The organism is Arthrobacter sp. TJ-170, assembly GCF_058269305.1.
Window position 1 is genome coordinate 572,215 of record NZ_JBZCNL010000002.1, and the last position, 40,818, is coordinate 613,032.

Annotated in this window: 34 protein-coding genes, 3 tRNA genes and 1 pseudogene (1 of these 38 only partly in view); 12 read left to right on the top strand and 26 right to left on the bottom strand. The window is 60.2% G+C overall.

Features of this window, described 5'->3' with window-relative positions; genetic code table 11:
• The 7 genes from AC4D1W_RS06670 to AC4D1W_RS06700 all read right to left on the bottom strand — a co-directional run.
• Window positions 1-613: the 5' end (the start) of an ABC transporter permease gene (locus tag AC4D1W_RS06670; RefSeq protein WP_490898191.1), read on the bottom strand. 1,082 nt of this gene lie to the left of the window's left edge; only the first 613 of its 1,695 coding nucleotides appear in the window; it begins with the start codon at window positions 611-613; its stop codon lies off the left edge, out of view.
• The gene (locus tag AC4D1W_RS06675; RefSeq protein WP_490898192.1) at window positions 610-1,638 is read right to left on the bottom strand and encodes an extracellular solute-binding protein; all 1,029 of its coding nucleotides are present in this window, start codon (window positions 1,636-1,638) and stop codon (window positions 610-612) included. Before AC4D1W_RS06675 ends, AC4D1W_RS06670 begins: the two co-directional genes overlap by 4 nt.
• 137 nt (window positions 1,639-1,775) lie before the next feature.
• A complete protein-coding gene (locus AC4D1W_RS06680) occupies window positions 1,776-2,684 on the bottom strand; it encodes a DUF2797 domain-containing protein (RefSeq protein ID WP_490898193.1) in 909 nt (302 codons plus the stop codon).
• A gap of 97 nt (window positions 2,685-2,781) precedes the next feature.
• Window positions 2,782-3,348, bottom strand: coding sequence for a type 1 glutamine amidotransferase domain-containing protein (locus AC4D1W_RS06685; protein ID WP_490889766.1), 567 nt, complete (start codon window positions 3,346-3,348; stop codon window positions 2,782-2,784).
• Between the two features lie 67 nt (window positions 3,349-3,415).
• Complete coding sequence (locus AC4D1W_RS06690) at window positions 3,416-4,834, bottom strand: MinD/ParA family ATP-binding protein (protein ID WP_490898194.1); 1,419 nt, start codon at window positions 4,832-4,834, stop codon at window positions 3,416-3,418.
• A 131-nt stretch (window positions 4,835-4,965) separates the two neighbouring features.
• Window positions 4,966-5,074, bottom strand: a tRNA-Met gene (locus AC4D1W_RS06695).
• A 22-nt stretch (window positions 5,075-5,096) separates the two neighbouring features.
• Entirely contained in the window at window positions 5,097-6,239 is a 1,143-nt protein-coding gene (locus tag AC4D1W_RS06700) for a tyrosine-type recombinase/integrase (RefSeq protein WP_490898195.1), read from the bottom strand.
• 325 nt (window positions 6,240-6,564) lie between these two features.
• Here AC4D1W_RS06700 and AC4D1W_RS06705 point away from each other — a divergent pair, with 325 nt between their 5' ends.
• Both AC4D1W_RS06705 and AC4D1W_RS06710 read left to right on the top strand, forming a co-directional pair.
• Window positions 6,565-6,936 carry a helix-turn-helix transcriptional regulator gene (locus AC4D1W_RS06705; protein ID WP_490898196.1) on the top strand — a complete coding sequence of 124 codons (372 nt, stop codon included), beginning with the start codon at window positions 6,565-6,567 and terminating at the stop codon, window positions 6,934-6,936.
• A complete protein-coding gene (locus tag AC4D1W_RS06710) occupies window positions 6,933-7,253 on the top strand; it encodes a hypothetical protein (protein ID WP_490898197.1) in 321 nt (106 codons plus the stop codon). The genes AC4D1W_RS06705 and AC4D1W_RS06710 overlap by 4 nt, the downstream gene beginning before the upstream one ends.
• A gap of 1,000 nt (window positions 7,254-8,253) precedes the next feature.
• Here the strand turns inward: AC4D1W_RS06710 and AC4D1W_RS06715 are convergent.
• Both AC4D1W_RS06715 and AC4D1W_RS06720 read right to left on the bottom strand, forming a co-directional pair.
• Complete coding sequence (locus tag AC4D1W_RS06715; protein ID WP_490898198.1) at window positions 8,254-8,682, bottom strand: DUF732 domain-containing protein; 429 nt, start codon at window positions 8,680-8,682, stop codon at window positions 8,254-8,256.
• A 15-nt stretch (window positions 8,683-8,697) separates the two neighbouring features.
• On the bottom strand, window positions 8,698-9,420 hold the full coding sequence (locus AC4D1W_RS06720) for an HNH endonuclease (protein ID WP_490898227.1): 723 nt from the start codon (window positions 9,418-9,420) through the stop codon (window positions 8,698-8,700).
• Window positions 9,421-9,650: 230 nt separating this feature from the next.
• On the opposite strand from AC4D1W_RS06720, the gene AC4D1W_RS06725 reads away from it, so the two are divergent.
• Window positions 9,651-9,962, top strand: coding sequence for a helix-turn-helix domain-containing protein (locus tag AC4D1W_RS06725; RefSeq protein ID WP_490898199.1), 312 nt, complete (start codon window positions 9,651-9,653; stop codon window positions 9,960-9,962).
• A gap of 148 nt (window positions 9,963-10,110) precedes the next feature.
• Here AC4D1W_RS06725 and AC4D1W_RS06730 read toward each other — a convergent pair whose 3' ends face one another.
• The 6 genes and pseudogenes from AC4D1W_RS06730 to AC4D1W_RS06755 form a co-directional block, all read right to left on the bottom strand.
• Window positions 10,111-10,266 carry a hypothetical protein gene (locus AC4D1W_RS06730; RefSeq protein WP_490898200.1) on the bottom strand — a complete coding sequence of 52 codons (156 nt, stop codon included), beginning with the start codon at window positions 10,264-10,266 and terminating at the stop codon, window positions 10,111-10,113.
• A 25-nt stretch (window positions 10,267-10,291) separates the two neighbouring features.
• Window positions 10,292-11,677 carry a hypothetical protein gene (locus AC4D1W_RS06735; RefSeq protein WP_490898201.1) on the bottom strand — a complete coding sequence of 462 codons (1,386 nt, stop codon included), beginning with the start codon at window positions 11,675-11,677 and terminating at the stop codon, window positions 10,292-10,294.
• A gap of 725 nt (window positions 11,678-12,402) precedes the next feature.
• Window positions 12,403-13,557 (bottom strand): annotated as a pseudogene (locus tag AC4D1W_RS06740) (IS3 family transposase).
• A gap of 220 nt (window positions 13,558-13,777) precedes the next feature.
• On the bottom strand, window positions 13,778-15,985 hold the full coding sequence (locus AC4D1W_RS06745) for a KAP family P-loop NTPase fold protein (protein ID WP_490898202.1): 2,208 nt from the start codon (window positions 15,983-15,985) through the stop codon (window positions 13,778-13,780).
• Window positions 15,986-16,408: 423 nt separating this feature from the next.
• Window positions 16,409-18,958, bottom strand: a complete 2,550-nt coding sequence (locus tag AC4D1W_RS06750) for a DEAD/DEAH box helicase (protein ID WP_490898203.1) — start codon at window positions 18,956-18,958, stop codon at window positions 16,409-16,411.
• A 3-nt stretch (window positions 18,959-18,961) separates the two neighbouring features.
• On the bottom strand, window positions 18,962-21,076 hold the full coding sequence (locus AC4D1W_RS06755) for a site-specific DNA-methyltransferase (RefSeq protein ID WP_490898204.1): 2,115 nt from the start codon (window positions 21,074-21,076) through the stop codon (window positions 18,962-18,964).
• A 690-nt stretch (window positions 21,077-21,766) separates the two neighbouring features.
• Between AC4D1W_RS06755 and AC4D1W_RS06760 the strand changes: the two genes are divergently transcribed.
• Complete coding sequence (locus AC4D1W_RS06760; RefSeq protein WP_490898205.1) at window positions 21,767-22,018, top strand: helix-turn-helix domain-containing protein; 252 nt, start codon at window positions 21,767-21,769, stop codon at window positions 22,016-22,018.
• 123 nt (window positions 22,019-22,141) lie between these two features.
• Here AC4D1W_RS06760 and AC4D1W_RS06765 read toward each other — a convergent pair whose 3' ends face one another.
• On the bottom strand, window positions 22,142-22,594 hold the full coding sequence (locus AC4D1W_RS06765; RefSeq protein WP_490898206.1) for a hypothetical protein: 453 nt from the start codon (window positions 22,592-22,594) through the stop codon (window positions 22,142-22,144).
• A 184-nt stretch (window positions 22,595-22,778) separates the two neighbouring features.
• Here AC4D1W_RS06765 and AC4D1W_RS06770 point away from each other — a divergent pair, with 184 nt between their 5' ends.
• A complete protein-coding gene (locus tag AC4D1W_RS06770; RefSeq protein ID WP_490898228.1) occupies window positions 22,779-22,976 on the top strand; it encodes a helix-turn-helix domain-containing protein in 198 nt (65 codons plus the stop codon).
• 60 nt (window positions 22,977-23,036) lie between these two features.
• On the opposite strand, the gene AC4D1W_RS06775 is transcribed toward AC4D1W_RS06770, so the two are convergent.
• From AC4D1W_RS06775 to AC4D1W_RS06790, 4 genes are all read right to left on the bottom strand, one after another.
• Entirely contained in the window at window positions 23,037-24,623 is a 1,587-nt protein-coding gene (locus AC4D1W_RS06775) for an SIR2 family protein (protein ID WP_490898207.1), read from the bottom strand.
• Window positions 24,624-24,928: 305 nt separating this feature from the next.
• Window positions 24,929-25,002, bottom strand: a tRNA-Met gene (locus tag AC4D1W_RS06780).
• 56 nt (window positions 25,003-25,058) lie between these two features.
• Window positions 25,059-25,130: transfer RNA gene (locus AC4D1W_RS06785), tRNA-Thr, on the bottom strand.
• 153 nt (window positions 25,131-25,283) lie between these two features.
• The gene (locus AC4D1W_RS06790; RefSeq protein ID WP_490898208.1) at window positions 25,284-27,209 is read right to left on the bottom strand and encodes a DEAD/DEAH box helicase; all 1,926 of its coding nucleotides are present in this window, start codon (window positions 27,207-27,209) and stop codon (window positions 25,284-25,286) included.
• 422 nt (window positions 27,210-27,631) lie between these two features.
• On the opposite strand from AC4D1W_RS06790, the gene AC4D1W_RS06795 reads away from it, so the two are divergent.
• Window positions 27,632-29,407, top strand: coding sequence for a BCCT family transporter (locus AC4D1W_RS06795; RefSeq protein ID WP_490889772.1), 1,776 nt, complete (start codon window positions 27,632-27,634; stop codon window positions 29,405-29,407).
• Between the two features lie 38 nt (window positions 29,408-29,445).
• Here the strand turns inward: AC4D1W_RS06795 and AC4D1W_RS06800 are convergent, their stop codons facing one another.
• Both AC4D1W_RS06800 and AC4D1W_RS06805 read right to left on the bottom strand, forming a co-directional pair.
• Window positions 29,446-30,090: an MOSC domain-containing protein gene (locus tag AC4D1W_RS06800; RefSeq protein WP_490889774.1), complete on the bottom strand. Its 645-nt coding sequence runs from the start codon at window positions 30,088-30,090 to the stop codon at window positions 29,446-29,448.
• A gap of 32 nt (window positions 30,091-30,122) precedes the next feature.
• Window positions 30,123-30,875, bottom strand: coding sequence for an SDR family NAD(P)-dependent oxidoreductase (locus AC4D1W_RS06805; protein ID WP_490889776.1), 753 nt, complete (start codon window positions 30,873-30,875; stop codon window positions 30,123-30,125).
• A 65-nt stretch (window positions 30,876-30,940) separates the two neighbouring features.
• On the opposite strand from AC4D1W_RS06805, the gene AC4D1W_RS06810 reads away from it, so the two are divergent.
• Window positions 30,941-32,116: an amidohydrolase gene (locus AC4D1W_RS06810; protein ID WP_490898210.1), complete on the top strand. Its 1,176-nt coding sequence runs from the start codon at window positions 30,941-30,943 to the stop codon at window positions 32,114-32,116.
• A gap of 1 nt (window position 32,117) precedes the next feature.
• Window positions 32,118-32,570, top strand: coding sequence for a hypothetical protein (locus tag AC4D1W_RS06815; RefSeq protein WP_490898211.1), 453 nt, complete (start codon window positions 32,118-32,120; stop codon window positions 32,568-32,570).
• A gap of 7 nt (window positions 32,571-32,577) precedes the next feature.
• Here AC4D1W_RS06815 and AC4D1W_RS06820 read toward each other — a convergent pair whose 3' ends face one another.
• Together AC4D1W_RS06820 and AC4D1W_RS06825 are read right to left on the bottom strand one after the other, a co-directional pair.
• The gene (locus AC4D1W_RS06820) at window positions 32,578-33,732 is read right to left on the bottom strand and encodes a cystathionine gamma-synthase (RefSeq protein ID WP_490889781.1); all 1,155 of its coding nucleotides are present in this window, start codon (window positions 33,730-33,732) and stop codon (window positions 32,578-32,580) included.
• A 28-nt stretch (window positions 33,733-33,760) separates the two neighbouring features.
• Window positions 33,761-35,137 (bottom strand): cystathionine beta-synthase, encoded by a 1,377-nt coding sequence (locus AC4D1W_RS06825; protein WP_490898212.1) that lies wholly within the window; start codon window positions 35,135-35,137, stop codon window positions 33,761-33,763.
• Window positions 35,138-35,214: 77 nt separating this feature from the next.
• On the opposite strand from AC4D1W_RS06825, the gene AC4D1W_RS06830 reads away from it, so the two are divergent.
• Both AC4D1W_RS06830 and AC4D1W_RS06835 read left to right on the top strand, forming a co-directional pair.
• Window positions 35,215-36,177 carry a DNA-3-methyladenine glycosylase family protein gene (locus tag AC4D1W_RS06830; RefSeq protein WP_490898213.1) on the top strand — a complete coding sequence of 321 codons (963 nt, stop codon included), beginning with the start codon at window positions 35,215-35,217 and terminating at the stop codon, window positions 36,175-36,177.
• A gap of 40 nt (window positions 36,178-36,217) precedes the next feature.
• The gene (locus tag AC4D1W_RS06835) at window positions 36,218-36,967 is read left to right on the top strand and encodes an SDR family oxidoreductase (protein ID WP_490898214.1); all 750 of its coding nucleotides are present in this window, start codon (window positions 36,218-36,220) and stop codon (window positions 36,965-36,967) included.
• A gap of 62 nt (window positions 36,968-37,029) precedes the next feature.
• Here the strand turns inward: AC4D1W_RS06835 and trxA are convergent, their stop codons facing one another.
• Together trxA and AC4D1W_RS06845 are read right to left on the bottom strand one after the other, a co-directional pair.
• Window positions 37,030-37,431, bottom strand: coding sequence for a thioredoxin (gene trxA / locus AC4D1W_RS06840; protein ID WP_490889788.1), 402 nt, complete (start codon window positions 37,429-37,431; stop codon window positions 37,030-37,032).
• Window positions 37,432-37,543: 112 nt separating this feature from the next.
• The gene (locus tag AC4D1W_RS06845) at window positions 37,544-37,876 is read right to left on the bottom strand and encodes a TfoX/Sxy family protein (RefSeq protein ID WP_490889789.1); all 333 of its coding nucleotides are present in this window, start codon (window positions 37,874-37,876) and stop codon (window positions 37,544-37,546) included.
• A 111-nt stretch (window positions 37,877-37,987) separates the two neighbouring features.
• On the opposite strand from AC4D1W_RS06845, the gene AC4D1W_RS06850 reads away from it, so the two are divergent.
• Both AC4D1W_RS06850 and AC4D1W_RS06855 read left to right on the top strand, forming a co-directional pair.
• On the top strand, window positions 37,988-38,695 hold the full coding sequence (locus tag AC4D1W_RS06850) for a hypothetical protein (protein WP_490898215.1): 708 nt from the start codon (window positions 37,988-37,990) through the stop codon (window positions 38,693-38,695).
• 421 nt (window positions 38,696-39,116) lie between these two features.
• Entirely contained in the window at window positions 39,117-39,863 is a 747-nt protein-coding gene (locus AC4D1W_RS06855; protein ID WP_490898216.1) for a hypothetical protein, read from the top strand.
• Window positions 39,864-40,818: the final 955 nt, after the last annotated feature.

The window sequence follows — 40,818 nt, forward strand, 5'->3', positions numbered from 1 at the left end:
CCAGGGGGACCACAACCCGCCACAGCGTGCGGGAGCGGCTGGCACCGAGGGTGCGTGCGGCGTCGTACGTTGTTGCGCTTTGCTCCACGAGCGCGGACCGCGAGAGGAGATAGACGTATGGGTAGAGCGTGAGCGACATGACGACGACGGCGCCGAGAAGGGTTCGCACGTCAGGCAACCAGGCGCCGGGTCCGAGGACGGTACGCAGCAGGGCCTGTACCGGACCTCCGACGTCGAAGGTGGACAGGAACACGAAGCCCAGGATGTACGCGGGCATCGCCAGCGGCAGCACCAGCGCCCACGAGAGCAGGTTCCGCAGCGGAAAGTTATAGGCCGTAACCAGCCACGCCAGACCGCCGCCGATCAGCAGGGTGCCGCTGCCGACTCCGACCATCAGGAGGACGGTCGTCAGGATCATCGGGCCGATGTCCTGCGGCATGCTGCTCGAGTTCAGGCTGCCGAGTCCGTCGATCAGCACAGCGATCACCGGAGTCGCCACAAGGGCTGCGGCGAGCAGCACAGCCGCCGACCACAGCGGACGGCCGTTCCCGGTCAGGAGGCGCCGGCGTTGTCCGGAAACTCCCGCGTCGACCAGGACAGCCGATTCACTCACTTGTAGCCGGCCTCTGCAAGCACATCGATGGCTTCGGCGTTCAGGTCACCGTAGGCTGCAGCGTTCAGCGGCATACGGCTGAATTCACCGAACTCGGCGATCACCGGTTCGGGCTGTGCCTCCGGATTCACCGGGAACTCGTGGTTGGCATCAACGAAGGCATTCTGCCCCGTGGTGGCAAGCCATTCAATGAGCTGCTGGGCCTGTGCCGCATTGTCGGAGTTGGCGACGACCCCGGCGCCGGAAATGTTCACATGAGTGCCGGCCCCCTCCTGGCTGGCCCAAAAGAGGTCCACGGACAGCTCGGGGTTCTCCTCGAGGGTGCGCGCCAGGTAGTAGTGGTTGTTGATCCCCACGTCGCAGGCACCGGCGTCGATCGCTTCGAGCAGGAGAACGTCGTTGCTCATGATGTCCACGTCATTGGCCACCCACCCCTGGACAATCTCGAGGGCCTTCTCCCGGCCGTGGAGGTCGATCAGGCTCGCGACCAGCGACTGCGTGTAGGAGGAGGTGGCGTCGCGCATGCAGAGCCGTCCCTTCCACTTCGGATCGGCCAGCCCTGCATAGGTCTCCTGGGCATCGAACTCCGAGGGGTCCACGTTCTCCGGGTTGTAGGTGACGGTTCTGGCCCTCATGGCCAGCCCGAACCACTGTCCTTCCGGGTCCCGCAGGTCCTCGGGAACCGCTTCGTCCAGGGCGGCCGAGCTCGTCTGGGCGAGTACGTCCTGGCGCGCTGCGTTCCAGAGGTTCCCGGCATCCACTGTCATGAAGACGTCTGCCGGTGTGTCGCTTCCCTCGGCCTTGAGCCGCTCGAGGAGTTCGGCGTCATCACCGGTGATGAACTCGACCGAGATCCCCGTTTCGTCGGTGAACTGACCGAACGCGCCTTCCAGGTCATAGTGCCGCGCCGTGTAGATCTGCAGGTCGGCTGGAGCCTTGCCGATGCCGAGCACGCCGCAACCTGAGAGGGTCAGGACGGGTACCGCGAAAGCGGCGCAGGCAGCAATGAGCTTGGGTCGGTGCATGGGGGGTACTCCTGAAGGAAGCGGTAGAGGCCGCAAGCAAAATTACAAAGGTAAGCCTAACCGAACCTCAGCGCAGCGCCGAACACTCTTCCCGAATCATGACTCGGTAGGTAACACGGACGGCAGGCGGAAAGCGCTCAGAACAGCTCGTCCTGCACCGCCACGGGCGCGGACCTGAACTCACCAAGCTGCAGACGACGGCCGCGCAGCAGCCCGAGGTCCAGAAGGAACTCGCCTTCGGGAAGAGCGAGCAACGCGGTCGGTCCAAGGAGAGCCAGGATGCTGCCGCCATGTCCACCGGCCTCAAGGCTCAGCGGATAGACCGCAGCCCGGGCCCGAAGGATTTGATCCCAGCTCTCCGGGGCCTGCCACTGCTCCTCGACTGCTTCGAAGCCGTCGATACTCACACCCTGTGCCAGTAAAGCGCGTACGACGTCGGCTGCATCGGCGTTCAGAAGGTCCAGTTTCGACGGCGCAAGCGGGCGCGCGAGGGCCGCCGTCTTCGCTGCCGACCGGACAGCCTGCGGCAGGCCGGCGTGCCGTGTCACGGCGTCTTCAAGAACGCGGACCACCCTGCCGTCGTGAGCGTGGGCAACATAGCGGGCGACGACGGCTCCCTGCTCCGCCAAGCGGGTCCACTTGCTCCGGTCCGAGGCTGTTCCCACCTTGGTGGAGCCGTCCGCGAAGGTCGCGACGTACAGCCAGTGATCCTGCGCGAGGTACGGTGCAAGCGCTTCGGGCGCCACTCCGGAACGGTGAACGTCGTGCATGTACCGGAAGTCGTCCCGGGCAAAGCAGGGGCCGCACTGGTAGCCGCGTTCCGCCGTCGTCTGTTCAGGGCAGGGAAGGGAGCGACGGCCCTTCGTACCCAGCGCTTTCGAGTAGCCCAGGCAGAAACGCTCGCTGTCGGAAAGGCGGAAGCCAAGAAAGATCGGCAGGTCACCGAGGTGCAACGGCGTCGGAACTCCGCGCGGCGTCGCGAGTGTCAGCGACGGGCCGGACGGACTCCAGGACACACCGTGGCAAAGAAAAGGTCCGGTGAGCATGTCGCCACGCTACCGGACCGGGAGTTGATGACGCCCGGTTGGCCGTGAACCGTTCGGAACAGGCAACCGGGCGTCAGATACTTCGCTTCGTAAGGGGTTAGGCCGTCTGCCCCTCGTGCGTGCCCTCAGCGATTTCTTCGAGGACCTTGTCGTTGAAGGCGGGCAGGTCATCGGGGTTGCGGCTGGTGACGAAGCCCTGGTCCACAACCACCTCATCATCGGTCCACTGGGCGCCTGCGTTCCTGAGGTCCGTTTCGAGCGTGTGGTAGGACGTCATCGACCGGCCGCTGACCACGCCGGCTTCGATCAGCAGCCACGGCGCGTGGCAGATCGCCGCAACGGGCTTGTGCTGTTCGAAGAAGCTGCGGGCGAAGGCCTGCGCATCCTTGTCCACCCGGAGGTGGTCGGCGTTGACGACGCCGCCTGGCAGAACCAGCGCGTCGTAATCCTCGGCCTTCGCGTCACCGACCGCGAGATCGACTGGGAAGGTATCGCCCTTGTCCGTGCCGTTGAAGCCCTGTATCGACCCCTCACTGGGGGCGATAAGCGATGGCTCTCCACCGGCACCCTTGACGGCCTCCCAGGGGCTGGTGAGCTCAACCTGTTCGACGCCGTCCGTGAGCAGGAAGGCCACTTTCTTTCCGGAAATATCGTGCATAGTCATGCTTCCTCCATTCCGTTGGCTTACATCTCCAGCCTAGGAACATCAGAAGTACTAAGCAACCTGACTATCAGAGTCCGTCGGCAACAGCTGCGGCCGCGGCAAGCCATGCGCCCTGCGTGGCAGGCTTCAGGGCGCCCCAACGGATCCGTCCTTTCAACAGCGCAACGTCATACGGAATGGTGACGGCGCTGCGCGCGAGCTGTGCAAACCCGTCGGCAATCTGCTGCGCCTGCGCAGCGGTACCGTTCTTGTCCGACTGGCTGACGATGACGACGGCGTTTTGCGACAGCTCCGCGTACTTCCCGCCGCGCCCGCGGAGTGCCTCCAGCAGGAGCGCTCCCGCCTCAGCGTGTTCCTCGAGAGTGGTGGTTGCGATGACGAGCTGATCGGTGTGGTGAATCATGCGCAGCCAGCGCTCTGCGGTTTCATCGTTTCCGGAGTCGACGATATTCAGCCGGAAGTATTTGGAAGCAACCTCGTGGAGAGCGTCGAAATCCTCGGCGGTGATCTTCTGCTCGGAGGCGAGCACGTCCGGCTTGGACCGCAGGACGTCGTACTTGTCTTCGGTCTGGTGGTGAACGTACCGGGCGAGCAACGCGGACTGCGCCGACGGTGCCAGCAACTGGCTCGTCTCTGGCAGGAGGTCCATCACCGACGAGTTGTGGGGGCCCTGCTCGGTGCGCCAGCCAAGAGTGCCGCGGGTTTCGTTGTTGTCCCAGGCGAGCACCGGTCCCCCGCCGTTCCGGGCGAAGACCGCGGCGAGCATGACGGTGGTGGGGGTCTTGTTTGCACCGCCCTTGCCATTCACCACGGAGACGGTCCGGGGACCCGGCCAGTGCTGGCTGACGGCACGGGTGTGCGCGCGTACGGTCAGTTCCCGCTTCGACGGCGCCACGCGGATCCCGATCCGGGAGAGCAGTCCGCGGAACCCGGTCTCGGCCGGGATTGTGCCATTGTCAGGGGCCAGGAACGAACGACGCCGGCCCTCTGAGTTCTCCTGCCGGCGCGACTGCCGCGGCGGGTCGGCGGGCATGCTGGGAACGGCAGGGATGACCGGCGCTGCCGGTGCTGACGGCATCGACCGAACGGGCGTCGTCGTGCTGGTGCGGGTTTCTGACTGCACCCTGTCCTCCGATGCGCTGGACGGTGCTGGGGGCGCCGGAGGCACAGGGCCTGCTACGGTTGGGGCCCGCTGGGGAATCACGACGGGCACCGACATGGTGCGCGTACCGTGGGCTGACTCGTCGAAGCGGATGTCGAGCACCTGACGCGGGACGGTGTCCCCGTCAACCTCGTCCGTCCGCGTCGACCCCGGCTGGAAGGCCGGCTGCGGCGCCTGCGGAGCCGGCGACAGACGGTCGGCGAAACGGGGGACCTCTGCGATAGGCCCGGTTCCCGGTTCACGTCCTGAGCGTCGTCGGCTTGCTCGGGTTGGAAAGTCTTCCGGCTTTTCGCCCGGCCCCCAGGCCGAATCGTTGTCAGTCATGCTTCCTGTCCTGTCGATGTCCCTCGCGATTCATCCTATAAGGAGGCTGACCACTGCCTGCGTCGGACTACGTGGACTGGGCAAAACGAAACAGGCCGGCGGCTCGTGAAGAGCCGCCGGCCTGTTATTTGTAGCGGTGGCGGGACTCGATCCCGCGACCTCACGATTATGAGTCGTACATTGATCGGATGAGTTTACACATGAAGTTCGCCAGTTAGCAGCCAATTAGTAGCCACCCCGATCACGGTAGCCACCGAAGTGGCTACGCAACGGTGCTGCTCAGTAGGGCATCCACGGCCCTCGCGGAGGACTGCGCATCCTCAGCGAACAGTTGCGCGTACACGTCGAGCGTGGTGACAGCAGAGCTATGTCCCGCAATCTGCTGGACCACTTTCACATTAGCTCCGGCGCTGATCGCCAGCGTGACAGCAGTACGGCGCAAGTCGTGAAAGACCATTTCAGGAAAGGCTGAGTCCAGTTCCCTACACCGCCCGACTGCCGGGTGAAATACTCGGCGAGCGAAGTTGGAGGACCGCAGCTCAGCACCGGAGGGCGACGTAAACACAAGCGCACCGGACGCTCTACCCTCTACGTGAGCTTCAAGCTCAGTAGCAACAGAGGCCGGGATCGGTACCGTGCGGGGCTTGCGCCCCTTGGTTGTCTCCCGGAACTCCAAACGCCCATCCACAGGGACAAGGGTGGATCGAACGACAACCTGGGGGTTGTCGCCGAAGCTAAGGGCACCCGCTTTCAACCCGGAGATTTCTGACCACCTAAGCCCTGTGGTTCCCGCAAAGAGAATCAGCAGCCTGTACGCCTCGTGCGACTGTCCGGCGTAGCGTCCGCCCTCTGCGGCCTGATCTGCCAGTGCCACCAGTTGCCCAACAGTAAGGGCAGCAGGCTCCCGCACGGGCGCAGGAGTGGGCACATGGTTGACCGTGGCGTTGCGTGCGGGATTGGTGGCGAGATAGCCGCAATCCACCGCGTACTGCAACATTCGGCCCAACTGCAGGTAGGCCCGGCGTCGTGCATCGTCGGTGGCGAAAGTAGCGAGCCACTCGTTCACCACCGAAAGCGTGACGTTCGCCAGCGTGCGGTGCTCAAAACGAGACCTCATGTGCTTCTCATACACCCGGCGATATCCGGCCACGGTCACCGGAGACGCGGGGCGCTGACCTTTCGCACCCACGCGCTCAATGCGGTCGAGCCACTCGACGTACAGATCATGAAATCTGATCTTGCCGCCCTTGCGAGTGTCGATCAGGTTGCCGCCAGCTTTGGCCGTGTTGATCTGCAACTCGTGTGCCAGTGCTTCGGCCTTGGTTCTGAAGCGCTTATACCTCCGCTTACCGTCTACCCGGTAGTCATGCTGATAATTCCCGCTTGGAAGCTTTGTTATCGCCACAGAGGTAGTGTAGCCATATTATCGTGCACTCGCGATGCCTGGAACTGATCAAAGTGCCCACCTTCACTGCTCCCGTTTTATTACGTAATGTTACGTCATGTGTTACCACATTGTTTGACATATACGGATTCCTGTAAGCAAGCGGTTCGGGATGTGTCAAACATGTGGTCGCTGATGTGGTAACGCGTGAGTAACTTGGCATCCGAAAGCGGCCCACTACTGGCGGCGCACCCGCGCTGCTAATCTTCTTCTCACGGCCCGAAAGAGCCGATAAACCCCCGAAGTTGTGCGGAATACTCCCCGTGGGAAGGGAGCCGCTACCTCCGTGAATCTCAGCCGGAGGACAACTTCAAATGGCGGGCCAAATCAACTGATCGACGACCTACTTTGTCGCGCCCAAAACGGGGTGACTGGTCAAGTCAGCATCTTGGCACGCACTTTCACCATCCCGTCTATTCATCGTTTGGAGCCGACTTTGCTTACCACCATTCCCACTACCGCCGTCGAGAGGGCGCAGGAGATCACCGGCAGCGTTTATCTCGATCGGAAGGAATGCGCCGCTTACATGGGTGTTTCAGAAAAGTTCCTTGCAACCCACTTGCACGACGGCCCGCGTCGCTTGCGCGTGGGCTCCAAGATCATCTATCGGCTGTCCGACGTCGAGAACTGGATGCATCAGCAGCAGGTAACTCGGTGAACTCGATGAATCTGTACCGTGACGAGTGGATACAACTCCTGGCGGCGGACTCAGAGATCTCAGCACCTGCCATCGACCTCGGACATGTTCTGGCTGGAACGGTTGGCCTTGGTCGAATAGCTTTCACCAACTGGCAGAAGGTCAACCGCGCGCTCGGCCGGGAGCCACGCGACGTCTCGATCTTTGAGCAGATTCGTGAACTCCAGGACGCCGGATATCTCGGCCGATTCATGGGCAACATATATAACCAGTCCCGAGGCTGGCCACTCCTCTATCCGGAAAGCGAGGTCGACGTCCATCTCCGTCCTGCTGCATGAGCTTCCATCTGCGGTCTTTGGCTTGCATGAAAAGGACGTTCCGCTCTGGTATCTCTCTCGTGTCGAGGCCAGGCAGCGACAACTGGAGAAAGGTGGCCCGTTCTTCCTGCCTGACTATGAGCGGCGCTTGAGTTCATCAGCACTCAAGCCAAAGGTTCAAGCAACGCTCATGGCCACCGCGCAGACAGCTATTCCGATGGGTACGACGACTGTAGGAAGGCGGGCCGTTGCCGATTCCCTGGGGATCAATGTCAAAACGGTTACTCAACACTGGAACCTCGCGCGGGAGGCGGACCTCCTGTACTCTCGCAGGCGTTACAACGACTCGAGCGTGCATAGCTTCATCCCACGCGGAGGGGGCGAAGAGCCTATCGCATCCAGGCAATTACCCACGGCTGTTTGGTCGTCGGCCGAGATAACGTGGTGGAATGAGCGCGACCGCCGCGACAGGATACCGCCGTGGGGCGATTCGGCTCCACCCTTCTAAAAAGGTAACTATATATAAGAGAGCGATAGTGATTCTTCTACCGGGTCTCTCTGTGTGGGAACCGCAATCACAGAACCACGCTGGTACATGGTTGGTGTAGCAATTACCGGTGTGTTGTTCTCTGGTGAGCAAGGTGCAGCCCCAGCGGAGCCTTGCTTACGCGGCTCCTTCTACACAGGAAGCGAAGGCCCAGCGGAGCTCCCCTCGGGTCGCTCCGAAGGAGAGAGAGTAGGGCCGTCGCTATCACGCTGATAGCAGCTGTCTAGCTGCAGATGCGAGTGGGAGGTCACGGCCTCCCACTCAGGCAGTTCAAGGAATCGTCGCTGTGCGACTCACACGGTAGTTGCTTACGCACCGGACCTAGTAAAGGCCTTAGCCGAAGGCCGGGACCGGGACCGGGACCGGGACCGGGACCGGGACCAGCAAAGCGCAGAACGGGTCGGTCTTACGAGCCGATGGAGTAACTGCAGTGAATCGGTGGAGAAGGGCAGGACCTCGGTCCTGCCCTTCTAATCACATCCCTATGACGACTTCCCGAATTTTAAGCAGTTCATCCTTGCAGTAGTGATCAGCCATCACTATCACCGCGCTGTTGCCATCTACCTTGCCCAAGGTATCCGTCATCATGTCGAGTGCGGTATGGGCCGTCTCGGATTCCGATAGGATGCGGCAAACGTCTTTCCCAAGCCAGATAAGGTCGCTGTCGCCTAATATCGCGAGGTCCGGTGCTGCTTGCTCAATATCAGTCAGGTAGGCCTGGTCGACCTTACGGAACTGAGGGTGTGGGGAAGGCGTTGGCGCTTGAGTGCCGAGCGTTTCCATGGCTGTGGACGTTGCAGGGGGCCGTGTAGTTGTCTCGGCGTCGGCTGGCGGCGTTGCAGCGCAGCCAGCCACAGCCAATGTGAACAAGGCAATAATCTGCATCGAGTATTTGCTTTTCAAGGGTCGGCTTTCCAATCATACGTTGTTGGCGCGGAGCGAGGGCGGGCTGTCGGGGAGCGAGGGTCCGAAAGGGGCTCGGCCGGATAGTTTCCACTCGACAATGAACATCGCGCCCTTTGAGTCGTTGCATGCCTTGCATGCGGGTGTCACATTCCCCGGCGCGTGTCGGCCCCCACGGGAAAGCGGGACGATGTGCTCCATAACAAGCTTCTCTGGCCTGCAACCACAATAAGTGCAGCGGAACTCGTTTCTGCGGAGCGCCTTCTCCCATTCCTCTGCAGTCACCTCGACATATCCGGGGTTGCCGAACATGCGAGCTCGCCGGTTTGCATGCATGGCATAGCGCTTATCTGGGTTCTCACGACGCCAACGACGAGAGGTTTCCAACTGCCGTTCATGCGTAAGCCAATAAAGAGTTCGGGCCTGTTCCCTCCTATGCTTGCTTTCCTTCGGATAACGCGCCAAGTTCCGGGACTGTTCACGACCGTCTGCTATCCGCCGTTTGTCGGAGGCCTTGGTCTTGCAGGTCCGGGAGCAGAAGACGGCGTTACTGCGGAGTGCTGAAATATCGATGCCGCAGAACCGGCACAACCTCGGACCGCTCAGGTCCACGTCATGAAGCTTGGTGGTAAGCGCGTCGCCGTGCTTCATCCGTCGTTGGTAGTGGCGGGAACAGTACCCCCTTGCCTTCACAGGGGAGGAACAAGTTTCGACGATGCATTGGGAGCTTGAAAGCATCCAGGAATTCAGTCGAGCCGAGAGTTCCTCCTGCGTTGGCAAGCGGGCGAACGCCGTTTCAGCCGCCCTGAGATCCGCTATGGCGGCTGCTACAACCTCCTTGTTGAAGGCTCCAGTTTCACTTGTTGAGTTGCCACCGCTCACTGATCTGCTCCTGTGCGTTGCGTCGAGAAACCGAATGTATCACTAGTAGGGCAGACAAAAAGAACATACTTCAGTGTCATGTATTCATGCCCACGCGCCCGAGCCAGTCGTCAGAGGAGCAGCGGCTCCGATGGGCGGAACGACGAGCGAGCGTAGGCGCCCGAATACGAGAGCTTCGATTGGCCAGAAATTTGTCGCAGGAATCTGTGGCACTCGAATCGGGTCTGAGCCGGAACATGATCATCGGGCTGGAATGGGGCCGCAAGACGGTCGCGTACGAACGGCTTTGGGATGTTGCTGCGGTATTGGGAGTGTCGATCACCGATCTGTTCGTCGAACAGCCTTCACCGGTAGAGAGAAGACATCATCGAGGTGGCCGGCGATCGATGGGACAGTGAAACCCCCCTGTAGACGCGCCGTACCGATGCGAGAGACATGATTGGCGGAATCTTCGTATCAGTTTCCGCCATTGCGTAATGTCGGGTTCCCCGGGCATAACCCACTCAGGTCGTTGGCCGCGAGCTTGTACATTCGCTGATGTACTTCTCAAGCTTCAACCCGCTCCACCCGCCACTGACCACGCCCACCCATCTGAGTTGCTGGAAGGTCGCCGCTTTCCAGCAGGACATACGTCTGGGACTTGCTGATGCTCGACTCTTCGGCGACATCAGTCAACTCCAGTAAGCGGGGTAACTCTGGCACAAAACCACTATAAGTTTCCTTCCCATCACATACCGTCAAGCTCCTGAGCAGGACGCTCGTCCCTCTCCGAAGTGCGCGAGCGTGTTCGGATGGCGCTCAGCAACCAGCTGAGCAGTGCAGACCGCGTTAGGGTCGCCCCTACATCAAGCGAATCGGTCCTATTCGCCACTGCGCGCGTGGCTTCAGCTAGAGCGCGGTGCCGGTCAGCCGCCGCTCTATGAGCGACTTCCGCTTGTTCCAAGCGCTTCTCAGCGAATCTTTTCTCTTCCGCTCGCTTCGCAAAAGCTATTTTGAAGACGACCATTCCTGGCCCTGTCCCAGTTCTGAACGCCACCGAAATCAGAAGGAGTTGCGCTCCGCACGTGAGCAGCGCGACAACGCCACACACGAAGGCGAAGTTCAGGTCCAGAATGAAGACGGTGAGGACCTGCACGCCAAAGGCAAACGAGATGGCTGCGCTGCGCACCCACCAGATCGTCGAGTTATATTTCCTGTCGCTGACCTGGCGCACCGCGTTGGCTTCCTTCGCCAGCTTGGAAGCAGATGTGAAGATGATCACCATTAGTGCCGGACCTGTCGTATATATCGCGGCAACAAACAGCCATAAAAAGAGCCATAGAAAATTCCCGATCCCGATATCCTGCCCCAGGTTCACCGAAGGATGTTGTGCCCATAGACAGGTCAGGACGAGAGTCTCAAGAACGACGAGGACCAAGATGTTGCCCAATCCACGGGTGCTCGTCGTCCTATTCCAATCCTTAGCATCCTCTGACACCTGCTCGCGGACGGGAGGAGGGAACGAGTCTTTCAGCGTATCCAGCTGAAGTCGAGCGTGGTCAGCGAACCTCTTTGCAGTCTGGACCTTCATGCGGAGGGTACTTAGTCGTTCTGCTATCTGTAACCCGGAGGCCGCCCAAGCCAACATAGAGATGAAGAAAAGAGCGAAGGCAAGGCCGCTGTGCTCGAACAATTGAGATGCTGTTATAGCGAACGCGATATAGCACGCCAGCGGCGCAATGCCCTGCATCCTCTTATGCCAGCGAGTCAGGTCGAATTCGGCACCTACGTCCTGTGGCGTTCCGAGACGGGCAGCAAAAACAGCAATGTTGATGGTGACTACAAATGCCGCAAGTCCCAGAACGATGGTGGAAGCCACCTCAGGCTCAACCCCCGCTGATGATTGCCAGACCAGGGGATCTACTCCGAACTGGAAGTTCTCAGCTCCTGCACCCTTCGTGAGGTTGGTGCTAACTACCTGATTCAGAAAATGAACGCCCTGCAGCAGTACGTAAAGGACAAGCGACTTACCAAGAGCACGCCAGCCCTCGCGCACCTCTTCTCGCTCCACTGCCTCCTTGTCAGCAAGTAACGCGTCGTCGCCGAACTCCTGCTCTCCCTGCACCTGACTCATGCCGGTGAGACTAACTCAGAGCCAGAGGCAGGGAAGGAAGGCTTGCCGACGCGGCAAAGGCACCGAATTAGGAATCGAACATGCGTTCTATTATGGGAGCATGAGCCATAACGAACGGTACGGCGCTGGCAAGGTAGACAAGTGGCTCGAAGGATGGATCCTTCGTGAGGAACCGATGCTTCTCACAGCCATCGAAATAGATCTACCGAACGACCCTGAGCATGTTTTCCTCTTACCTCGCCGGGTTAACGCTTGGATTCGCTACCCTGCGAAAGCCATCCGACTGAAAGCCCACGCTCTCGGATGGAATAAACGCGCCGTGAGGATCAGATTCTGAGAGCCGGTCATCAAAACCGAGCGCGAAGGCTGGGTCTGGACCAACGCCGTCATGCCGGACGACGACCAGTAGAACGATCTCGTCATGCGTATCGCACATCAGAACCGTGTTGCTTGTGACGCCCCCGAAAACATCCCAACCCGTACGCGGGGGGAGCCGCTAAGACAGGCGGGGAAGTGTCCATGGTCGAAAGGGGGCCTCCCCCTGCACCCCAACCAATTCGCTTCCATCTTTCGCCATGATCCTCTCGATGGGGCCAATAGTGTCATGGCGTCAGGTTGAGCCACTTGCCTATCGCAAGCACGAGTACGCCGCCTATAACAGTGACGATTGAGGGGGACTGCTGAAGGTTTAGTTGACAGCTGGGGTTGGTGATTTCCTACGTGGCTCAGGCCGCGCTCTTTATGGTCTCAAACTCGATGGGTGTCAGCCGTCCGAGGGCACGTTGACGGCGTTTTTCGGTGGTAGCTGCGCTCGATCCAGGTCGTGATGGCGAGCCTGAACACGGCCCGGGTTTCCCATCGTTTGCGGTTCAACACGTTCTTTTGCAGCAGTGAGAAGAACGATTCCATCGCGGCGTTGTCACCGCATGCCCCTACTCGGCCCATCGATCCGCTCAGCCCGTGGGTGTTTAGGGCCAGGACGAACTTTCTTGATCTGAACTGGGACCCTCTGTCCGAGTGGACCACCGTGCCCGCCGGTTTCCTCAGGGCCACGGCGTGATCCAGGGCAGCGACGGCCAGGGATGCTTTCATCCGTCCGTCCATCGAGTACCCGACGATGCGGTTCGAGTGCAGGTCCTTGATCGCGCACAGGTACAGCTTGCCCTCCCCGGTGTGGTGCTCGGTGATGTCCGTCAGCCACTTCCGGTTCGGAGCCGTGGCGCTGAAGTCCCGTTCGATGAGGTCATAGTGGACCGGAGGGCCGGCCCTGAGCCCTGAGCGGCGCCGGCGGTGGATCACGGAGAGGATGCCGTTCTGAGAGCACAGCCGCCAGATCCGGCGCTCACTGACCGCAAGCCCTGGACCGGCATTGATCTCATCGGCGATGAACCGATAGCCGAAGGCAGGATCGTCGCGGTGGTGATCCTTGGCGGCGTTGATCAGGTGGGCCTCTTCCCAGTCCCGGGCGGGGACAGGGTTGGCGGCCCACTGGTAGTAGGCCTGTCTGGCGAAATTCAGCACCCGGCAGGACACTGCCACGGGAACCCTGATCGGGGCGTCCCTGGCAGCCAGCTCGCGGACCAGCGGGTACATCATTTTTTTGGGTTGATGTCCCGGGACAAATATGCCACGGCACGGCGCATGACTTCAGCTTCCTGCTCCAAGAGCCGGATGAGCTCATTAGCCTCCCGCAACTTCGCGGCGTCATCAGAAACGGCCCCGGACTTCACGCCGTCTTCTCTGTCGGCGATCTTCATCCAGCGGTGCAGGGCAGCGGGAGAGACACCGAAGTCCTTGGCGATCTGGGTGATGGGCGCTTCGCCCTTGCGGGCAAGCGCGACGACATCGCGGCGGAACTCGTCGGGAAAGGCTTTGGGCATGATGAACATCCTTCGACCCGCAAGGATCAAACCCTCACAGGCAAAGTGTCAATCAAACCTTCAGCAGTCTCTTCGCCACTATTGCACTGAGTGCAGGTACGGCGCTCCACGACCTGCAAGACAGCATGGGACACGCGGACCCCCGAACAACGCGGCGCTATGACAGAGCGCGCCAGAACTTGTCAAAATCGGCGGGGTACGACGTAGCTCGGGCTTTGGCCTAGTCGGACGCAGCCTCTTCGCCACCGTAAGTCCTAGACATTGCACTTAACATCATTTGCAGGCTATGGACGGCGGCGCGCATCGTTTCTTCGAAACTGGGATTCTCGATACGATACTCCCTCGAACTCTCCCAGAAATTCTTGATACGAGACTCCCTCGAACTCTTCCAGGGATTCTCGCCCACAGGCTCAGGCGCACAGGATTGAAGACGCGATATTCCCAGTATGTGGTCAACCTGTTCTGCGTCTAACGGAGCCGCTCGATATCCCGTCCCTTTCCCACCGATCAGGTGGACGGACGGCAGCATCAAGCCCAACGCGGTCGCAACAGTGAGCTGCTCACGCTGAATCAGATCCCACATGTAATCCTGCAGTGCGTTCTTCTCTTCCAGCCCACGCATCGATCTCAGGTAACTAGCTAAGCATCTGCTGGAATCCCACGTAATCGGCGCTTCTAGTAGCAGACTGAAGCGCCTTTTGCATTCATCAACGACCGCGACCTTGCATGCCGTTGGGTATGGGCTGATGACTGTACCGTCATCGTTGAACCGCTGTCGGCTTAGCACATTTGCAAATAAGTACAATCCGCTCTCGCTCGTGATTCGACTACGGAGCATTGCGATGTCTTCGGTGGCACCTGCTGGTTTCCACAGATCCATGGTCAGTTCTTCAACTAGATTGGACGCCCGGCCGAATGAAGCTAGTTCCGTTTCAACGATTGATGCATACGTGTGAGCGAGAAGATCCAGGACGGCATCGGCAGGGAAATTCGGAACATCGTTCCGCAATCGGCTTATCTTGCTTAGGATTAGACGCGCGTCGGAAACAAATCTGGCTTGCACCTCCTCGCTTTCAGGGGAGGACTTTTCATCCTGTAATTCAATTAGAAAACGCCGAACCGAGGAGTCTGCTATATCACCGGTTGGAACTCCCAGCTGTGTGTACCGGTAGAAATAATCAGGATGACCTACTCCTCGACGTTTCTCCTGCTCAACCCTAGCGGCTGCTGTCATCGTCAAAGCGCCGGTCGCTTGGCGCAATGATAGGAATAACGATGATAACAAGGCGTAGATCGCATCCCGGTGGCGAAGCCCCTCTTTGTCGGCCCACTGTCCCCACCTAGTGGGTAGATCGGCAGAATTGCTGTTATTGAGATTACTGCTTTGATAACTTGTTAAATCTTCTGCATTGCGTTCCATCCAACCGACTACGCTTGGCTCGAAAGTTCGCAGAAAGGTTACGGCTAGAAAATCGACGAAATCGACCTCCTCTTTTAGGCCGCTCCAGAGCGCGTCCACCTGGGTGAACAATCGCTTGGCAGCCCGCGGCTGGGTGACATAGACACGCATGCCATTGTTCCAAGCGTTCTTTAGACGCAGGCGGTCTGCTTCCGTGAGGGCTACGTCATGGTTCTGCTCCACTTCCGCTAGGAGCGCTTCTGCAAGTAGATCGTGGTCCACGGGGATGAGGGAGGGTATGTCAAACCTCAGCTGGATCATCTTCTCCAGATAGTCCCTGGCCCGACTACCATCTTCTCCAACTAACCCCGTTTGGCTCAGAACATGAGTGAGGGTCGCTTCGTCGTAGCAAAGCAAGTAATAGACATTCGGCAAGCGCCCGAGGAGGCGTACCAAACGGAATGTGTTTAGAAGTTCTTGCGGCTCCAAGCGGTCGAGGTCATCGATAAGCATTAGTACCGGCGATGCGAGCTCAGTCAGCGCACGTTCTGCTTTCCGCTTCTGTTCGTCGGCGCTCGTGTCTCCTTCGAGCAGCTCCCCGCTTCGTTCTAAGATGGCTTCCCCGTCCACTCCGATCAGTCCCCCTAGGGCGCCGAAGGGTGCGATCGTCTTGAGAAGGCCCGACACAGCTTGCTTAGCCCGGGTTCCTCTACCGTCAGTGCTTTCAGGCAACGCCGTGGACAACTCAGTGAAAAAGCCAGTGACAGTGGCCGGATAGGAAGCGTATGACCACGGGTTGAAACGAGCGACAGTCCAATCCCCGTTCTCGGTCATGAGACTGTCCACCTGCGCCATCACTGTTGTCTTGCCGCTTCCCCACGAGCCAACGAGGGCGGTCACGGAGCTGGGCGTTCTCGAGCGAAGAACGTCAAGGGAGGAACAGATCGTGCTCGCAATCTTTGATCTTCCGAGGCTTATCGCGGCTGCGGTCCCCGGGTCGAGCGGATCGTCTCCGTATAGCAAGGACATCTTCTTCCCCTAATCCTCCGGCACCAGCGATCTAAACATCACTACTACACCCTTGTTTCAGCCCGACTATTCGCTTCTGTTTCAAGGGCGACAATTGCACTACAGGTAACGCCAGCCGCACACCCAACCGAAGAGTTGCCCGAAGACGAAGAGTTGCTCGAAGAAGCACAGCTCCGGCAGATACATTATGGCGGATCCTTACCGATGCCTTGCGAATTGATCGAACGACCCGATGAAACGCACCGCTAGACGTCTAGGGCTGATCGTGCCATGAGAAGTTAGATGGTGGGCGTAGCTTCGATTATCTGGAGTCGACAGAGTGTTATCGAATCATCGATCCGTTACGCTCAGTTGCGGGCGTTCCTTCCCTAATTGGCCGGAGTGTTGGCCCCCGGGACGGCATTTATCAGCCCGTGGAGTGTCTCACGAGTACTTGATAGCGATCTCCCCATCGTCATACAGATGCTGTGCTGCGTCTGCTCTTCGCACCTTTTCGCGGGTATGGGCATCTCTGAGGTTCAACACCACAAGTACTTTGTCACTGTTGGCAGCGACCGAGTCAATACGGTGAAAAGAGGAACCATAGGTATCGGCGAAGTCGGCCAGACCTCTAAGTTTCGTCAAGGCATCTGGTAACCCCGGATTATGGGGGTCCACAATCGAGGTTTTGACTGGACTGTCTTCTACTTGACTGAAGAAGATGAAGTCAGGCTGCAGGCTCCGCCACGTTCCTTCAAATTGATACGGGACCTTCAATGCATGTTTGGTGGCATGTGATGGATTGCGATACCAAGCCACCGTGTTCTTCCGCCCCAGCTCAGCTTCGATAACGGCGCTTTCCCACTCGTTGGGAGTACCAATAGGGTAATTGCCGTGCTCGTCCGACAAAAGATGCTTGTCCTTCAACGTTATGGCTTGTCCGCTCGCAGTGATGGTTTCCTCCACTCGGGCTACGGGCAGGACCATGGGACGAATTTCAGGGCTTCGGTTCGCGTTGTAAATCTTCTCAAAGTTCGCCTGATCGTCCTCAGACAATTCGCTAATAGCTACTCGGAACTGGGATTTCCACTGTTGCGTTAGGTTATCTGCGGCCTGCTCAACCGCCTCCACCGCGTCTGGAATCATCGATAGCGCCGCCACTTGTGCCCGCGCCATCCGAAGGTCGAGTTTGGCATCCCCCTCGCGTGCGCGTTCGGCCAAAACACTCGCGTAGCCCTTCGCGACTTTCCCACCGAGCAACCTGGTGGCTGCTCTGAAGGCGTCCTCCACAGTCCGGGCGTCGGCAACACCTTCAGCCTTGGTTAATGCGGTGGAGGCATCTTTCATGCTCGCCGTGATGACAGCGATATCGGTCTTCAACACCTCCTTGAGGTGAGCTTCAACGAGTTGGCTGTGTTGGACAGCCTGGCCGTCGAGAGCGGAGTAAAGGGTATCCAACGCTTTCTTGTCTGGCTCCGAGACCATAGCGGTGAGGGAAGCGGCGAATGACAGAAGCCTCGGGATAGGCCTCGCAGCCGGATTAGGCTTCTGGACGCTGGGTAGCCCAGAGAAGGTACTGAAGACTTCTTCCGGGATTGACGAGTTTTTCGTAACCGCTAGTGGCTTCACGATGATCCGCTGGCGTCCTGTTTGACCAGTGCCGTCGTCCTTTGACGGATCCAACGCCTTCTTGCCGGTGATGTGATCGGCAACGTCTTGGACCGTCTTCTTATTGAAGTTCGGGAGAAAACACGAAACGGCATTCAGGCGTTCGTCGGATTCAACGCGACGGGCGAGCGGCGTGCGAACCATGCGTCCGAGCAATTGCGCAATGTGGGTTCTGTCTTTAGCCGGCCGAAGACTGAACATCACTTCCGCTCGCGGGCAGTCCCACCCAGTCGTGATCGCGTCCTTAGCTACCAATACTCGAATGCTCGTGTCGGCGCTAACATCCTCCGGCACGACCTTACGCATAGTGTACTTACCGACCGTTTTGTCGTCGTACCCACTCATCACATGAGCAATTGCGTGCGGCGAGAGTCCCGCCCACTCCTCGTAGACCGTCGTAATCAGTCGGCTCAGGTCTGCGTCACTCGGCGAGTTAGGAACCTGAAGCACAAGGAGTGGGACAACTCGGTTATCCTCGTCATCCGCTGAGTCGTAGTCAGCCCACAGACGATCCGACTCGACTGTTGCCTTGACTGCATCACGCAGCAAGGAAGTATCGAATTGCCCCTTCTCGTCCGGGACGGACAAGTGAATTATGTCTTTGAGTAGTCCGGAATTCTGAACCCTGATCGGATCGATCGCGATGGAGGGAAGCTGGCTGCGACGGTCCGCAATCCCCTTCATCGCCTCTTGGAATCGTTCGGGCGTTGCCGAAATACCCCATACAACCGGAACTGGGGGTACCTCTCCGTGGCCATTGATCAGCCTCTGAACATAGGAGTACTTCTCCGAGTCATCCGGAGCGGTCTTCATTCCCCTGTGTGCTTCATCCAGGACGAGGTACAGAGTACGATCTTTGTCCTCAATCGTGTTCTTGATCGTCTCCCATATGGTGAAAGTTCTCTTTCCATCCTTCCGGGTCACGAAGTTGGTGGACGAGTCATAAACTTTCTGTATGTTCAAAAAATAGACGGATTGGGTCTCCAGCTTCTCCGCGTCGAAAGCATCGTTGATTTCAATGAGCTTTCCCTGCAACCCATCGGAAGCAGCTGACATCCGGATGATCGTCTGTTTGTTGAGGCTGGGATCATCCGTGACCCAGAGAATGACGGCTGATGGGTCAGAGACCAAGTCCAAGTCTTCCGACCCGGAGAAGAGGGCTTCGATGACTGCAGACGCTATAACCGTCTTGCCCGCCCCAGTTACCGCTGACAGGGCAAACGACGTTTCAAGGTCCAGCGTGTGGTAGGCTCCACGGGCTTTCCGGAATGCTGCAAGGGTGTCCCGAACCGCGTCTTCTTGGTAGTCCCTAAGTTCGTAATTCATGGATTAGTCCTCAACGTTGATGGGGAATGTAGACAGATACGACTTGTAGAGCCGTACCGGCTTTACATGAGTGGGAAGCATCCGACTAACCGTATGAAATTGCCCATCGTCGTCGCAGACGATGAAGGCCATAACCAAGGACGAGACATGGGCTGCCTTCGAAGCAAATTCACGAGCGGCGTCCACGCTAAATAGAACGCCATAGGTATCCGCGAGCTCAAAAGTGTCGCTCTTTTGGGTGACTCTTGGGCCACGGCTTCCCGCCATCATCCACAGCAAAGGAGCCACAGCTGTGAAGGCGGTGTTGTGGTCGACTTCCATGTCGTTCTCGTAAGTGAGCTCGAAGAACTCGACGTTCTCCTCAAAACCTTGGGACATGGGGAATTCATCAATGAATTTGTAGTCGCCCACAATAGGCTGCCCTTCAGGCGTCTTGCCTGTGATAGCAGCGGTGACACGCGGTTTGGTGATGTACTCACAGATGCCTCGGCGCTCCCACTCCCGGTCCCCAGGGCGATGGCCCTTCTCGCGCAGATCCTGGTGCTCTGCAGGAGAAACCTCGTTATTGGTGATTACGATGGACCGTCTATTACCACCATCCTGGCGGTTGAGGCGCATGACGGCATGAGTTGTTGTGCCAGATCCACCAAAAAAGTCGACGATCAGAGCGTTAGGCTTCTCTCTCACAAATAACCGAAGGCAGTCTTCTACCGAATACAACGATTTTGGATAGGGGAAGGGTCGACCTGGAATTAAGGCGTCAAGTAGAGCGCTTCCGTATGTGCCAGCATTGTGAGCCTTTCGATACCAAACAGTTTTCGGAACCCTTCGCCGAACCTTCTCGCCAGAGTTCTGAAGTATCAGTGCGCCCCTCGGATCGCGGCCCACCACTTCGATTTCTCCTCTGTCGATCATGGCAATCGCCCCTTCGCGCAGATACGTGATCGGCCAGCGCCCGCTTTTCTCTCTCGTTCCTACTCGGATGTAACCCTCAGCGAGCCGGGAGAGGAACTCTTGGCGTCCCATCTGCCAACGGCCCTCAATCCCTTTCTTGCTAATGGGCCAAGCGACAGATTGCCCGGCTGGAGCTGTGACGCTCTCTGGATTTGCGGTTTTAGCCAGTGGCTCACCTGCTGCAACGATCTTGCCCGTGGCATCCTCGATGAAGATGGGGTAGAAACTGTCCCACGATTTACTGCGGATGCCGTCCTTACCACCGCGAATCAGGGGGAACCATATTCGTTCAGATCCCGCTTGCGACTGCGCGTCGTCGGATTGCAGTGTCTCCACTTCGGTTGCGCTCGCCGCAGCAGCACCGATATAGACAAAGAACGCATACTCATCTACGCGGGACAATTGTCCCTTGCGCGATGACCCCTGCCCGTTAATCACGATTGAGGCCATCTGTATCTTGTGGCCCGTGAAAATTTGCTCTAGGAGTAAGCCGAGTCGCAGGTATTCCTTCTCGTCGATCGTAACGATGAGAGCTGCGCCAGCTGGGTTGAGCAACTTCTTAGCGAGCTTTAGCCTGCGCTCCATAAATGCAAGCCACTTTGAGTGGCGGTATTCATCCTCGCCGTCGACGTAGTCATTGTTGTACTTCCAATCTTTGGCGCCGGTGTTATACGGAGGATCAATGTAGATAACATCTACCTGCCCGCGGTGCGTGTAGACGAGCGCTTCGAGCGCATGATAGTTCTCAGCGTTGATCACCGTATGGAACGGCTTGGTCTCGTCACATACAACCGACCCTGTTGATCGCAAGCCTGGATAGATAGTGTCGTTGAACTCTGCAACGGCAACCAAGTCATCAAGGGCGCGCTCTGCAGTATCGCCCGTTCTCACGTCGAGGAGATTCGCAGCGCCTTGGCCAATTCCAGTCACCACCCAGAGCCGGTCATCCTCCACGACTTCTTCGCCCCGCACTGGACTGAAACGTACCTTGTCGTACATCCTGATAGGTCGGCCCGGAAGCTCGACCGACTCCGGAACATGGCGTTCAAAGTTCAAGCCGAAGGCGCGACGACGATTAAGTTTCTCAAACTCTCTCGTCAGGTCCAGGGCTAAAGCTGGATCCGATTTTTCGACGCGAGCCAAGAGAGTGGTCAGGTAAGACACGCGAAGACGCCTCCAGTAATAGGTTAATCTGATGTTCCAACGGGCAGCCGAAACGCGCACTCGCGATCACTTGCGCGAGGGGGGCCACCGCCCGGTGTTCACCGACTGAAGATTCGCGAAGCGCAATGCTTTGAGGTCTAAGACCAGCTGTTCTTGTTCAACAGAATATAGGGCTGGGGGACGTCTCAATGACCAACCTGGACAGCGCGTGTCGACGACGTGCGGCTGGTAAGGCGGACGGCAATTCCAAGGTGGGAAGGAATGGCGAAGAGGTTGAAAACTAGTTGAAAATGCCGGAGTGGACAATTAGAACTTGTCACAAGTGCGTCTCCGTCACTGGTGGAGGTTACCGTCGCATCATCTGCGCAGGTATCCCATGGCAATACCTACTGCCAGGGCACTGAACTGCAGCGATGGGGGGCCTGATGGTGAGCGGCAGAACAATCAGCCGACTCACATGCAACTTACATAGCGTCGCGGACCCTGGGGGATTTCTGAGGGTATGCCGGGCGCAGACGAGTGTTGCCCATCTAGGTAAGTGCGGCGGCGCTTCCGCCATTTCGCGCGGAATAGGAGCTTTTTGCTCGGTGCCCTCCATAGGATTCGAACCTACGACCTTCTGCTCCGGAGATAGAAGACAGATCAAGTCACACTTTTGAGCTGGACCTCGAAAGATCACGAGTAGTTGCATTGTCAGGTACATATGCTTCTTCAACGGCAGCGCGCTCGGGATGTAACCAGGAGCGTACCCAAGCGGGGCTGGCATCAGCCCGTGAGCGCGGACGGCTTGGGGGCCGCCCACGCAAGGTAACCGACCCGAAGATGGTTCAGTGTCGTCGTATGTTCAGCGAGGGTCACAGCGCCAAGGAGATCGCCGAGGTACTGGGTCTCAGCAGGGCCACGGTGTATCGGTACGTCAAGCTTGAGACCCCGGCGCAGTAGCGGATAGCAGGGGCCCTAGGAGCCCCTATCAGGGGCCGTCAGGGGCCATCAGGGGCTTACAGCTCCAAACGTGCCGGGAGCCGCCCCTGCGGGGGCTTCTATGCTGACCGCTGGCAAGGAGCCCTATGTAGAAGATGGAACATCTCCGGCCACGTAAAGCAGGGCTTTCTCGTAGTCCCCGCCGAAGGAAACCTGCGTCAGATTCTTGAACGAGATCTTGACGACGTAGTCCTCCCAGCTGGCTCCGGGATCGATGGTTTGAAGCAACAGAGACTTCTTGCCCCATTCCACTGGAGCCCCGATCACGCACCTACCTGGCCGCTTTACTTCTTGGAATAGCGTGACAATCGTGGCTGCCTTCGCAGCTCCTTCGACGATGGTCTTAGGGTTCATAAGCTCGAAGGAAGGCGAAGGGGGCGCCGGCGGCCACTGCGCACTCTGGTGAAGGAACTTTTCGAACGTCGGTTCCATCTCCACTCGGCGAAGCTGTCCCACTCTGAACACCCTGTACCCATCCAGGTATCCGCCGTCCCGGATCCACGCAATCAACACCCACTTAGCCTTCATATCCAGCACGATGCCGGGCTCAGTCTCATGACGCTCCACTGTGCGCCAAATTCTGATCGGTAAGGAATCCATCATGGACTGGGCAAGCAGGGACCGGATCTTTTTCCGGGATTGGGTTTTGCCAGACATCGCTTCCCTCACTAATTACGGCGGCCAGTTAGCCGGCTCCACAGCGTAGGGCGGGGCTGTGGCTGTGCCGGCTGGGTGTCAGTCACATCATTCTGTCGGGAATCATCTGCATCTTCCCGGTGCTTGGGAGCCCCGGCTCCCAGCATCCGTAGAGCCATTGCTTGGCTCTGAACCGCGCGCTCACGCTCTGCGGCAATCCAAGGAAATCGCAGACGCGGTGGGCGTATCCGTCGCGACTCTATACCGCTACCTCGCAAAGTAGGGCGTATTCCAAGAGCCCCCGGATCAGTTCAGCCCCGGAGGCTTCTGTCGTTCACGAGACTTACAGGCGCAGGGCTAGTGCTTCCCTGAGCTCCTCAGCGTCGCCCTCGAAGCCTCCCCCGTAAACCAGGTGATCGAACTTGGAACAAAGTTTGGCGACATCTGTCGGAACCGTAGTCCTACCAGCCAGGCGTTGAACTAGGAAACTCCGAAGAGCCACTACGTCAGATACGTCGTAGGCGCAATTCACCCCTAGGTTCACACGCAGATCAGGATAGTTTTCACTGAGTTTTTGGAAGGACATGTCCTGCCACTGAGCCGGACGCCGACCAGGGTAGGGCGTCAGCGGTGTAGTCCCGTCCAGCAGCTGCCTCGCCCTGAGGGGCAACTTGTCCTTGTCCACAACGTAGTTTGCCCTCTCCGCCAGCCGCAGCGGATACAAGATCGGCGAGTACTTCGCGCCCCGGAAGATGCTCGGAATGAGTCGCTCGAACATGTTGGGCACATTGTGATCGTGAGCGCCCGTCAACATATCCATGAAGAAGTCTGCTCGCGAATATGCTGAGTAGCCCTTCATGCCAAGGCGTTCCATGGTGCCGACACCAACTACAACTTCCACCGAATCCGCTTCAGTGTCCTCGTCGAAGGGCAGGACATAGACACGGCCCGTGGGCTCACTGGAGTAGGCGAGCTGGTAGACGCTCTCACTTAACTGCCGCAGAAGCTTGACAGGAAAGTGCTGAGGAAGAGACGACAGCATGTCGTACAGCTCTCCGAAGTCGTGCAGGCCAATTTCCTGGACGCCAAAAGTGTGTTCGGCGACAGTGACAGTCGAGCGCGCGAGTCCTTCCACACGCATCGGCCCCGGCCGGCCCACGAAGATCAGTCGATCATTGAGGGTTTGCAACTGCTCTTCCGTCAGGCAATCGACGAGGTTGCCCAAGAGGCGCTGAATATGCGGGTCCCGAAGGCTATAACCGATGAAAATCACGGGGTGTTCGACAAAGAGTGTCAACATCTTGGCGATGAGGTACGGATTGCGGTCCCAAAAGGCTTCATAGTCTTCTGCTGTCAACACCAGAGAGGCAGGATCGGATACGGATCCGTGGATCTTGTAGATTTCCCCCACTGCCTGCGTTGCGGAGAACAAAACGGTCTGCTGCCCGACATAGACCTCCATGTCTGGCAGGGCATCTTCGATGACCGAATCGTAATTTGTGGTTATCACGGCATGGGCCCTGACGCTGGCCAACTTCTCAAGCTCGGGAATCAGCCCCTCCCTCTGCGTCAGTTTCAGAGAGTTGATGTATCCCGCCGCCTCTACTTTGAGAGGGTCGCCTTCTAGGGTGATGGACTCTTCATACTTGTGCCGTGAGCCCGCGTAATCATCTGCAAAGAACCAAGTGTCGTAGAAGTCAGCCGCTATGCGTGAGGCTATCGCTGGCAACTTCATATCTTCGGAGAGGCCACCAACCTTTCCCTCATAGTAGCTGAGGGGCCTTCCCGTGAGACTGGCCAGCTCTCTGAGCAACCCCTCCCAATCGGGCGAATCGATGTAGCGCCTCGAAAATCCAGATCCGATGAACAAGACGGGAAGAGTCTTCGAATTTACGAGGAGCGCCTTCAGCTGATCGGTGGCGTCTGTCAAGGGTCCCCCTAGAACCTGGCTGGCGGCCTGCCGCCCTGACGGCCAGTCTATCCGCATCAAATGGCCCTGCCGGGGCCGAACCTCGCGCTATGTGAATAAGGCGCGTAGATCGCCGCTGGCGGCCTGCCCGCCTATTCGCTCCCGGTCTGGCGTCCCATGCCGTGGCTCCAGTAGCCATTTAGTAGCCACTTCTCGGAGAAGCGGATGCTTTTTCGAAGAACGCAGGAGAACCTTGGTTTGTCAAGCACTTTTTCCCGAGCAACGAAAAACCCCCGGAATCTGAAGGAACCCGGGGGTTTTCTCTGTAGCGGTGGCGGGACTCGATCCCGCGACCTCACGATTATGAGTCGTGCGCTCTAACCAGCTGAGCTACACCGCCGTAAATGAGACTGCCCGCTTTCAATCTTACGATCTGCGGCGGGCCTCCCATTTGAGAGCCCCCCACCGGAATCGATCCGGTGACCTCGTTCTTACCAAGAACGCGCTCTACCACTGAGCTAGGGGGGCAACAGCAGAAAACTTTACCAGCTAATTCGCGTGCTGAAAAATCGAGCCGCGAGGTGCGTTGCCCGTCACTTTCGCACCCTCAGAACGACGACGCCGGACCCCCGCAACTGCGGAAGACCGGCGTCGTTCCATGGCACTAAAGAGAGCCCAAAATCACCACTTGTCGCGGCGTGCGGTACCCGCGCCGGCACCCTTCTTATGGCGAGGCTTGCGGTCATCGGAGTCGTGTCCGCGGTCGCTGCGGAAGTCGCCTTCATGGCCGCGCTCCGGGCGGAAGCCGCCTTCGTGCCCACGATCGCTCCGGAAGCCCTCGCCGCCCTTGCGGTGCGGCTTCTTGAAGTCGCCGGCGGGACGCTCGCGGACGGGACGCCGGCCCTTGTCCAGTTCGAGGTGAATCAGTTCGCCGCCGATGCGGGTCTTGGACAGTGCACGCCACTGATCCTTGGAGAGCTCAGCCGGGAGCTCCACCAGGGTGTGGTCTGCGCGGATATCAATCCCGCCGATCTGCGACGACGACAGTCCGCCCTCGTTGGCGATGGCACCGACGATGGAGCCGGGCATAACCCGCTGGCGACGACCGACAGCGATGCGGTAGGTCGCGTTGCCCTCGGTGAGAGTGCGAGTGGGTCCACGGGAACCGAAGGCATCCTTGCGTCCGCCTGCGCGCTCTTTCTGGCCGGCTGGAGCCTGCGGGATGTCCTTGACCAGGATCGGGTTGCCGCCCTGTGACATGACGGCAAGCGCAGCGGCGATCTCGGCGGCAGGAACGTCGTGCTCGTTCTCGTAGTTTGCGATCAGGTCGCGGAAGATCGAGACGTCCTCGGTGGCCAGGGTCTCCGTGATGCGTTCTGCAAACTTGTTCAGGCGCAGTTCGTTGACCGCGTCCGTGGAGGGCAGGTGCATCTGCTCGACCGGCTGGCGCGTTGCCTTCTCGATGGAGCGCAGCAGGTACTTCTCGCGGGGGGTGATGAACAGGATCGCGTCACCCGAACGGCCCGCACGGCCGGTGCGGCCGATACGGTGCACGTAGGACTCAGTGTCGTGCGGGATGTCGTAGTTGACCACGAGCGAGATGCGCTCAACATCGAGGCCGCGGGCTGCGACGTCCGTCGCCACCAGGATGTCGATCTTGCCGTCGCGCAGAGCCTCGATGGTGCGTTCACGCTGCTGCTGCGGGATGTCACCGTTGATGGCAGCGGCCTGGAAGCCCCGGGAACGCAACTTGTCCGCCAGGTCTTCAGTAGCCATTTTGGTTCGCACGAAGGCGATGATTCCGTCGAAGTCTTCGACCTCAAGAATGCGGGTCATGGCGTCGAGCTTGTGCGGACCCATGACCTGCAGGAACCGCTGCCGGGTGTTGGCGCCGGTGGTGGTCTTGGACTTGACCGTGATTTCCTGTGGGTTGTTCAGGTACTTCTGGGCGATGCGGCGGATTGCGCTCGGCATGGTCGCGGAGAACAGCGCAACCTGCTTGTCCTCCGGGGTCCCTGCGAGGATCTGCTCCACATCGTCGGCGAAGCCCATACGCAGCATCTCGTCCGCTTCATCAAGCACGAGGTACTGCAGGTTGGACAGGTCGAGCGATCCCTTGGACAGATGGTCGATGACACGGCCGGGCGTTCCGACGACTACCTGGGCACCGCGGCGGAGTCCTGCAAGCTGCGGACCGTAGGCGGATCCGCCGTAGACGGGCAGCACGCTGAAGTTCTCGATGTGCTTGGCGTAGGAGGTGAACGCCTCCGCAACCTGCAGCGCGAGTTCGCGGGTCGGAGCAAGGACCAGGACCTGGGTGAACTTCGCAGGACCGTTGAGGTCAGCCAGCTCGGCCATCTTCGACAGTGCCGGGATAGCGAACGCTGCGGTCTTGCCGGTACCGGTCTGGGCGAGGCCGACGACGTCGCGCCCTTCCAGCAGGGCCGGAATGGTTGCAGCCTGGATGGGCGAGGGCTTCTCGTAGCCGACGTCGGACAGCGCGGCCAGCACGCGTCCGTCGAGGTTGAAGTCAGCGAACGTGACATCCGGGGTGTCAGTGTTTGCAGTTTCGGTTTCAGGGGTTTCTGAGGGCAGATTTTCAGGCATGGGGAAGTTGACCTTCACTAGGAGCCGGGCGGCTGCATGAGCCGTATGAACAGGAAATCCAGCGCTGTTTCAATCCCGCGGCAGGACCATACATTCCAGCTTCGGCCGCTATCACAACGGTGAAGTGCAATGTTCTCTGACCGGCGCTCCCTGAATGAATCTGCCCGCTTCGCTAGACGCAGCGGGCCCCAACACAACCAATCCATGCCGCTTCAAGGGCAGGAATAAAGGGAAAACCGGTGTGGGGGATGTTTCAAGTGTACCCCACGTAATCCCGCAGCCTTTCCAGCAGCGCCCTGGTTGCTACGTGAGGCTGACCACAGCTGGGCGAATTCCTACTCGGGAGTTCATTTGCATCTGAACTAGAGCATGAAAAGCTGGTGAACAAATGTAGCGCCCCATTAGCTGCCCGAAGGATGGACATGAAATCAGAACGGGAACCAACCGCACAGGAGAGCTCACTCTCCGGTAGGCAGCAGAATGGAGGTAAGGGCTTCATCCTTGCGCCCAACATCTTCTGGCCCGCCCTGATCATTATCGTGGCCGCCGCGCTGCTTGCCATCATGTTTCCCGAAGGCACGGGAACGGCGTTGGCAGCCGCGCAAAGCGGCGTCGTGGCGGTGTTCGGCCCCTACTATCTCCTTGCCGTAGCCGGCTTCGTTGTGTTCGCCGTCTGGATGGGACTGAGCCGATTCGGTGACATCAAGCTCGGTAAAGACGACGGTGTACCCGAGTTCAAACTCCTGTCCTGGTTCGCGATGCTCTTCGCAGCGGGCATGGGAATCGGCCTCGTCTTCTGGGGTGCCGCGGAGCCGTTGACGTTCTTCGTGAATCCGAAGCCCGGCGTCGAAGGTGACGCCCGGGACTTGGCCAACGCAGCCATGACGCAGACCTACCTGCACTGGGGTTTCCACGCGTGGGCGATCTACGCGGTTGTCGGTCTCTCACTTGCATACGCCATCCACCGCCGAGGTCGGCCCGTTTCGATCCGGTGGGCCCTTGAGCCGCTGCTGGGCGATCGTGTTCGCGGACGCATGGGTGACGTCATCGACATCATCGCCATAGTCGGCACCGTCTTCGGCGTGGCAACCTCACTCGGGCTCGGGGTGCAGCAGATTGCGGCCGGCCTGGTCCAGCTCGGCGTCTTCGGCGAATCCACAAGCACCCTCCTTGTGGGGCTCATCATCGTCATCACCTTCATCGCTGTCCTCTCGGTGGTCAGCGGCGTCGACAAGGGCATCAAATGGCTGTCCAACATCAATCTCGGCATGGCGGGGGTCTTCCTCCTGGCCGTACTGCTGCTGGGCCCCACGCTGTTCCTGTTCCGTGAGTTCGTCCAGTCACTCGGCGCCTACCTGCAGTCGATCGTTGGGCTGTCCTTCGACACCAGCGCCTTCGCCGGAGAGGAAGGCCGCAACTGGCAGGCTTCCTGGACCGTCTTCTACTGGGGATGGTGGATGTCCTGGGCGCCTTTCGTCGGACTTTTCATCGCCCGGATCTCCCGCGGGCGGACGGTGCGCGAGTTCGTGCTGGGTGTGCTGCTGGTTCCGTCCATGGTGAGTTTCATCTGGTTCGCGGTCATGGGCGGCAGCGCGATCGGTCGCGCATTCGACGACTTCAATGGAGGCCTGTTCGATCCGGCCGTGGGCATCGTGTCGGAGAACGTGCTGTTCAACCTGATCGAGGGGCTGCCGTTCGCCGGGGTCCTCTCGGTCATAGCTATTGTCCTGGTGGCGATCTTCTTCATCACCTCCTCCGACTCGGGCTCCCTCGTCGTGGACATGCTTGCCTCCGGGGGCGAGACGGACCCGCCGAAATGGAGCCGCGTACTGTGGGCCTGCCTGGAAGGCGCCATTGCGATTGCACTGCTGCTGGCCGGCGGCCTGGCGGCATTGCAGACCGGCGCTATCCTGACGGCGCTTCCCATCAGCATTGTCATCATCGGCATGTGCATCTCGCTCTACAAGGCGCTGAACGCCGAGCAACAGGCGTTGATTAGGGTCGAGCGGCGCCAGCGGAAGATGGAACTCGAACGCGAGATCGGCGAGCAAGTAACAGTGCAACTCTCCGACAACTTCGACGAACACTTCGGTGACCACGTCAACGACCGCACCGAGACCGCCCTGCCCAACGATTTCAACGGCCGGCCGCGCCCCTGGCTTCCCCGGCGCAGGTCAAAGCCGGGACCGGGCCGCTAGCAGCCGATAGGCTGCCCGGGAATCACGCGGGAAAGGAATTACGCGGGAAGCTTCTGCGCCTGTGCGAGCGCTTTGGCGACGTCGGGCGTGAGCTTCGCGCCGGCGTCGTACGCTGCCTGGAGCCTGGCCGCCTGGTCAGGCTCCAGGCCAGCAAAAAGCTGGCCGATTGTCACTCCGTGCTCCGGCCGGTGCTCGACGACGACGGCATCCCCCGCCTCGATGTGCCCACCCTTCACCACGCGAAGGTATGTGCCGGTCCTGCCTTCCCGGGAGAAGCGCTTCACCCAGTTGGGCTCCCCCAGGAACCGGGCAAAGTTAATGCACGGGGTCCGGGGTTCGGAGACCTCAAGGAGCACCTCACCGATGCGCCAGCGCTCACCAATGACCGCGTGTGTGGCCTCGATTCCGGAGACCCGCAGGTTCTCACCGAACTTGCCCGGCTCGATATCGCGCCCCACTTCCGCTGACCAAAAATCGGCGTCTTCCTGCGAATACGCGTAGAGGGCCTTGGAAGGACCGCCGTGATGCTTACGGCTCGCCTGGATGTCGCCGGTGAGACCGAGTCGATGCACCTTCACCTTCCCGGACGCCGCCCGCTTGTCGATGGCGGTGACGCCGGTCGAGTCCTTGGTGGGCAACAGGGCATGGACGCGACACACGGCAAGCAGGAGACCAGCACTCATGCACCGATCCTACTGGCCGGGAGCGGCTCACTTCAGGAGGCCGAGAACCCGCCGTCCGCTTTGATGAGCTGCCCGTTGATCCAGTGCCCCTGCCGGGACAGAAGAAAGACGACGACGTCGGCCACGTCGGCAGGCGTGCCCAGCCTGCCGGTCGGCTGGCGGGCGGTGAGTGCCTCACGCACTTCGTCGGTCATCCAGCCGGTATCCACCGGTCCGGGATTCAGCACGTTGGAACTGATTTTCCGCTCGCCCAGTTCGCGGGCTGCGGCAATCACGATCCGGTCGAGCGCGCCCTTCGATGCGCCGTACGGCAGGTTGTGCACGGTGTGGTCACTGGTGAGTGCCACGATCGCGCCGCCGTCGTCGGGGCACTGCTGCGCGAAGGCACGGATGAGTTGCCAGGCCGCCCGGACATTGACGGCGAGGTGACGGTCGAAGCTTTCGACCGTCGTGTCGAGGATCGACGAGTTCACGCTCTCGGCGTGTGAAAGCACCAGCCCGGTGAGCGGACCCAGTTCCGCGGCATCACGAATCAGCGCATCGGCGGTGTCCGGCTGTTCCAGGTCCGCCGGCAGGAGCGTCACGCGGGAACCGATCGCTTCCAGTTCCGCCGCAAGGTCACGCAGCTCGGCATAGGGTTCCTCGATCTGGTGGACGCGCTGGTCATAGGGGTGCCAGTAGGAGAGAACCAGGTCCCATCCGTCCGCTGCGAGAGCCCGGGCAATTCCCGCTCCGATGCCCACGGAGCGCCCGGCACCGGTGATCAGGGCTGATCGTCGCGTCATCGCATCAGTGTAGTCAGACGGTAAGTTTGGCTGTGACCCCCACCACCGGCGAAAGGTCCAGACCCATGACTGCCACAGCAATCGTCAATGCCCACGTCGTCCCGATCGAAGGCGAACCCTTTGACGGAACCGTCGTGATCGAGAATGGGAAAATCTCTGCGCTGGGAGCAGATGTCAGAGCGCCCGAGGGTGCCGACGTCGTCGATGCTGAGGGCAAGTGGCTCCTTCCCGGGTTCGTGGACGCGCACGTGCACCTTGGCACCCATGAAGAGGGTGAGGGCTGGGCCGGCGATGACACCAACGAGATGACTGACCCTGTTACTGCCGGAGTCCGTGCACTGGACGCCATCAATCCCTTCGACCCCGGATTCGATGACGCCCTCGCCGGCGGTGTTACCTCAGTGAACGTGAACCCGGGCTCCGGCAACGCCATCGGCGGGCTGACCGTCGCCATCCACTCGCACGGGCGTTACATCGAGGAGATGGTGCTTCGCTCCCCCAGCGGCCTGAAGTCGGCTCTCGGTGAGAACCCGAAGCGCGTCTACGCCGAAAAGAAGCAGACTCCCTCTACGCGGCTGGGCACTGCCATGGTGATCCGGAAAGCCTTCATGGATGCCCAGAACTACATGGGCAAGGCTGAGGAGAACGCCCGGGACCCGAAGCTCGAGGCATTGGCCATGGTGCTGCGCCGCGAGATTCCCTGGCGCCAGCATGCCCACCGCGCGGACGACATCGCCACTGCCCTGCGCATCGCGGAGGAGTTCGGTTATGACCTCGTCCTTGACCACGGCACCGAGGCCCATCTGCTCGCCGATGTCCTGGCGGAGCGCGGCATTCCGGTGCTGATCGGCCCGCTCTTCACCACCAAGTCGAAGGTGGAGCTGCGAGGCCGCTCCATCGCCAACCCAGGCAAGCTGGCCGCTGCCGGCGTCGAAATTTCCATCATCACGGATCACCCGGTCATCCCGATCAACTTCCTGGTTCACCAGGCAACACTGGCTGTGAAGGAGGGTCTGGACAGCGTCACCGCGCTGCGCTCGATCACGATCAATCCTGCGAAAGTAATGGGGCTGGCCGAGCGCATCGGCTCCCTGGAGCCGGGCAAGGACGCCGACGTCGTGCTGTGGAGCGGTGATCCGCTGGATGTCATGCAACGCGCGCTCACCGTCTGGATCGGCGGCAAAGAGGTCTACCACTACGACACCGACTCCCGTACCGGCGTCGTAGCTCCCCGAGGCTGACATGGCGCGACAGTCCCGCCCCGGCCTTCCTCCGCGGCCGCTGACCATCCGGGCAGCCATCGCCGTGGAGGTGCTGGTCAGCGTCCTCTTCCTGATTGCCGCGGGATCTTTCCTGCTCTCAGCGGCCGCGCAGGAGATTGACCGGGCGGGGCTGGTAGGCCTCGGCGTTCTGCTGGGTGCACTCGCCGTCGTCCAGTTGGTGCTGGTGCTTGGATTGCAGCGGGGGAAGCGCGGCGCGCGCGAACTTCTTACGACGATCGGGCTCATTGTCGGGGTCCCGATCCTGGTCCGCAGAACGCCCGGGCTCTCCGTGGTGTGCGTGATCATGCTGATCGGCGTGGTGCTCATGTGGCTGCCGACGTCGACGGCGTGGTTCCAACAGATCAGCCCCAAACCGCAGAACAAGTGGGTGCGGCCGGCCAGCCGAACGGCCAGTCCCTTCCGGAAGCGCTGACTGCGTTCTAGAGGTTCGCGAATGCCTTTGCGAGATCCGCAATGAGGTCCTCGACGTCCTCGATTCCCACGGAGAGGCGCACCAGGTTGTCCGGAACCGCGAGCTCGGTTCCCTTCACCGACGCGTGCGTCATATCCGACGGGTAGTTCATCAGGGATTCGATCCCGCCGAGGGATTCGGCGAGCGTGAAGAGCTCGGTGGATTCTGCGACGGTACGTGCAGCCTGCTCGCCGCCCTTGAAGGACACGGAGATCATGCCGCCGAAGTCACGCATCTGGCGGGCCGCGAGCTCATGTCCCGGGTGTTCCGGAAGGCCAGGGTAGTAGACCTTCTCAACTTCGTCCCGTCCGGAGAGCCACTGGGCAATCGCGAGCGCATTCGAGCTGTGCCGGTCCATCCGCACGCCAAGGGTCTTCAGGCCGCGGGTGGTGAGCCAGGCCTCCATGGGGGCGGAGACCGCACCCACCGCGAACTGGATGAAACCCACCTTCTCGGCGAGGTCAGCGTCGTTGAGCACGACGGCGCCACCGCTGGCATCCGAATGCCCGCCAATGTACTTGGTGGTCGAATGAACGACGACGTCCGCACCAAAGGAGAGCGGCTGCTGTAGATACGGAGTGGCGAAGGTATTGTCGACGACCAGCAGGGCGCCTGCCTTCCCGGCGACCTCGGCGAGCGCCGCGATGTCGGTGACCTTCATCATCGGGTTGGACGGCGTCTCGACCCACACCATGCGGGTGTTCCCCGAAGCAACCGCCTTCTCCACCGCGTCAAGATCCGACATGTCGACCGCAGAGTTGGTGATGCCCCAGTCAGCGAGCACGCGGTTGATGAGCCGGTACGTTCCGCCATACGCGTCGTTACCCAACACGATGTGATCGCCGGGCCTCAGCGCTGCGCGGATGAGGGCATCCTCAGCGGCGAGGCCGGACGAGAAGCTGAACGCGTGCTCTGCACCCTCAAGCGCCGCGAGCTGCGCCTGCAGCGAGTCCCGGGTGGGGTTGGTGCCGCGGCCGTACTCATACCCGTTGCGCAGCTTGCCGATGCCGTCCTGTGCGAAGGTGGTGGTCTGGTACAGCGGCGGGATGACCGCGCCGGTGGTGGGGTCCGGTGTCTGGCCGGCGTGGACCGCACGGGTGTTGAAGCCGTTTCCTGAAGACATTGCTCGCCTATCCAATCGCAATAGTGATTTAGCTGCTCAGGTACGTCAGCAGGTCGTGGCGCGTAAGTATTCCCACGGGAGCCCCGACGAACGTAACCATCAGTGTGTCACTGTCCTGCAGGCGTTCACGCGCGGTGGTCACCGACTCGAGCGAACCGATGATCGGCATCTTCTCGGCCATGTGCTGGGAGATCTTGTCTGTGAGCTTGGCAGTGCCGTGGAAGATCTTCTCGGTGAGCAGCCGTTCATCGACCGACCCGAGGACCTCCCCCATGACCACCGGGGGCTCCTGGGACAGGACCGGGATATTGGACACGCCGAACTCGTTCATGATCATGATGACGTCACGGACGGTCTCGTTCGGGTGGGTGTGTACCAGGTCCGGGAGGGACCCGTTCTTTGATCGGAGGACTTCGCCGACCGTTGCCTCGTCGCCGCTGTCCATGAAGCCATAGGACTTCATCCAGTCGTCGTTGAAGATTTTGCCAAGGTAACCGCGGCCGCTGTCGGGAAGCAGGACGACGACGACATCGTCCTCGGTGAGGTCCTTCGCCGCCCGAAGCGCAGCCGTCACCGCCATACCCGAGGAGCCGCCGACCAGCAGGCCCTCTTCCCGGGCGAGCCTGCGGGTCATGGCGAAACTGTCGGCGTCGTTCACTGCGATGATCTGGTCCGGGACTGATGGATCATAGGCGTCCGGCCACATGTCCTCGCCGACGCCCTCAACGAAGTACGGCCGCCCTGAGCCGCCCGAGTAGACAGAACCTTCCGGATCAGCGCCGATGACGCGGACGGGACCGGACTCACGGTCCCTCGAGACGTCCTTGAGGTAGCGGCCGGTGCCGCTGATGGTACCGCCGGTCCCGACGCCGGTGACGAAGTGGGTGATCCGGCCCTCGGTGTCACGCCAAATCTCCGGGCCGGTGGTCTCGTAGTGGCTGAGTGGGCCGTTGGGGTTGGAGAACTGGTCGGGCTTGAACGCACCCGGGATCTCGCGGGTGAGGCGATCGGAGACGCCGTAATACGACTGGGGGCTGTCCGGCGCGACCGCTGTGGGAGTGACAACAACCTCGGCACCATAAGCAGCCAGGACGTTGCGCTTGTCCACGCCCACCTTGTCCGGGACCACGAAGATGCACTTGTAACCGCGCTGCTGTGCAATGAGCGCCAGCCCGACGCCGGTGTTCCCCGACGTGGGCTCGATGATTGTGCCGCCGGGCTTGAGCCTGCCCTCTTTCTCCGCAGCGTCAATGATCTTGACCGCGATGCGGTCCTTCACGGACCCGCCCGGATTCAGGTACTCCACCTTCACCAGGACCGTTGCGGCGATCCCCTCCGTCACCCTGTTGAGTTTGATGAGTGGGGTGTTACCGATCAGATCCACGACGGAGTTGGCGAACTTCATGGTTAACAAGTTACCGCGAGGCACCGACACTCCCCGACCTGAAGGAACCGTCACCCGCCCGTGCGAGCATTAACTCCATGACCCTCACCGTCTCCGCTCCAGCCGCCCTGTCGGCAGTCGTCGAGCCGGAGGGAGCCTATGCGCTGCTGGCCTCGGTGGGGCCGTTGCAGTGCGGTCCTCACGATCCGACAGTGATTTTCGGTGACGGCGCGGTGTGGATGGCCTTCCGGAACGACGACGGCGCGGCGACCCTGCGTCTGTCGCAGCGGGGCGGGCTGCGGTCGTCTGTGGTGCATGCGACGGCGTGGGGTCCAGGCGCCGCACGTGCCCTCGACTCTGTACCGCGGTTGGTGGGACTGCTCGATGACTGGAGCGAATTTGATGCGCCCGGCTTCGCGGCAGGCTTGCCTGAACTCGCGAAGAAAGGCCGCTATCTGCAGCCAGGTCTGCGGTTGCCCGCGACCGGAAGGATGCTCGACGCCGTCGTCCGCGTGATTATGGAGCAGAAGGTGACGGGACTCGAGGCGAAGCGAGCCTGGCGGTATCTGGTCAGCCGCTTCGGGGATCCCGCTCCTGCCGCTCCGCGCGCGCCGCGGGAGCTGCGGCTACCTCCTACGGCCGCACAGTGGCGCCGCGTAACGTCATGGGAATGGCATCGGGCCGGAGTTGATGCGAAGCGATCTGCGGCCGCGCTGAGGGCGGCAGGCGTCGCCTCCGGTCTGGAGCGGTTAGCCGGTCTCGATGCTGCCGGTGTGCACGCGGGGCTGTGCTCGATCCCCGGAATCGGTGTATGGACAACCGCCGAGGTGCTTCAGCGCACCCACGGCTGTCCGGACTCCATCTCGGTCGGGGACTTCCACCTTGCGGCGTACGTCGGAGCGGCACTGACCGGCGAGCGCACGGATGACGCGGGGATGCTCGAACTGCTCAAGCCCTGGGCCGGGCAGCGTCAGCGCGTGGTGCGGATGCTCTATGCGAGCGGGTTCCGGAAGCAGGCCTACGGGCCGCGGCTTTCACCGGAGGACCACCGGCGGCGGTAGGTTCTGATTAGCAGCGTGCCCAGAGAAGAAGGATCATGCCATGCGGATTGCTGTTGCCGGAGGTACAGGAACGGTTGGCCGATACGTCGTCGAGCGTGCCCGTGAGCGCGGGCATCAGGTCGATGTGCTCAGCAGGTCAGAGGGAGTGGACCTCGCAGCCACTGAGCCGCTCGATCTGAGCGGTGTCGACGTGGTCATTGACGTCACGTCGAAGGAGACAGTCAGTGCCGCAAAATCGACGAAGTTCTTCACAACGGTGACCGGGAAGCTTCTAACTGCGGGACGGGCGGCAGGCGTCAGCCACTACCTGCTCCTCTCGATCGTTGGGATCGACCGGGCGCCCCACGGCTACTACGCGGGAAAGGTCAAGCAGGAACAGCAGCTCAGTGAAGGCGATGTGCCCTGGACAATCCTCCGCGCGACACAGTTCCACGAGTTCGCCGGCCAGATCTTCACCAGGATGAAGGCTGGCCCTGTGTCCGCGGTGCCGGCCATGCGGTCCCAGCCCGTCGCCGCCAATGAGGTAGCCGTGAGGCTGGTGGAACTTGCAGAGGCTGGCCCCTCGCAGCGAGTCTCAGACCTCGCGGGGCCTCGGATGGAGCGGATGGCCGACCTCAGCCGGCGGTGGGCAGAGGCCACCGGGGCGAAGGGAAAGGTTATCGAAGTTCCCCTTCCGGGCGGATTCGGGCGGGCCATGCGGAATGGAACCCTGCTCGCCCAGCCTGGCTCCGATATCGGCAAGCAAACCTTCGACGAGTGGCTTCAGCGCGCTCCTCGAAGAACCGTCTGAACACACCGAGGCCCGGAGCCCGACGCGTGACCGGGGATCCGGGCCTCTGGAGTGAAGTCTGGTTACGCCTGGGGTTGCGCGCCGTCAGCCTCGGCCTTGGCCTTCGCCTGCTGCTCCGCGACCTGCGCGTGCACTTCCTTCATGTCCAGCCCCTTGACGGCTTCGACCAGCTCGCTGAACTGGTTGTTATTCAGCGCGCCCGGCTGCGAGAAGACCAAAACCTTCTCGCGGAACGCCATCAGCGTGGGGATCGAGGTGATGCCTGCTGCCGCGGCGAGCGACTGCTCGGCTTCGGTGTCCACCTTGGCGAAGGTGACGTCGTCGTGCTGCTGGGACACGGCGTCGTACACGGGAGCAAACTGCTTGCACGGGCCACACCATTCAGCCCAGAAATCCACGAACACAATGTCGTTCGTTTCGATGGTCTCGGGGAAGGTTGCCTCAGTGATGTCAATAGTTGCCATATCTTCACGCTAACGAGAATCGGCGCAGATGTCTCGTCCTGTTCGCTCCGCGCGAGGCCGCTTGGTACAACGGCATATGGTTCCCCCGGCGTCGTCCGACTCGGTTAACCCACTACTTGGGTTCCAGAGGTCGAGCGGACTTGAGGCCGTGATCCACCCAGCTCTGCAGTTGCTCATCCGTTTCAAGCACCGCAACGTCCACGTGCAGCCAACCGGTTACTGCTCGACCGCGCATTTCGAAACGGCGCACGTGATCGCGGTCAATCATCGTCTCCGTCTGGGTGGAATCCACGCGCAGGAGCAGTCCGCCCTGGCTACTGGCGCATACGGCCATGTTGCCGTTGATCAGAAAAGCCAACCCGCCGAACATACGTCTTTCGCTCAGCCCCGGTTCGTTTTGCACAACTTTCCGGATCCGGTTGGCAAGTTCGATGTCGTACGCCATATGGCCATTATGGTGCGGTTGCCCTGATTGGCGGTGCTACCCCGCCTACTCTTCCGCGCTTATACCGCGGAGACCATACTTGCAAGACAGACATCTTCCGAGGGGGAAACGATGAACAATAAGCACGCTCTCACCGCTGCGATACTCACGCTTCTGCTGACTGGCTGTGGAGGGACCGATGTTGGCGACGACGTGGCCGCTCCGAGCGTCCCTCCCGCAGCCGAACCCACCCCGGAACCCGAGCCAAAGACAGCTGCACCTACCCAAGAACCGCCGAAGGAGGTGACAGAGGAACCCACCGAGGAGATTACCGGGGAACCCACTGAGGAGCCCACGACCGAAGCACCGGAGGTTGAAACCTCAGTGCGAGGGAACCTAGTCAAAGACATTGGTGAAGCTGCTGGCATTCTGGGTGAGAACGGCGAGCCATTAGCGACGTTCGTCGTCAACAGCATCACCCCGGACGTCATCTGCACCGAGGATTACGTCGAGCCGGCGCAGAACGGTGTGTTCCTGGCCGTTGACGTGTCAGTACAGACCTCTCCAGCGATGGCGGAACCCGACTCAATACTGACGAGCTTCGACATGTCTTCCGCCATGTTCCGAACTATCGCCCCTAATGGCACATCTTCGAACGCCAGCGCGGATACTAGCGCTACGTTGTTCTGCCTCGACGACTCCGTTCTACTTCCCAGCTCAATCGGTCCTGGTGAAAATGTAAGGGGCATAGTCTTGCTCGACGTGGAAACGCCCTCAGGAATCCTCATCTATGAGGATTATTGGACCGATAGCGGGTGGGAGTGGAACTACCCGGGCTAGTTCTGACCTCAACGCTCTACTAAAGCGAGTGTCGGCCGTAGTGGGCGCTGTCCAGCTGGGCAAAGCGAAAGGCCCGCACTCCCCTGTGTTTCTCGGGTAGTACGGGCCTTCGTGGCGAATGGCAGATCAGGGATTCGAAACCTCTTCGCGACGCTAGTGAGAGGCGATAACCGCGTATTCTCGCGGATCCTCATCAATCGAAATCAATCAAAATCGCGTTCATTTCGGCACCAATGTTGCCAAAATGTTGCTGGTTCAACTGCTCGTGCTTCCGCGGTCGATCGAATCTGGACACCGCCATTCAGTATTCAGGTCTAGTCACCGTCGAACGCTTTCGTAAGCTCATGCTCCCAAGCTGGGCAAGGACAGCAACCCATCACCGCTCAGAGGACCTAAAGCACAATTCGACCTGAGAGCGAGGATGAGTAATGTAATCGAAGTGAAAGATTCGTCAAAGCTACACTGGTTTCCCCGAGCGACGGCGGCTGCAGTCGGACTAGCGATCCTGTGCGCTGGTGTGATCGGAGTTTTCACGGTAGATACGGACGGCGCCCTGGTCGCGCTCCTGGTCGTCGGTGCTGTGTTTTTGCTCCTTGCCCTAATCGGTCGTCCACCCCGGCTGAAGTGGGAGGGCAAGGAAGTCGAATGGCCGGCGGCCGAGGTTGGCGCGGTGTTAGCCAATCACGCCGAGGATCTATCTGCAGCGAACAGAGACGAGCTACTGGATGATCTTTCCCGGATCTCCCCAGCGACGGCCGGCCCTGTTCTGCAAGCAATGCTCGCCGAGACGCGGGTGATGGCGCAGTTGGAGCAGAGTCTTCCGCATGGGATCCAATTGCTCTCCTCCGACGAGATTGGGAAATACGTTCAGCTGGGAGGTAACGCTCAGGTTGACGGCGTGCTGAGCAACGAAGCTGGAAAGCTAGTTCTCCTGGAGGTCCGCGGGGGTGCGAAGCTTCCAACATCACTCCTGAGTGCAGTTGACAGGATAAGGACCGTCGATTCCAATTTGGTCGGAGGGCTCCTCCTCACCACCCGCCTACCTCCCAGAGTCCAACGGGAACAGTATGCCGAGCGAGGGTGGCACGTGCACTTCGTCGATTCATCAAACTTGGATGTCGCGGCTCTCCGAACCGCAATCTGGTCGGCCTTCAATCCTTCGACATAGCGGATCAGTCCAAGAAGCCGATTGCATGCCTGTGACGATAGATTTCCGACTTAGATGACCGGACACGTTTCGATAACTCATACAGATCAAGCGCTCCCAAGTGGTTTGCATTGCTGAGCTATATGGACGGGCGATGCGAGATTGGTCGTGGAAGAAGTTTTCGAGCACATCGGTCCGCTCGCCGTATTGACCGGTCCGACTGAGGCATCGCAAGTGCGCTTCAGACTGCAGGATTGTCTCCGACGAGCAACTTCTGCACGTCCTCGCCAATGATCCGCCGGCGAATACCTCTCGGATCCAAGCGAGGTCCGAGTGTGGGGGTGAGAATCATTGCCCTGCCGGACCGAGGTAGTCAGTTCCTCGGTGTGCACGATGAGACACGGTGGCCTCCCCCTTGGCTAACATGCACCCGCCCGGCAGGCGTCCAAGGGAAGGATCTTCGGCACTGCTCGGGCCAACGCCAACGCCGGCGGCGATCCGGATTCGAGCGGATCGCTCTTCTCTGCCCAATAGGGCCCCGGAATTATGTTGTGCACGGCTGCCGCTCGCCCAAGGTGGAATCCCAGGTCTCGCGACGACGCGGCGTGTGCGGGCGGTTAGCTGGTTCCTGCTGTACGCGTGGGTACGGTACAAGAGCGAAGCGAGGGAGCTTGTGCCGTTCATAGGAAGACGGGAGGCAGGCGCTCGTCCTTCTGTCATAGTCAGTTGCGGCTCGCAGTACGCTCAGAAGATCACGCTTGCAGCTACAACTGGGGTAGATATGAATGTATTGGAGTGGATCGATTATTACGGCGATGGTCTGGGAGCGATAGCAGGTATAGCCGCGGCCCTGTCGGTGACGGTCGAAAAGTGAGCCATTGTGACGGTTGAAAACTGAGCCACCTGTTCCAAACGATTGGGTGGGTGATCACAGTGGAGGATTGGGCGCTTATTCGGCGGTTGCATCTTGCCGACG

Excerpts from the sequence above, each read along its gene's own strand:
- AC4D1W_RS06675 (WP_490898192.1), bottom strand. The coding sequence starts at position 1,638 with ATGCACCGACCCAAGCTCATTGCTGCCTGCGCCGCTTTCGCGGTACCC.
- AC4D1W_RS06680 (WP_490898193.1), bottom strand. The coding sequence starts at position 2,684 with ATGCTCACCGGACCTTTTCTTTGCCACGGTGTGTCCTGGAGTCCGTCC.
- AC4D1W_RS06685 (WP_490889766.1), bottom strand. The coding sequence starts at position 3,348 with ATGACTATGCACGATATTTCCGGAAAGAAAGTGGCCTTCCTGCTCACG.
- AC4D1W_RS06690 (WP_490898194.1), bottom strand. The coding sequence starts at position 4,834 with ATGACTGACAACGATTCGGCCTGGGGGCCGGGCGAAAAGCCGGAAGAC.
- AC4D1W_RS06720 (WP_490898227.1), bottom strand. The coding sequence starts at position 9,420 with ATGCTTTCAAGCTCCCAATGCATCGTCGAAACTTGTTCCTCCCCTGTG.
- AC4D1W_RS06725 (WP_490898199.1), top strand. The coding sequence starts at position 9,651 with ATGCCCACGCGCCCGAGCCAGTCGTCAGAGGAGCAGCGGCTCCGATGG.
- AC4D1W_RS06735 (WP_490898201.1), bottom strand. The coding sequence starts at position 11,677 with ATGAGTCAGGTGCAGGGAGAGCAGGAGTTCGGCGACGACGCGTTACTT.
- AC4D1W_RS06745 (WP_490898202.1), bottom strand. The coding sequence starts at position 15,985 with ATGTCCTTGCTATACGGAGACGATCCGCTCGACCCGGGGACCGCAGCC.
- AC4D1W_RS06750 (WP_490898203.1), bottom strand. The coding sequence starts at position 18,958 with ATGAATTACGAACTTAGGGACTACCAAGAAGACGCGGTTCGGGACACC.
- AC4D1W_RS06790 (WP_490898208.1), bottom strand. The coding sequence starts at position 27,209 with ATGCCTGAAAATCTGCCCTCAGAAACCCCTGAAACCGAAACTGCAAAC.
- AC4D1W_RS06795 (WP_490889772.1), top strand. The coding sequence starts at position 27,632 with ATGAAATCAGAACGGGAACCAACCGCACAGGAGAGCTCACTCTCCGGT.
- AC4D1W_RS06800 (WP_490889774.1), bottom strand. The coding sequence starts at position 30,090 with ATGAGTGCTGGTCTCCTGCTTGCCGTGTGTCGCGTCCATGCCCTGTTG.
- AC4D1W_RS06805 (WP_490889776.1), bottom strand. The coding sequence starts at position 30,875 with ATGACGCGACGATCAGCCCTGATCACCGGTGCCGGGCGCTCCGTGGGC.
- AC4D1W_RS06810 (WP_490898210.1), top strand. The coding sequence starts at position 30,941 with ATGACTGCCACAGCAATCGTCAATGCCCACGTCGTCCCGATCGAAGGC.
- AC4D1W_RS06815 (WP_490898211.1), top strand. The coding sequence starts at position 32,118 with ATGGCGCGACAGTCCCGCCCCGGCCTTCCTCCGCGGCCGCTGACCATC.
- AC4D1W_RS06820 (WP_490889781.1), bottom strand. The coding sequence starts at position 33,732 with ATGTCTTCAGGAAACGGCTTCAACACCCGTGCGGTCCACGCCGGCCAG.
- AC4D1W_RS06825 (WP_490898212.1), bottom strand. The coding sequence starts at position 35,137 with ATGAAGTTCGCCAACTCCGTCGTGGATCTGATCGGTAACACCCCACTC.
- AC4D1W_RS06830 (WP_490898213.1), top strand. The coding sequence starts at position 35,215 with ATGACCCTCACCGTCTCCGCTCCAGCCGCCCTGTCGGCAGTCGTCGAG.
- AC4D1W_RS06835 (WP_490898214.1), top strand. The coding sequence starts at position 36,218 with ATGCGGATTGCTGTTGCCGGAGGTACAGGAACGGTTGGCCGATACGTC.
- trxA (WP_490889788.1), bottom strand. The coding sequence starts at position 37,431 with ATGGCAACTATTGACATCACTGAGGCAACCTTCCCCGAGACCATCGAA.
- AC4D1W_RS06845 (WP_490889789.1), bottom strand. The coding sequence starts at position 37,876 with ATGGCGTACGACATCGAACTTGCCAACCGGATCCGGAAAGTTGTGCAA.
- AC4D1W_RS06850 (WP_490898215.1), top strand. The coding sequence starts at position 37,988 with ATGAACAATAAGCACGCTCTCACCGCTGCGATACTCACGCTTCTGCTG.
- AC4D1W_RS06855 (WP_490898216.1), top strand. The coding sequence starts at position 39,117 with ATGAGTAATGTAATCGAAGTGAAAGATTCGTCAAAGCTACACTGGTTT.